Source organism: Pseudomonas sp. p21, assembly GCF_001642705.1.
Classification (GTDB): domain Bacteria; phylum Pseudomonadota; class Gammaproteobacteria; order Pseudomonadales; family Pseudomonadaceae; genus Aquipseudomonas.
Genome location: NZ_LWBV01000004.1, coordinates 1 through 57083 on the forward strand (window position 1 = coordinate 1; position 57083 = coordinate 57083).

Genomic DNA, 57083 nt, shown 5'->3' on the forward strand with positions numbered 1-57083 from the left:
CTTTAGGGGATTCAAGATCCCAGTGAGATCTCATCTTGAGGCAAGTTTCCCGCTTAGATGCTTTCAGCGGTTATCTCTTCCGAACATAGCTACCCGGCAATGCCACTGGCGTGACAACCGGAACACCAGAGGTTCGTCCACTCCGGTCCTCTCGTACTAGGAGCAGCCCCTCTCAAATCTCAAACGTCCACGGCAGATAGGGACCGAACTGTCTCACGACGTTCTAAACCCAGCTCGCGTACCACTTTAAATGGCGAACAGCCATACCCTTGGGACCGGCTTCAGCCCCAGGATGTGATGAGCCGACATCGAGGTGCCAAACACCGCCGTCGATATGAACTCTTGGGCGGTATCAGCCTGTTATCCCCGGAGTACCTTTTATCCGTTGAGCGATGGCCCTTCCATACAGAACCACCGGATCACTAAGACCTACTTTCGTACCTGCTCGACGTGTTTGTCTCGCAGTCAAGCGCGCTTTTGCCTTTATACTCTACGACCGATTTCCGACCGGTCTGAGCGCACCTTCGTACTCCTCCGTTACTCTTTGGGAGGAGACCGCCCCAGTCAAACTACCCACCATACACTGTCCTCGATCCGGATAACGGACCTGAGTTAGAACCTCAAAGTTGCCAGGGTGGTATTTCAAGGATGGCTCCATGAGAACTGGCGTCCCCACTTCAAAGCCTCCCACCTATCCTACACAAGCAAATTCAAAGTCCAGTGCAAAGCTATAGTAAAGGTTCACGGGGTCTTTCCGTCTAGCCGCGGATACACTGCATCTTCACAGCGATTTCAATTTCACTGAGTCTCGGGTGGAGACAGCGCCGCCATCGTTACGCCATTCGCACTTCTGATACCTCCAGCAAGCTTCTCAACTCACCTTCACAGGCTTACAGAACGCTCCTCTACCGCGTCATCAAAGATGACACCCGTAGCTTCGGTGCATGGTTTGAGCCCCGTTACATCTTCCGCGCAGGCCGACTCGACTAGTGAGCTATTACGCTTTCTTTAAAGGGTGGCTGCTTCTAAGCCAACCTCCTAGCTGTCTAAGCCTTCCCACATCGTTTCCCACTTAACCATGACTTTGGGACCTTAGCTGACGGTCTGGGTTGTTTCCCTTTTCACGACGGACGTTAGCACCCGCCGTGTGTCTCCCATGCTCGGCACTTCCAGGTATTCGGAGTTTGCATCGGTTTGGTAAGTCGGGATGACCCCCTAGCCGAAACAGTGCTCTACCCCCTGGAGTGATACATGAGGCGCTACCTAAATAGCTTTCGAGGAGAACCAGCTATCTCCGAGCTTGATTAGCCTTTCACTCCGATCCACAGGTCATCCGCTAACTTTTCAACGGTAGTCGGTTCGGTCCTCCAGTCAGTGTTACCTAACCTTCAACCTGCCCATGGATAGATCGCCCGGTTTCGGGTCTATACCCAGCGACTAAACGCCCTATTAAGACTCGCTTTCGCTACGCCTCCCCTATTCGGTTAAGCTCGCCACTGAATATAAGTCGCTGACCCATTATACAAAAGGTACGCAGTCACCTAACAAAGTAGGCTCCCACTGCTTGTACGCATACGGTTTCAGGTTCTATTTCACTCCCCTCTCCGGGGTTCTTTTCGCCTTTCCCTCACGGTACTGGTTCACTATCGGTCAGTCAGTAGTATTTAGCCTTGGAGGATGGTCCCCCCATATTCAGACAAAGTTTCTCGTGCTCCGTCCTACTCGATTTCATTGACAAGAGATTTTCGTGTACGGGGCTATCACCCACTATGGCCGCACTTTCCAGAGCGTTCCACTAATCTCAAATCAACTTAAGGGCTGGTCCCCGTTCGCTCGCCACTACTAAGGGAATCTCGGTTGATTTCTTTTCCTCAGGGTACTTAGATGTTTCAGTTCCCCTGGTTCGCCTCTTGCACCTATGTATTCAGTACAAGATACTCAGCTTATGCTGAGTGGGTTCCCCCATTCAGAGATCTCTGGATCACAGTCTGTTTGCCGACTCCCCAAAGCTTATCGCAGGCTACCACGTCTTTCATCGCCTCTGACTGCCAAGGCATCCACCGTATGCGCTTCTTCACTTGACCATATAACCCCAAGCAATCTGGTTATACTGTGAAGACGACATTCGCCGAAAATTCGCATGTTGCTCTTTCGAGCAGAACTCACAAATTTTACCTTAGCCTGATTAACCAGCAGTGAAACTGGCCATCAGTCTATATCTATCACATATCCGAATTTTTAAAGAACGATCTGACAAAAGTCAGAAATCAACATTCGAACTGAATGCTCATTTCTGAGTTCTGACAAGCTACTGCGTACGGCGAAAGTGGTGGAGCCAAGCGGGATCGAACCGCTGACCTCCTGCGTGCAAGGCAGGCGCTCTCCCAGCTGAGCTATGGCCCCGTATTCTACGGCTGAACCATGTAATGGTAGGTCTGGGCAGATTTGAACTGCCGACCTCACCCTTATCAGGGGTGCGCTCTAACCAACTGAGCTACAGACCTATAACAGGGTCGCGTTACAGCATCGTCTTTTACAATGAATCAAGCAATTCGTGTGGGAGCTCATCAGCAGGCTGATGTCGTCGATTAAGGAGGTGATCCAGCCGCAGGTTCCCCTACGGCTACCTTGTTACGACTTCACCCCAGTCATGAATCACACCGTGGTAACCGTCCTCCCGAAGGTTAGACTAGCTACTTCTGGTGCAACCCACTCCCATGGTGTGACGGGCGGTGTGTACAAGGCCCGGGAACGTATTCACCGCGACATTCTGATTCGCGATTACTAGCGATTCCGACTTCACGCAGTCGAGTTGCAGACTGCGATCCGGACTACGATCGGTTTTGTGAGATTAGCTCCACCTCGCGGCTTGGCAACCCTCTGTACCGACCATTGTAGCACGTGTGTAGCCCAGGCCGTAAGGGCCATGATGACTTGACGTCATCCCCACCTTCCTCCGGTTTGTCACCGGCAGTCTCCTTAGAGTGCCCACCATAACGTGCTGGTAACTAAGGACAAGGGTTGCGCTCGTTACGGGACTTAACCCAACATCTCACGACACGAGCTGACGACAGCCATGCAGCACCTGTGTCAGAGTTCCCGAAGGCACCAATCCATCTCTGGAAAGTTCTCTGCATGTCAAGGCCTGGTAAGGTTCTTCGCGTTGCTTCGAATTAAACCACATGCTCCACCGCTTGTGCGGGCCCCCGTCAATTCATTTGAGTTTTAACCTTGCGGCCGTACTCCCCAGGCGGTCAACTTAATGCGTTAGCTGCGCCACTAAAATCTCAAGGATTCCAACGGCTAGTTGACATCGTTTACGGCGTGGACTACCAGGGTATCTAATCCTGTTTGCTCCCCACGCTTTCGCACCTCAGTGTCAGTATCAGTCCAGGTGGTCGCCTTCGCCACTGGTGTTCCTTCCTATATCTACGCATTTCACCGCTACACAGGAAATTCCACCACCCTCTACCGTACTCTAGCTCGCCAGTTTTGGATGCAGTTCCCAGGTTGAGCCCGGGGCTTTCACATCCAACTTAACGAACCACCTACGCGCGCTTTACGCCCAGTAATTCCGATTAACGCTTGCACCCTCTGTATTACCGCGGCTGCTGGCACAGAGTTAGCCGGTGCTTATTCTGTCGGTAACGTCAAAACAGCAAGGTATTAACTTACTGCCCTTCCTCCCAACTTAAAGTGCTTTACAATCCGAAGACCTTCTTCACACACGCGGCATGGCTGGATCAGGCTTTCGCCCATTGTCCAATATTCCCCACTGCTGCCTCCCGTAGGAGTCTGGACCGTGTCTCAGTTCCAGTGTGACTGATCATCCTCTCAGACCAGTTACGGATCGTCGCCTTGGTGAGCCATTACCCCACCAACTAGCTAATCCGACCTAGGCTCATCTGATAGCGCAAGGCCCGAAGGTCCCCTGCTTTCTCCCGTAGGACGTATGCGGTATTAGCGTTCCTTTCGAAACGTTGTCCCCCACTACCAGGCAGATTCCTAGGCATTACTCACCCGTCCGCCGCTGAATCAAGGAGCAAGCTCCCGTCATCCGCTCGACTTGCATGTGTTAGGCCTGCCGCCAGCGTTCAATCTGAGCCATGATCAAACTCTTCAGTTCAATACTGCTTGGGTTTTTAAGAAACCCTAAACTTGGCTCAGCAATCTCAAATGACTATGTGATTTCTCGCATGGTCACTTGTGATGCTGATAATCTTTGTGACTATCAGTCCGTACTCACAAGCACCCACACGAATTGCTTGATTCGATTTGTTAAAGAGCGTTTGGTTAAGAGCTTTTCGTCTCAACCGAGGCGCGCATTCTACGCTTTCCTCATTTGCTGTCAAGCGTTTATTTTGAAGTTTTTTGCGAGAAACTCGTTTAGCTTCAAACACTTGACTCGCTGCGATCTCTCGTAGCGGGAGGCGAATCATACAGCGTTTAAAAACGCTGTCAACCATCATCTCAACCGCTGGCGATCATTTGATCGTAACCCTTTCAGTTCTTTCTGAACAACCTAACTCGTTGAATTTCAAGAAGTTTGTCGTTCCGATGTCGCTGGAAGTGGGGCGCATTATAAGGGGATTCGAAGGGGCGTCAACCTTTAATTTCATTTATTTGAAATGTTCCAGGCGAAGACCCTATCAAGGCCACCAGGTGCTGGCCACAACACCTTCTGCGCCTATGAGATCGAGCGCCGCCCGCGCGGCGCTTCGCAGCACAAGGCTGCTCCTACATCTGTTTCGGGCCAATTATTCCTGCGCCATTGGCGCGCGCACCCTGGGTGCATGGCTGGAGATTGATGAAGAACAGCAGGCGCAACCTTCGATATTGAATGGAACAGACAAGGCGGTCGCGCGCGCCAGGCACAGGAGAGACTGGCCCGAAACAGATGTAGGAGCAGCCTTGTGCTGCGAAGCGCCGCGCGGGCGGCGCTCGATCTCACAGGCGCCAGAAGAACAAAGGCAGGCACCTTTCACAACCAGTGAGGTTCAGCGCGCCGCCACCACACGCTCATTCGCCTGCCCCCGCTGACGCAGAGGCCGCGGCTGCCACCAGTTCTGCCCCGCGTGCGGAGAGTCAAGGCTGACCCGCTCCCCCATCTGCGGCGTGCTCAAGCGCACCTGCGCCTGGTTAGCCAGCGCCAGGATGCGTTCAAACGGCTCCTGCCAGCCGTGGATGGACAAGTCGAAGGTACCGTTGTGAATCGGCAACAGCCAGCGCCCGCGCAAATCCAGATGGGCCTGCAGGCTCTGCTCTGGCTGCATGTGCACATCGGGCCAGGCAACGTTGTAGGCTCCGGTCTCGATCAGGGTCAGGTCGAATGGCCCGAAGCGCTCGCCAATCTGCTTGAACCCATCGAAGTAGCCGGTATCGCCACTGAAGAATACGCGCACATCCTCGTCGACGATCACCCATGACGCCCACAAGGTCCGGTTGCTATCCAGCAGCCCGCGCCCGGAAAAGTGCTGCGCCGGGGTGGCAACGAAGCGCACGCCCTCGACCTCGCTTTCCTGCCACCAGTCCAGCTGCCGCACCTTCGCCGGTGCTACACCCCAGGTCATCAGCAGGTTGCCTACGCCCAACGGCGCCAGGAACACTCCCGTGCGCGGCGCCAGTTGGCGAATGGCCTGTTCGTCCAGATGGTCGAAGTGATCGTGGGACAATACCACCGCGGCCAACGGCGGCAACTGGTCCAGCGCCAGAGGCGGCGCATGGAAACGCAGCGGACCGGCCCACTGCACCGGCGAGGCGCGCTCGGCGAACACCGGGTCGGTAATGAAGAAACGCCCGCGCAACTTGAGCAATACCGTGGAGTGCCCCAGGCGCCACAGGCTACGATCAGGTGCGTCGAGCACCTGTTGCCGGGTCATGGGCTGGAGGCTGACCGGTGTGGCCGGCCGGGTTTCCGGCGGCTTGCGCAGGAACAGGTACTTGAGCCCGATGCGCAGCTTCTTCAATACGCCATCCTGTGGCAACAACGCCTGGTTGTGAAAACGTCCTTCCCGCTGGGGCGCCGGCTCGCCTGCGGGGTTGGCCAAAGGGACCATCAGCAACACTCCGAGCAACAGGAAAGCCTTCATGTTACCCCACAGTGATCGGATCAACCGTGAATTGGCTTGTAAGGTCATTTGTCGTCGATGAAACACTGTTCAACAATATTCATGCGAGTTATGCGATAAACGGCGCTCCGGCAGAAGAACGATGACCGAGATGGATAAACGCAGCGGCAAAGGCCTTTCATTCGTCAAACGCATCTACCTGCCGCGTGTCATCGGCCTGGGGATCGGCCTGTTCAGCGTCATGGCCGCCATGGCCCCGCTGTCACCGCCTACCTGGGCATGGCTGCTGGTGCTGTTCAACGGCCTGCTGTGGCCGCATGTGGCCTACCTGTGGGCCTCCCGTTCGGCCGCGCCCTACCACGCAGAACAGCGCAACCTGGTGCTCGACTCCCTGATGGGTGGGTTCTGGACCGCCGCCATGCACTTCAACCCATTGCCCAGCGTGACCGTGCTGTCGATGATGACCATGAACAACGTTGCCGCCGGCGGCAAACGCATGGTCTTTCGCGGGATGCTGGCCCAGCTGGCCGGCATGCTCGTCGCCATCCTGCTGCTCGGCCCCGGCCTGCAACTGAACGCCACACCTCTGCAGGTCTATGCCTGCCTGCCGATGCTGACGCTCTACCCGCTGGCACTGGGCTGGGTCTGCTACCAGCTGGCGATCAAGCTCGCCGAGCACAAGCGCCGCCTGAGCGCCCTGAGCCTCACCGACAGCCTGACCGGCTTGCTCAACCATGGCGCCTGGAAAGACCTGCTGCTGCTGAAGTTCCAGGCCTGCCAGCAGCAACAAGGGCACGCGGTGATTGCCCTGATCGACATCGACCACTTCAAGACCATCAACGACACCTTCGGCCACGTGGTCGGCGACTGTGTGTTGCGCCAGCTCAGCGCCGAGCTGCGGCGTAACCTGCGCGAAGGCGACCAGGCCGGGCGCTACGGCGGTGACGAATTCTGCGTGATCCTGCCGGACACCAGCGAGGCCCAGGCCTGCCAGGCCATGGAGCGCCTGCGCGAGCGGGTCGCCAGCTACCGCAACCCGCAGTTGCCACACCTGCGCATCAGCCTGAGCATCGGCCTGTCGGCATACGAGGTCGACCTGGCGTCACCCGAGCACTGGCTCGAACAGGCGGACAAGGCGCTATACACCGCCAAGCATGCTGGCCGCGACCAGGTCAATTTTTGCCCACAACAACGCCGCGGCGCTCAGGCTGGCCTATCCTGATTGAACCTCCTTCCTGACTACCTGGCGGGAGGCTGCCTGAAGGAGCCGCTCGCGCATGGCCAGGACCGCCAACCCTCCACCCGCTAGCCCTACACCGCGTTTCCAGGTGCGTCGCCTCATTGCCGGCTTCAGCGCAGTTTTCGGCCTGGTCTGCCTGGTCATCCTCGGCGCCCTGTTCAATATCGCGGGCACTCTTGACCACCAGGAGCGCCAGCGCAGTGCCTTGCAGGCGACCAAGGCGCTGGAACAACGGCTGCTCGCCTCGCGCCAGTTCCTGTCCAGCTACGCCGTTTGGGATGCGGCCTTCGAGCACCTGGCGGGCCAGGCAGACTGGAAATGGGCCTACGAAGAAAAGAACGTGGGCGAGTCGCTGTACAGCGCCAGCGGCTATGAAGGGGTGTTCGTGGTGGAGGACGCACGCACCACCTATGCCTTGTTCAAAGGCCAGCCTACCCAGGCAGCGGCCAATACCTATATTGATGCAGCGCTTCAGCCAATCATCGACCAGGCCCGGGCGGCGGCCGTCCCACGTGAACAGATCACCCGTTTCGTCCTGTTCAACGGTTGGCCGGCCGTGCTCAGTGCCGCGGCGGTGCGCCCGGACCGGGATGTCACCGATAGCGAGGTGAGCCAGGCGCCGGTAATGCTGTTCGTCGACCAGCTCACCGAGGACAAGCTGGCACAGCTGAGCAGCGGTGCCGGCCTTACCGGCATGCACGTGGAAAACAATGATGTGGGTGAGCACGACCACCTGCGCATCGACCTCGGCGATACCGGCTACCACCTGTCCTGGAGCAGCCCGCTGCCAGGGCACCAGTTGTTGCGGGCGGTGTTGCCCCCACTGGCAGGTGCCTTGCTGATACTCGGCCTGATCATGCTGTACCTGTTCCGCCATGCCTTGCGCAGTTCGCGGGCGATCGACCTTACGCTCGCCCATCTGCAGCAGAGCAACCAGGCCCTGGAGGCCAGCGAACAGCGTTTTCGTGCGGTGGCCGAGTCAGCCTCCGACTGGATCTGGGAAACCGACCGGCACCAACGCCTGACCTACCTGTCGCAGCGCTTTGTCAACGTCACCGGCTACCCGGTGGACGACTGGCTCGGCCAACCGCTCAATCAGTTGCTGGCCTGCGATACCACGCCGCTCTCGCCGTGGCTGGATGCCCTGGCCGCGGCCGACCCGCAACAACTGGCCAACCTGCGCTGTACCTACCGCGACCAGAATGGCCAGAACCGCTACTGCCGGATTTCGGCCCGCGCCATCTGGTACGACGGCAAGCCCGTCGGTTATCGCGGCACCGCCAGCGACATCACCGACGAAGTCGACGCCCATGCGCGCATCCAGCACCTGTCGCTGCACGACCCGCTGACCGGGCTGGCCAACCGCAACAAGCTCGCCCGGCACCTCGAGCAGGCACTATTGCGCGGCAGCGATTCGCCGCCACTGACCCTACTGCTGCTGGACTTGGACAACTTCAAGCCGATCAACGACTCCCTCGGCCACCCCGCCGGTGACGCCGTGCTGCAAGAGGTAGCAACGCGCCTGCGCGACAGCACCCGCGACGGCGACATGGTCGCGCGCCTGGGCGGTGACGAGTTCCTCCTGGTGCTCAGCGGCATGGACAACCGCAGTGAGATCGACCGCTTCTGTGCGCGCCTGATCAGTCTGCTGCAGCAACCGATCGTCTTCGATAACCAGCCCCTGCACGTTGGCGCCAGCATCGGGGTCGCCCAGACCCGCACCCAGGGCTTCGATGCCGGCGAACTGATCCGCTGCGCCGATATCGCCCTGTATCAGGCCAAGGCCGACGGCAAGAACACCTGGCGCTATTTTGCTGCCGAAATGAACCAGCAGATCCAGTACCGCCGCCAGTTGGAGAACGACATGCGGCGAGCCCTGCGCAACCAGGAGTTCGAGCTGTATTACCAGCCGCGCTACCGCCTCAACGACCTGCGCATCGTCGCGGTCGAGGCGTTGCTGCGCTGGCAGCATCCGCAGGAGGGGTTGCTTGGGCCGGACACTTTCATCCCGTTGGCCGAGCAGAGCGACATCATTGTCGCACTGGGCCGCTGGGTGTTGCGTGAAGCCTGCCGCACCGCCCACGACTGGCCTGCCGATGTGCTGGTTTCGGTGAACCTGTCGCCTGCGCAATTCCTGCGCAGCGATGTAGTGGCTGATGTACGCGAGATCCTGCTGGAAACCGCCTTCCCAGCCCAGCGTCTGGAGCTGGAAATTACCGAGAACGTGATGCTCAACGACATCGAAGGCGCGCTGGGTACCATGCTGTCGCTCAAGGAGCTGGGCGTACGCCTGAACATGGACGACTTCGGCACCGGCTACTCGTCGCTGGGCTACCTGCGCACCTACCCGTTCGACAGCATCAAGATCGACAAGCGCTTCATCGGCGGACTGAACAACACCGGCGGCAGCGACCGCGCCGTGGTCCAGGCCATCATCAACCTGGGCGAAGCGATGGGGCTTACGGTGACGGCCGAAGGGGTGGAGAGCGAGCAGCAGCTCAGGGCACTGACGAAGGACCGTTGCCACGAAGTGCAGGGCTATTACATGAGCCGGCCGCTGGACAGTGCCGGGCTCGAGGCTTTGTTACGGCAGGCAGCCCAGCGCTCGGCACCCTACCCGTAGCGTAGTTTGAAGGCTTGCGCAGTCCCTGTGGGAGCGGGCGCGTCGAGGCGTCGAACCGCCGCGAACACCGGCGAAGCCGGTGCCATACACCGAGTTGCATTCTTCGCGGGCACGCCCGCTCCCACAGGGATTTTCAGCACAGCTGCCGCAAGCTGCGCTCAGCCACGATTTCCGGCAGGTCGCGCCGGCGCAGGTAGGTGCGTAGCGGTTCACCGATGTTCAAACGGTCATCCACATGCTGCTCCAGCAACAGCGCCAGCCGTTCACGGCACAGGGCCATGCGCTGCCCTTGCTCGGGCCGCCAGACAAACTCGCTGCAGGGCGTGATGCTGGCGTCGGCCACGTCCATGCCGAACGAATCCTCGGAAAAACGCACGATATGCACACCGCGCTTGCCATGAAAACCGACAAAGCCCTTGAGCTGGTCGGCAGCGTTGCAGATGTCCTGGGAAGTGATGGCCATGACGTAACCTCGCAATGAAATCGGAAGATACGCACGCCAGGCGGGGGTGGTTGCCTCTACCGGGCAACTCGTGACTGGCAGCCTAACGCAAGCCGTCGCACAGGTGCCACGGTTTTCATCGATCAGCGACCATCGTCAACCTGCGAATGCAGCACCTCGCCCAGCCACTGCATGAAGGCCTGCACCCGGCGTGGCACGTGCCGTTGCCGGGCATACAACAGTGACACCGGCATGGCCGGGGCCTGCCAGCTTTCCAGTACCGAAACCAGCTCGCCGCGCTGCAGGTGTTCGGCCACACCCACTGCCGGCACCTGGATCAGCCCCAGCCCGGCCAGGCAGGCTGCCGAGTAGGCCTCGGCATTATTGACCGTGACCACGCCGGCCATGGCCTGGAAGTGCAGTTCACCGCCCTGCAGGTATTCGAAACCGGCGCTGCGCGCACCCAGCGTGCGCACATAATGCACAAGGTGGTGCTCGGCCAGGTCCTGCAGCGTGCGCGGCACGCCGTAGCGGGCCAGGTAGGCGGGGCTTGCACAGTTGCGCATGCTCAGTTGCCCGACCGGGCGCGCCACCACGTCCAGGTCGTGCAGGGCACCAATGCGCATCACGCAATCGAAGCCCTCACGCAGCAGGTCGACTTGGCGGTCGGTACAACTGAGCTCCACCTCCAGGCGCGGGAAGCGCTGCAGAAACTGCGGCAGCGCCGGAATGATGACCCGACGAGCCATCATGGTCGGCAGGTCGACCCGCAGGCGCCCGGCAAGCTCGGCATCGTCGGCACGGAACAGGGTCTCGATCTCATCCATGCCCGACAGCAGGTCCTTGCTGCGCTCATACAGCAAGGCGCCATCCTGGGTTGCCTGCACCCGGCGGGTGGTGCGGTTGAACAACTGCGTACCCAGCAAACGCTCCAGCACCCTGACCTGCTCCGACACGGTCGAGCGTGGCAGCCCCAGGCTCTCGGCAGCCAGGGTGAAACTGCTGACCTCACTGACCCGCACAAAGGTACGCAACAACTCCAGCTTGTTCACTTGGGGGCCTCGACTATCCGGTTTTACCGAACAGTATTTCCAAATTCGCTGGATTTAACAGCACCACACCGACCAATAACCTGTACCCATCAGCCCACCATGAGGTTTTCACCATGACCCGCAAGATTGCCCTGATCACTGGCGCCAGCCGCGGCCTGGGCCGCAACGCTGCCGAACACCTGGCCGCACGCGGCATAGATGTCATCGGTACTTACCACAGCAAGGCGGAGGAAGCCCAGGCCGTGGCCGCCCGGCTGGAGCAGGCCGGGGTCAAGGCCGCCATGCTGCAACTGGACGTCAGCGATAGCGCCAGCTTTGCCGGCTTCGCCGAACGCGTTGGCGCCACCCTGCAGCAACACTTCGGCCGCGAGCGTTTCGACTTCCTGGTGAACAATGCCGGGATCGGCTTGAACGTGCCATATACCGAAACCAGCGAGGCGCAGTTCGACCTGTTGCTGAACATCCAGCTGAAAGGGCCGTTCTTCCTCACCCGGCGCCTGCTGCCGTTGCTGGCCGACAATGGCCGCATCGTCAACATTTCCACCGGCCTGACGCGCTTTGCGCTGCCGGGGTATGCCGCTTATGCCGCTATGAAGGGGGCGATGGAAGTGCTGACCCGCTATCAGGCCAAGGAACTGGGGGGGCGTGGCATTCGCGTGAACATTCTGGCCCCGGGGGCGATCGAGACTGATTTTGGTGGCGGCGTGGTGCGGGATAACCGCCAGGTGAATGAATACATTGCTGGCAATACGGCGCTGGGGCGCGTGGGCTTGCCGGATGATATCGGGGCAGCGATTGCGCTGTTGCTGGAAGATGGCAATGGCTGGATCAACGGGCAACGGCTGGAGGTTTCGGGCGGGATGTTCCTCTGAAATCGAGAATTTGGGGCCGCTTTGCGGCCCATCGCATGAGCCTGGCTTGCCAGCGTTCGGGCCACAGAGTGGCCCCTGCCTCATTGCTCATGCACCTGCACACTGGCGGTCATCCCCGCACTCAGGGTCACCCCCTCCGGCACCTGGTCCAGGCGAATCCTCACCGGTATGCGCTGCGCCAGACGCACCCAGTTGAAGGTTGGCTCAACCTCCGGCAGCAACTGGCTGTCCGGGTTGCTATTGCGGTCGGTGATACCGCGGCTGATGCTCTCAACATGCCCTTGCATCGGCTCGCCCGCGCCCATCAGCCAGACTTTCACCGCATCCCCCACGCGAATGCGCGGCAGCTTGGTTTCCTCGAAATAGGCCTGGATATAGAAGGTTGAATCGTCCACCAAGGCCATCACCGACTCCCCGGTGTTCACATAGTTGCCCTCGGCCAGGCGCAGGTTGGTGATATGCCCGCTGCGCGGTGCCCGCACTTCACTGCGCGCCAGGTTGATCCTGGCAACCTGCAACTGCGCCTGGGCCTCGTGCAGCTCACCGCGGGCTATGGCCGCATTGATCTGTGCATTTTCCCGCAATTCGGCACTGATCGCCTCCGGCCCCAGGGCGGTACGCCGGGCCGCTTCACGCTCGCGCAGGTGCAGTTGCTGGGTGCGGGTCTCGGTCACGGCGCTGGCCTGGTCGAAGGCCGCCTGGAAGCGCTCGCGATCGATGCTCATCAGCAGGTCGCCGGCCTTGACCTGCTGGTTGTCACGGGCCTTCAGCTCGCGCACCCAGCCAGACACATCGGGGGCGATCACCACCACATCGGCGCGCACGCGGGCATCGCGGGTCCAGGGAGTGAGCATGTAGTACTGCCACAGCTGATAGCCGGCGAACACGGCAAGGGCCACCACACACAAGGTGACCAGGGTACGTACGGCCGCACGCATCGAAACACTCCTTTATAAGGTTCCCAGCAGTCGCACCACCAGGAACAACACACAAACGAACAGCGCCGCGTCGAACAGCGCCTCATGCCAGATCCAGCGCCCCAACGGCGTGGCCTGCACCACCAGACGCAGCAAGCCGGTGAGCACCAGCGCCAGCAACACATAAACCAGAAAGGGACTGAACAGCACGCCGCCCACTTCCCACTCACGCAACCCCATGGGCTTCCTCCTGCCAGCGGCACCACTTGCCCCAGCTTTTCTGCAATTGCAGCACCGCCCCTTCGGCCAACCGCAGCGGATCGCTTGAGGGTAGCCGGCGCAAGGCGCCAATGAACTGTTCGCTCGCAGCATCCAGGCGCTGACCACGCCCGGGCGCCGGCCCCTTGGCCAGCACTGCCTCTACCTGCTGCAGGTACTCGCGCTCGGCCCGCCCTAACGGGGCCTGGGCAACCGCCAGGCACATGCGCAGGTGCACCAGTTCATCGCCGATATCCAGGCCGTGCAGGCCATCGTCCCAGCGCTGGCGCTCGCTCTCGGGTAGGTCGCCGGCATGCCGCGCCAGTTGCATCAGGCGGTCGGCCATGCGCCCGCCAAACCAGCTGTCGGCCCCGCGCAGGTCGCGCCGGGTCAGGCGCACCAGGTCGCTCTGGGTCGCCGCGCGCAGACGCCGGCCCAGCCAGGCCGGGTGGCGAAACACCAACAAACGGAAGGCCATCACCGCCGCCGACACTCCCACCAGCATGGCCAAGGCACTGTTGAGCATGCTGGCCACGCCGAACTGCATGGCGTTGAGCGGCGACACCAGCACGATGAAGTGCAGGCAATAGGAGGTAGCCGTCGCCCCGGTCCGTGGGTGAGCCATGCCCAGTGCCCCAAAAAACAGCGGCACGCCCATGCCCAGGCTGAGCATGGCAAAGCTGCTCCATTGCGGCAGCAGTATCTGCCCGACCAGAAACGCCGCGGGTATCGCCAGGAAGATCCCGCGCAAAAAGCTCAGGCCGATCTGCGCACCGTTCTCGCGGCTGGCGAACAGGCTGCAGACCACGCAGGTCAGCACCAGGCCCCCCGGTGCCGAAGGCCAGGCGGTGGCCAGCCAGAAGCCGCTCATTACCAGAAAGGCCAGCGCACTGCGTGAGCCGAACAGCAAGGCCAGCGACCAGTCGCGGTGCGCGGCCAGGCCTTGGGACACATCCTTGGGTGCCCTGCCCGCCTCCACATCCTCCAGCGCCTGGCTGGCGGCCATGGCGTAATCCAGCAGTAGTGCCATGCGCGCCAGGCAGAAGTGCTCCGCCGGGCTGATCTGTTCATCGTGGGCGGCATCCCAGATGCGCTGGCGCAACAACAACAGGCTGGGCTGGTCGGGCTTGCCCAGCAGTGCCCTCACCTCCTCCAGCCAGGGCGCCAGGCGTTCGGCTTCGCGCTCATCAAGTTGCCGCCATTGCCGGCGCACCGAGCGGGAGATGCGCAGCAGCACCATCAGTTTCTGGCTCAGGCCACGAATGGCGCGGGCACGCTGGCGCCCGCGGGTGCCTTCGAACCAGGCGTGTTCGCGCTGGCTGTCGATGGCAACGATACGCCCCAGGCTCTCCAGCAAGCCTTTGCGTGCCTCGTCTTCGCCGCCCAGCATGGCACTGGCGGCCTGCAGGCCATTCTGGCAGGCCTGGCGGGCCTGCCCGCCCAGTTGCTGCTCTACCCGCATGGGCCAGAGCAAGGCACTGCTGGCGGTGGCACAGAAGATACCCAGGCAGATCTCGGTACAGCGCGCCACAGCCTGGTCGAACACCTGCAAAGGGTGGTTGATAGCCGGCAGGGCGATGATCGCCGCGGTGTAGCCAGCCAGCACGAAGGCATAGGCCCAGGCGCTGCGCAGCTGGGTGGAGGCGGCAGTACACAGGGCCAGCCACAGGGCCAAGGTAAGCAGGAACAGCCATGGGGTCTGGGCGAACAGGCCGATGAACAGCACCGACGCAAACGTACCGACCAGGGTGCCGGCCAGCCGCGCCAAGCCCTTCTGCACCACCATGCCCGACAGTGGCTGGGCGACGATGAAAGCGGTCATCAGTGCCCAGGACGGTTGCTCCAGGCCCCAGCGCATCGCCAGCCACAACGCCAGGCCACCACCGAGCAGGGTCTTGATGGCGAACTTGAGGGCGAGGCTGCTGGGGGCGAACAGGGCCTGGAGGGTGATGGGCACGAGGCGGACCTTGCGGGGATGTTCTTGTAGAAAAGATAGACAATGATGGGAAGGATAAAGCAGAGACGATTAATTAGCTAGCTAATCATCTTTATGATCGACCGGTCCTCCTGTGCGGACCTCTTCGCGGGCACGCCCGCTCCCACAAGGATCGCGCAAAATCCGAACCCTGTGGGGTCGCTACAGGCAACACAAAAATTGCAGGCAAAAAAATGGGCGACCGAAGTCGCCCTAAATGCCTTGCGTGCTCGTGTACCCGGAAGGTCAGCGCGGCTTGCGCTTGTTCGAGTCCTTCCAGATGAAAATGCCCAGACCAGCAAAGAAGGCGACCATCAACCCGACCGTTACCACTCCGGCGATAACCACGTTGTCGAAGAACATGCTGGCCTCCCCATTCGTTTGCCGTTGTCCGATGGGTGCAAGTTAACCAATGTGGGGGCGGGAAAAATTGATCGGAGTCAATGGTGCCCGGGGCCGGGCACGCGAGGCGGGTGCAGGGTTGACCTGCGTCAAGTTTCAGCGCTTCTTCGGCTTGCCCTTGGGCTTCTTTTTCTTGGTGGTGTTCAACGGCAGGGCCTGCTCGAACGCATTGCGCATTTCGTTCAGACGCTTTTCCTTGAGGTCGTGGACGCGCTTGGCGCGTTCGGCATCGAAATCGATGAGGTTGTCTTGGCTCATGGGTGGGCTCGACGATCAACTGAGACTTGCATGATGAAGCCAGGCACGGGCGCTGACCAGCCCCGCGTCAGACTTCGATGTCCACCAGCAGCCCCTGGCGTACGTGCTCGCCCATCAAGGGTGCCACCGGCACGGTGTTGTCGGCGTTGACCTCGTCCCCCGGCATCGCAGTGTAGCGTTCGTCGTCGCCCTTCTGCCGGCGTTGCTGCTGGCGGCGCTGCTCATCGCGCAGCAGCAGCGCCTGCTCCCGCGGGTCACGCTGGTGCTTGAGGTCGATGGCACTTTCACCGGATGCAGGCTGCGTCGGCACCACCGGCTTGATGTCGGGGGTCGGTTTGACCGGGTCCTGTTGCGAGGTCACCGGGGCGGCACTGAGCGGAATGATCGGCGGCAGCATGGACGTTCTCCTATGCCCCTGTATCGGCGGGCGCGGGTTTACCTTGATGGCATGCACGACACTTATTCAGCTTCGTCGTCAGGGTCGTCGTCGCTTGGCTGGCTGGCCTCGCTCCAGGGCCGCTTGTACACCTGCTGCCAGACCGCGTCCATGTGCTCGCGCAGCACCTGCGGCGCGCCTTTGAGCGAGGCGCTGTCCTCGCGCTCACCACCGATCGGTTCTTCACCTGCCGGGGTAATCAGCGACTGGCCGGTGATGCTGTAGCTGGCCTGCCCTTCGCGCATCTCGATGGCGATGTCGTGCGGGTCGATACCGCCGCCACAGAAGGCGTGGCTGGCAACCGTCACCTCGGCGACACCATCCTTGTTCAGGTCGCCGACATCGCTGACGTCGTTATAGAAGTCCACATCCAGGTCCAGGCCCGGGCAGGTGGTTTCCTGCTCGATCTGCCAGCGCGCCTTGAACGCGTCGCTTTCGGCGGTGCGCCCGTACAGCGTGGCCTTGAGTACCACCTTGTCCACTTCCTGCTCGCTTTCCGGGTCGCTGGCCTGGCCATCGCTGCGGCTCAATACCAGCAGGCCCTCACCGTCGCGGTCACGAAAGTGCACGCTCTTGATCGGCGTCTGCACGCCCAGTACCTCAAGCTGCTCCATCGGGATGGCGGGCAAGGTTTCGAAGTTTTTCTGCTCGCAGGCGGCCAGCAGCAGCAGGCTGCCCACGGCCATCGAAGTGCTGATCCAGCGGTGCTTGGCAGACATGTTGATCCGAGGCCCTCGTCGCAGCACGGTGGGGGGCGATGAAGCGGCTAGACTGTTGCACTAGCTTTCGCACTTCGGCACCTTTCGATGCGCTCGGCACTTTGGTCTGACCGGCCGATCCGTTAACATAATCGGCTTTTTCATCGCGGGAGTTCAGGCAGTATGGCGCAGCAGTATCAACCGGGGCAACGCTGGATCAGCGACAGCGAAGCAGAGCTCGGCCTGGGTACCATCCTGGCGCAGGATGGCCGCCTGTTGACCGTGCTCTACCCGGCCACTGGCGACACCCGCCAGTATTCCCTGCGCAATGCGCCGCTGACCCGCGTGCGCTTCTCGCCAGGTGATCAGATCACCCACTTCGAAGGCTGGAAGCTGACCGTGCGCGAGGTCGAGGACATCGACGGGCTGATGGTCTACCACGGCCTGGACGGGCAGAACCAGCCGCGCACCCTGCCAGAAACCCAGCTGTCGAACTTCATCCAGTTCCGCCTGGCCAGCGACCGCCTGTTCGCCGGTCAGATCGACCCGCTGTCGTGGTTCAGCCTGCGCTACAACACCCTGCAGCACAACAGCAAGCAGATGCAGTCGGCGCTGTGGGGCTTGGGCGGCTGCCGTGCCCAACCCATCGCCCACCAGCTGCACATCGCCCGCGAAGTCGCCGACCGCAGCGCGCCGCGCGTTTTGCTGGCCGACGAAGTGGGCCTGGGTAAAACCATCGAAGCCGGCCTGGTGATCCACCGCCAGCTGCTGTCGGGCCGCGCCAGCCGCGTACTGATCCTGGTGCCGGAAAACCTCCAGCACCAGTGGCTGGTGGAAATGCGCCGCCGCTTCAACCTGCAGGTGGCCCTGTTCGACGCCGAACGTTTCATCGAAAGCGACGCCAGCAACCCGTTCGAGGATGCCCAGCTGGCGCTGGTGGCCCTGGAGTGGCTGGTCGACGACGAAAAGGCCCAGGACGCGCTGTTCGCTGCCGGCTGGGACCTGATGGTGGTGGACGAAGCCCACCACCTGGTCTGGCACGAAGACCAGGTCAGCGCCGAATACGGCCTGGTCGAACAGCTGGCCCAGGTGATCCCGGGCGTGCTGCTACTCACTGCTACCCCCGAACAACTCGGCCAGGACAGCCACTTCGCCCGCCTGCGCCTGCTCGACCCCAACCGGTTCCATGACCTTGCCGCCTTCCGCGCCGAAAGCGAACACTATCGCCCGGTGGCCGAAGCCGTACAGGAACTGCTCGACGAAGGCCGCCTGTCGCCCAAGGCCCACGCCACCATCCAGGGCTTCCTGGGTGCCGAAGGCGAAGCCCTGCTGGCCGCGGTCAACGACGGTGATACCCAGGCCAGCGCGCGCCTGATCCGAGAACTGCTCGACCGCCACGGCACCGGCCGCGTGCTGTTCCGTAATACCCGCGCGGCGATCCAGGGCTTCCCTGAGCGCCAGCTGCACCCTTACCCACTGGCCACGCCCGAGCAGTACCGCGACCTGCCAGCAGGCGAACATGCCGAGTTGTACCCGGAAGTTGCCTTCCAGGCCCAGGGCGAGGTGGCCGATGACGAGCGCTGGTGGCGTTTCGACCCGCGCGTCGACTGGCTGATCGATACCCTGAAGATGCTCAAGCGCACCAAGGTGCTGGTGATCTGCGCCCATGCCGAAACCGCGATGGACCTGGAAGACGCCCTGCGCGTACGCTCCGGCATCCCGGCCTCGGTGTTCCATGAAGGCATGAGCATCCTCGAGCGCGACCGCGCCGCCGCCTACTTCGCCGACGAAGAGTTCGGCGCGCAGGTGCTGATCTGCTCCGAGATCGGCAGCGAAGGCCGCAACTTCCAGTTTGCCCACCATCTGGTGATGTTCGACCTGCCAGCACACCCCGACCTGCTCGAACAGCGCATCGGCCGCCTCGACCGTATCGGCCAGAAGCACACCATCCAGCTGCATATCCCGTACCTGCAGGACAGCCCGCAAGAGCGCCTGTTCCAGTGGTATCACGAAGGCCTGAACGCCTTCCTCAACACCTGCCCTACCGGCAACGCCCTGCAGCACCAGTTCGGCCCACGCCTGCTGCCGCTGCTCGAAGGTGGCGAAAGCAAGGCCTGGGAAGCCCTGGTGGCCGACGCCCGCAGCGAGCGCGAACGCCTGGAAGCCGAACTGCATACCGGCCGTGACCGCCTGCTGGAGCTCAACTCCGGTGGTGCCGGCGAAGGCCAGGCGCTGGTCGAGGACATTCTCGAACAGGACGACCAGTTCGCACTGCCGATCTACATGGAGACCCTGTTCGACGCCTTCGGCATCGACAGCGAAGACCATTCCGAGAACGCCCTGATCCTCAAACCGAGCGAGAAGATGCTCGACGCCAGCTTCCCGCTGGGCGACGACGAAGGCGTGACCATCACCTACGACCGTGGCCAGGCGCTATCGCGCGAGGACATGCAGTTCCTCACCTGGGAACACCCGATGGTGCAAGGCGGCATGGACCTGGTGTTGTCCGGCTCGATGGGCAACACCGCCGTGGCGCTGATCAAGAACAAGGCGCTCAAACCCGGCACCGTGCTGCTTGAACTGCTGTTCGTCAGTGAGGTGGTGGCACCGCGTAGCCTGCAGCTGGGCCGTTACCTGCCACCGGCGGCATTGCGCTGCCTGCTCGATGCCAACGGCAACGACCTGGCGTCCCGCGTGGCCTTCGAAACCCTCAACGACCAGCTGGAAAGCGTGCCGCGCGCCAGTGCCAACAAGTTCGTCCAGGCCCAGCGTGACGTGCTGGCCCAGCGCATTGGCAGTGGCGAGGCCAAGGTCATGCCGGCCCACGTCGAGCGCGTGGCCGAAGCCCAGCGCCGCCTGACAGCGGAAGCCGACGAAGAACTGGCCCGTCTGGTCGCGCTGCAAGCGGTCAACCCGAGCGTGCGCGACAGCGAGATCGAGGCGCTGCGCAAGCAGCGCGAAGAGGGCCTGGCAATGCTGGAAAAGGCCGCACTGCGCCTGGAAGCCATTCGCGTGCTGGTGGCTGGCTAGTCCCGATCCAGAGCTCCCATAGGGCTGCCTTGTGCTGCATCCTGTGGGAGCGGGCGTGCCCGCGAAGCAGACACCGCGGTGAATGGCACCGGCGTCGCCGGTGTTCGCGGCGGTTCGACGCCTCGACACGCCCGCTCCTACAGAGGCAAACTCTATATTCCGGGCTGCGATCAGGTTCATAACCAAATCGTAGGAATCAATGTGCTATTAGTCAGGAAGGCTTAAACACCTCTTCCTATACTGCCTCTGGACAGTCTGCACAGGGTTGTAGCGCAGACGAGTGAAAACTCGATCATGAGGCATTCCATGGAGTGGCTGGGGCTGCAACTGTTCGTCGACCTGCCGGCAACCGGGCGCATCGTCATCGATTGTCGGCATGAACCGTTCCTGGTTCTGCTCGCCTACTTCGTCGCCTGTGCGGCCTGCTTCGCCACTCTGGACATGGCCGAGCGCCAATCCCACAGCGAAGACCCCACCGCCCACCGACAATGGAACATGCTCGGTGCCTGCTGCCTGGCCGGTGGTATCTGGGCCATGCACTTCATCAGTATGTTGGCCTTCCAGGCACCAGTGGAAGTGCATTACGACGCGTCCCTGACCATCCTTTCGCTGCTCATCGCCCTGGCCGTCGCCTGGCTGGCCATGCACAGCCTCGACCGCAGCCAGATGCGCGCACACCATTACCTGCAAAGTGCAGTGCTGATCGGCCTGGGGATCATTCTCATGCACTTCGTCGGCATGGCCGCCCTGGAAACCGGCGCCCGCCAGTACTACCAGACCGGCCTGTTGCTGGCCTCTGCCACCATTGCCATGCTCACCAGCCTGGCAGCGCTCTGCCTGGCCCGCTACTTCCGTCATGGCAGCGGTACCCTTCACCAGGCCATGAAATATGGCGCCAGCCTGCTGATGGCCGGCGGCATCGTCGCCACCCACTTCACCGCGATGTCCGCCATGACCCTGGTCATCCCGGCCGACACCGCCCTGCGCCTGCCCTCTGGCGACAACAGCCTGCAACTGGGGCTGGGCATCGGCTTCATCACCCTGCTGATCAGTGGTGCCAGCATCAGTAGCGCGCTGGCCGACAAGAAGCTGCAAAGCAAGGAGCACGACCTGCGCCGGGTCAGCGTGCTGCTCAGCCAGCTGGACCAGGCCCGCGCGTCGCTGCAGCAGGCCGCGCACTACGATGCCCTGACCAACCTGGTCAACCGCCGCGGTTTCAACCAGGTGTTCGCCGAACGCCTGGCCGAACACCAGGCCACGGAAAACCGCCTGGCGGTGATGTTCCTCGACATCGACCATTTCAAACGCATCAACGACAGCCTCGGCCACGACGCCGGCGACGAACTGCTCAAAGTGATCGCCGGCCACATCAAGGCCGCCACCCGCAACCACGACCTGGTCGCGCGCTTTGGCGGCGACGAGTTCTGTGTGGTCACCAGCCTCAACAGCCGCGACGAAGCCCGCCACCTGGCCCAGCGCATCATGCAACGGATGAAAGAACCCATCGATCTGGGCGGCCGACGCATGGTCATGACCACCAGCATCGGCATCAGCATCTTCCCCGACGACGGTACCACCGCCGAAGAGCTGCTAAAGCATGCCGACCTCGCCCTGTACCAGTCCAAGGGCAGCGGACGCAACAGCCTGAACTTCTTCAACGACAGCCTGAAGACCCGGGCCTCGATTGCTTTGCAACTGGAAGAAGAACTGCGCCTGGCCCTGCTCGAGGAGCACGGGCTGTGCGTGCACTACCAGCCAATCTTCGACCTGCGCAGCAGGCAAGTGGCCAAACTGGAAGCCCTGGTGCGCTGGCAACACCCGCAACACGGCCTGCTCGGGCCCGAGCGTTTTGTCGCCATCGCCGAAGCCAATGGCCTGATCATCGACCTCGACCTGTGGGTACTGCGCCATGCCTGCGCCGACCTGGCCTACCTGCAGCGCCACGGCTACGGCAGCCTCAAGGTCACGGTCAATTGCTCGGCCGTCACCCTCAGCCACGACGAACTGCCCAACGAAGTAGAGAAGGCGCTGTTCCACGCAGGGCTCGCGCCCTGGCAGCTGGAACTGGAAGTGACCGAGAACGCCCTGATGGGTGACGTCCAGCGCACGGTCAACCTGCTCAAGCGCGTGCGCGCTCTGGGCGTGGCGCTGTCAATCGATGACTTCGGCACCGGCTACTCGTCACTGGCCTACCTCAAGCGCCTGCCGCTGGATGTGCTGAAGATCGACCGCAGCTTCCTGCAGGATGTACCGGGCAGCCAGAAGGATCGCGAGATCGTACAGGCGATCATCGTCATGGCGCATACCCTGCATTTGCAGGTGGTCAGCGAGGGCGTGGAAACCACCGAACAGCTGACGTTCCTCGAAGCCCACGGCTGCGACTACCTGCAAGGCTACCTGCTGGGCCGCCCGGAGCCGCTGGCCGAACTGCGGCCGCTACTGGAGCGGCTGCAGCGCCAGAGCGGTGTGTTCAACCCTTGCTGCGGTACAGTTCAACCAGGGTCGCCGGATCTTTTTGCAGGTACCCCTGGCTTGCGTGCAGGCGCATCAATTGCGCAGCGAGGCCACTGAGCGGCGTCGCCGAGCCTTGCTCGCGGGAGAACTTGACCGCGCCATCGAGGTCCTTGAGCAACGTGCGCACGTGCCACTTGATCGGTTCGAAGCGGCTCTCGGCCATTTGCGGCGCGAGGATCTGCAACGGTTTGGAGTCGGCAAAGCCGCCAGCCAGCGCTTCGGCGATCAGCGTCGCATCGACACCGGACTGTTCAGCCAAGGCCACCACTTCGGCGATCACCAGGGCATTGCAGGCCACGATCATCTGGTTGCAGGCCTTGGTCACCTGGCCCGCCCCCACCGCCCCCATGTGCGTCACACGCTGGCCAAGTACCTGCAGCACCGGGCGGGCGCGCTCCAAGTCGGCCGCCTCGCCACCGACCATGATCGCCAAGGTGCCGGCTTCGGCCCCGGGTGTACCACCGGACACTGGCGCATCCAGCCAGGCCATGCCGCACAGTGCTGCCAGTTCGGCGGCCATCTCACGGGTGGCGGTGGGTTCGAGGCTGGAAAAATCGATCAGCAACTGGCCGCTGCGCCCGCCCTGGGCAATGCCTTGTTCGCCGAACACCACCTCACGCACCACGGCCGTGTCGGCCAGGCACAGCAGCAGCATGTCGCTGTCGCGGCACAGTTCGGCAGGGCTGCTGGCCAGGCGCGCGCCGGCGGCGACCAGTGCGGCGCACTTGTCCGGGCTGCGGTTCCATACGGTCAGCGGGTAGCCCGCGGCCAACAGGCGCCGGCACATGGGCAGGCCCATCAGGCCGATGCCGGCGAATCCAAGCGAAGGTAGTTGTGAGCTCATAAATGACTCCAGACAAATTCGATATCGATCCGGGCCGCTTTGCGGCCTTCGCGGGCACGCCCGCTTCCACAGGACCGGTGCTGGTCTGGAGAACAACATCTGACCTGTGGGAGCGGGCATGCCCGCGAAGGGCTGCAAGGCAGCCCCCATTACGCATCCCGTAAACTGTTACCGCCACGCCGAATTGTTACTTCCCTCTACCCGCCCTGAGCGCCCTCAAGCACCAAAACGAGGCTGCTGCGCATTTTCGCGCACCAAAAACGATCATGCCTCTGCCGGGCACTTCACCTGGATCACGATAAACGGCGAAACCACCACCGCCCAGATCTCTGGATCGCGGCTTTGCAGGTCCTGGGCCTGCTCGGCCGTCACCGGCCCAACAGTGCCATCACTACGCCACTTGGCGAAGATCTCGCTGCGATTCTCGGCCATCGCCTCGGCAACGGCGATCAGGTCGAGACTTGGGTCGACCCAAATCAGGTCACCCTTGGCCCAGAAACGCTCCAGCGCTTTCCACTCGATGATTGCCGTCTCGCCAAGCAATTTGGCATAGAGGGTGCTTGTTTGATCAGTCATGGGTGGTATCCGCAAAAATCGGCCAATAAAAAAGGTCGGCATTTTTGCAGAAAAACCCGGTTTCAAATATGTAATTTGGTCGATTGATCCCGAACTTGTGGGGTGGGGTCGCAGATACAGGCAGTTTGATGGCGCCTTTCTGTATCTTTGTGTCGATCAAGCGACAACCCAGGAAGCAGGCACTTTTCGACCGCTTTTCAAGCGCTCGAACAGCGCTCTACACTGTACCGGTACAGTTCCGGGACATGTTCCGGGGGAAGGTGGGCTTGCGCGTTGGCATGGCCACGCCGCAAATCCCGCCCGGTCTGTAGCCCTGGCCGCCAGGACTATAAGAATTACAACAGAATGAGTGGAGCACTATGATCAAGATTTCCAAGCTGTTCGCCGCAATGGTTCTGGCCGGGGTAGCCAGCCATTCGTTTGCCGCCGATACCATCAAGATCGGGATCGCGGGCCCTAAGACCGGCCCTGTGACCCAGTACGGCGACATGCAGTTCATCGGCGCCAAGCAAGCCATCAAGGATATCAACGCCGCGGGCGGCGTGGATGGCAAGATGCTCGAAGCCAAGGAATACGACGACGCCTGCGACCCTAAACAGGCCGTAGCAGTCGCCAACAAAGTGGTCAACGACGGCGTCAAGTTCGTCATCGGCCACCTGTGCTCCAGCTCCACCCAGCCTGCGTCCGACATCTACGAAGACGAAGGCGTGATCATGATCACCCCGGCTGCCACCTCCCCGGAAATCACCGCCCGTGGCTACAAGCTGATCTTCCGCACCATCGGCCTGGACAGCGCCCAGGGCCCGGCCGCCGGCAACTACATCGCCGACCACGTCAAGCCGAAAGTGGTCGCCGTCCTGCACGACAAGCAGCAGTACGGTGAAGGCATCGCCACCGCGGTCAAGCAGACCCTGGAAGGCAAAGGCACCAAGGTTGCGGTGTTCGAAGGCCTGAACGCCGGTGACAAGGACTTCTCCTCGATCATCCAGAAGCTCAAGCAGAACAACGTCGACTTCGTCTACTACGGCGGCTACCACCCAGAGCTGGGCCTGATCCTGCGCCAGGCTCAGGAAAAAGGCCTGAAAGCCAAGTTCATGGGCCCGGAAGGCGTGGGCAACGACTCCATCTCGCAGATCGCCCAGAACGCCTCCGAAGGCCTGCTGGTGACCCTGCCGAAATCGTTCGACGCCGACCCTGCGAACAAGAAGATCGTCGACGCCATCAAGGCTGACGGCAAGGACCCAAGCGGCCCGTTCGTGTTCCCGGCCTACTCGGCTGTCGAGCTGATCGCCCAAGGCATCAAGGAAGCCAAGTCCGAAGATGCCGACAAGGTGGCAGCCGCCATCCACAAAGGTACCTTCAAGACCCCGACTGGTGACCTGTCGTTCGACGACAAAGGCGACCTGAAAGACTTCAAGTTCGTGGTCTACGAATGGCACTTCGGCAAGCCGAAGACCGAAGTCTCCCCTCAGTAACTGCGTGACTAATAGCTGACCTACGAGCCCACTGTGCGAGCAGTGGGCTTTGTTTTATGAGGTTCATGGGCCTGATCCCCGCGATCCGGGGGCGGGCTCACCTGAAAATCTTAAAACCGTCACCCGCGGTTTCCTGGCCTACCCCCGCCAGCGAAATGCAAATCAGGTTTTTAGGAGCGCTGTAATGCCTGAGATCTACCATTTCTTCCAACAACTGGTTAATGGATTGACCATCGGCAGCACCTATGCCTTGATCGCCATCGGCTACACGATGGTGTACGGCATCATTGGCATGATCAACTTCGCCCACGGCGAGGTGTACATGATCGGTTCCTACGTGGCCTTCATCGCCCTGGCGGGCCTGGCCATGATGGGTATCCATTCGCTGCCGATCCTGATGACCGTCGCCTTCGTCGCGACGATCTTCGTCACCAGTGCCTATGGCTACAGCATCGAACGGGTTGCCTACCGCCCCCTGCGCAACAGCAACCGGCTGATCCCGCTGATTTCCGCCATCGGCATGTCGATCTTCCTGCAGAACACCGTCTTGCTGTCGCAAGACTCCAAGGACAAGTCCATCCCCAACCTGATCCCCGGCAGCTTCTCGTTCGGGCCGGGCGGTGCTGAAGAAGTACTGATCAGCTACATGCAGATCCTGGTGTTCGTGGTCACCCTGGTGGCCATGACCTGCCTCACCCTGTTCATCTCCCGTTCCCGCCTGGGCCGCGCCTGCCGCGCCTGTGCCGAGGACATCAAGATGGCCAACCTGCTGGGCATCAACACCAACAACATCATCGCCCTCACCTTCGTCATCGGTGCCGCCTTGGCGGCGGTGGCGGCCGTGCTGCTGAGCATGCAGTACGGGGTGATCAACCCCAACGCCGGTTTCCTGGTGGGCCTGAAGGCCTTCACCGCGGCGGTGCTGGGTGGCATCGGCAGCATCCCGGGCGCCATGCTCGGCGGGCTGGTGCTGGGCGTGGCCGAAGCGTTCGGTGCCGATATCTTCGGCGACCAGTACAAGGACGTGGTGGCATTCGGCTTGTTGGTTCTTGTCCTGCTATTCCGGCCGACCGGCATCCTGGGCCGCCCGGAGGTTGAAAAAGTATGAACAGAAATCTCAAACAGGCGTTCTTCAGCGCCTTGCTGGTATGGGCCGTGGCCTTCCCGGTACTGGGCCTGAAACTGAGCATCGACGGCATCAGCCTGTCCGTGCACAGCCAGGGTTCGTTCAACCTCAGCATCATTGCCCTGTGCTCGGTGCTGATGTTCCTGCGCGTGCTGTTCGACAAGCAGTGGAGCTCGGTAATGGGCCGCCGTTCGGATCGCAAGCTGATCCCGCCGGCCGTCAGCAACTACCTGACCCTGCCGAAGACCCAGCGCTACGTGATCATGGGCCTGATCGTCGCGGCACTGGTGTGGCCGTTCTTCGGCTCGCGCGGTGCGGTCGACATTGCCACGCTGATCCTGATCTACGTGTTGCTGGGCCTGGGCCTGAACATCGTGGTCGGCCTGGCGGGCCTGCTCGACCTGGGTTACGTCGGCTTCTACGCCGTCGGCGCCTACAGCTACGCCATGCTCTCGCACTACCTGGGCTGGAGCTTCTGGGTATGCCTGCCAATCGCCGGCCTGATGGCCGCAACCTTCGGCTTCCTGCTCGGCTTCCCGGTGCTGCGCCTGCGCGGTGACTACCTGGCGATCGTGACCCTCGGCTTCGGCGAGATCATCCGCCTGTTCCTGCGTAACCTCACCGACTGGACCGGCGGCCCCAACGGCATCAGCAACATCCCCAAGCCGGAGTTCTTCGGCCTGACCTTCGAACGCCGTGCCGCCGAGGGCATGCAGACCTTCCATGAGTTCTTCGGGCTGGAATACAACTCGATCAACAAGGTCATCTTCCTCTACCTGGTGGCCCTGCTGCTGGCCCTGCTGGCGCTGTTCGTGATCAACCGCCTGCTGCGCATGCCGATTGGTCGCGCCTGGGAAGCCCTGCGCGAAGACGAAATCGCCTGCCGCGCACTGGGCCTGAACCCGACCGTGATCAAGCTGTCGGCATTCACCCTGGGCGCCTGCTTCGCCGGTTTCGCCGGCAGCTTCTTCGCTGCGCGCCAGGGGCTGGTGACGCCGGAGTCGTTCACCTTCATCGAGTCGGCGATCATCCTCGCCATCGTCGTGCTCGGCGGCATGGGCTCACAACTGGGCGTGATCCTCGCGGCCATCGTGATGATCCTGCTGCCCGAGCTGATGCGTGAGTTCAGCGAATACCGGATGCTGATGTTCGGTGCGCTGATGGTGTTGATGATGATCTGGCGTCCGCAAGGCTTGCTGCCTATGCAACGTCCACACATGGAGCTGCGTCGATGAGCCGCGAAATTTTGCAAGTCAGCGGCCTGAGCATGCGCTTCGGCGGCTTGTTGGCGGTCAACGGCGTGGGCCTGACCGTCAAGGAAAAGCAGGTGGTGGCATTGATCGGCCCGAACGGTGCCGGCAAGACCACCGTGTTCAACTGCCTGACCGGCTTCTACAAGCCCAGCGGCGGCACCATCCTGCTCGATGGCCAGCCGATCCAGGGCCTGGCCGGGCACCAGATCGCCCGCAAGGGCGTGGTGCGGACCTTCCAGAACGTGCGCCTGTTCAAGGAAATGACCGCACTGGAAAACCTGCTGATCGCCCAGCACCGCCACCTGAACACCAACTTCTTCGCCGGCCTGTTCAAGACCCCGAACTTCCGCCGCAGCGAGAAGGAGGCCATGGAACGCGCGCAGTACTGGCTGGAGAAGGTCCACCTGACCGAGTTCGCCAACCGTACCGCCGGCACCCTCGCCTACGGCCAGCAGCGCCGCCTGGAAATCGCCCGCTGCATGATGACCCAGCCGCGCATCATCATGCTCGACGAACCGGCAGCGGGCCTGAACCCGAAGGAGACCGAAGACCTCAAGGCGCTGATTGCCTACTTGCGTGAGTCGCACAACGTCACCGTGCTGCTGATCGAGCACGACATGAAGCTGGTGATGAGCATTTCCGATCATATCGTGGTGATCAACCAGGGTACCCCCCTGGCCCACGGTACGCCGGAAGAGATCCGCGACAACCCTGACGTGATCAAAGCCTACCTGGGGGAAGCGTAAATGCTGAAGTTCGAGAACGTTTCCACCTTCTACGGCAAGATCCAGGCGCTGCACAGCGTCAACGTGGAGATCAACCAGGGCGAGATCGTTACCCTGATCGGCGCCAACGGTGCCGGCAAGTCGACCTTGCTGATGACCCTGTGCGGCTCGCCGCAGGCGCACAGCGGCAGCATCAAGTACCTGGGTGAAGAACTGGTCGGCCAGCCGTCTTCGCACATCATGCGCAAGAGCATCGCGGTGGTGCCGGAAGGGCGCCGTGTGTTCTCCCGCCTGACCGTCGAAGAAAACCTGGCGATGGGTGGCTTCTTTACCGACAAGGGTGATTACCAGGAGCAGTTGGACAAGGTACTGCAACTGTTCCCGCGCCTGAAGGAGCGTTATATCCAGCGTGGCGGCACCATGTCCGGTGGCGAGCAGCAGATGCTCGCCATTGGCCGGGCGTTGATGAGCAAGCCCAAACTGCTGCTGCTCGACGAGCCCTCGCTGGGTCTGGCGCCGATCATCATCCAGCAGATCTTCGACATCATCGAACAGCTGCGTCGTGATGGCGTGACGGTGTTCCTGGTGGAGCAGAACGCCAACCAGGCACTGAAGATCGCAGACCGGGCCTATGTACTGGAGAACGGCCGGGTGGTGATGCAAGGCACCGGTGAGGCACTGCTGACTGACCCGAAGGTGCGCGACGCGTACCTGGGGGGTTGATCGGGAAAAGGGCCTTCGGGCCCTTTTTTCTGCCTGCCGGATATTGTATCGCCTGTACCGGCCTCTTCGCGGGCTTGCCCGCTCCCACAAGTACGGCACAGGCTTCGAATACTGTGCGGTACCTGTGGGAGCGGGCAAGCCCGCGAAGAGGCCGGTACAGGTTTACCAAAGGCTTGTGATCCCCGCCGAGCCTGAGTAACGTGGCCAGCTCTTTGGCAAAAGATCCCCCGGAGCCCGCCCCATGCGCCTCACCCCCACCCTGCTGCTCACCGCCCTGCTGCCCCTGTTCGCCGGCTGCCAGCTCATGGCTGACGCCCCCAGCGACCCCAACATCGGCACCACGCGCATGCAGGGCGAGCTGCGTGCCGCCGGTGGCCAGCTGCTGTTCAAGCCGTGCAGCGAAAACCGCACTTTCGTGATCAACGACGTCGCCGCTACCGGCATCCTGCAGGAAGCCGCCAACCTCGCCAAGGACGCCAACGACAAGCTGTTCGCCGACGTCCGTGGCCGCCTCACCGGCAGTAGGCAAGCCAACAACGACGGCCAGCTGGAAGTACGTCGCCTGTACCGCCTGGAACCTTCCACCCGCGCTTGCGAAGACCCCAACTTCAAGCAGCTGACCCTGCGTGCCAACGGCCACGAGCCAGACTGGGACATCAAGGCCAGCGGCAAAGGCATGGTGCTCAACCGCGTCGGCCAGGAACCCCTGCCCCTGCCCTTCCTGGAAGAAGAAGTACCCGGCGGCGGCCTGACCCTGACCAGCGAAGCCAACAGCCAGCACGTGGAGCTGTGGGTTGCGCCACAACGCTGCGTAGACACTGCCACCGGTGCCATCCGCCACCTGCGCGCCGAACTGCGCATCGACGGCAAGACCCTCCAGGGCTGCGGTTACTACGGCGGCGCGCGAGACAACTGATCGCCGGGCGCTTTTATCCTGCCAGTCGAGGCGGCGAACAGCTTATACTTGGCGGTTTGTGTAAAGCCGCCGGCCGCCCATGGCCGGGATACTGGACCCTGCCATGCTACGAATCACCGAACTGAAGCTGCCCCTGGACCATCCCGACGAAGCCCTGCGTGAAGCCATCGTCCAGCGCCTGGGCATCCGCGACGAGCAACTGCTCAGCTTCAACCTGTTCAAGCGCAGCTACGATGCGCGCAAGAAGAACAGCGAACTGCTGTTCATCTACACCATCGACCTGGAAGCCAGCAACGAAGCCGAGCTTCTCAGCAAGTTCGCCGACGATCGCAACATCGGCCCGGCACCAGACGTAACCTACAAATTCGTCGGCCAGGCCCCGGCCGATCTGCAGGAGCGCCCGATCGTGGTCGGCTTCGGCCCATGCGGCATCTTCGCCGGCCTGTTGCTGGCACAGATGGGCTTCAAGCCGATCATCCTCGAGCGCGGCAAGGAAGTACGCCAGCGCACCAAGGACACCTGGGGCCTGTGGCGCAAGAGCGTGCTCAACCCCGAGTCCAACGTGCAGTTCGGCGAAGGCGGCGCCGGCACCTTCTCCGACGGCAAGCTGTACAGCCAGATCAAGGACCCGCAGCACCACGGCCGCAAAGTGCTGGAAGAGTTCGTCAAGGCCGGTGCACCGGACGAGATCCTGTACATCAACAAGCCGCACATCGGTACCTTCCGCCTCACCGGCATGGTCGAGCAGATGCGTCAGGACATGATCGCCCTCGGTGCCGAAGTGCGCTTCCAGCAGAAGGTCACCGACCTGCTGATCGAGGATGGCCAGCTGACCGGCGTGGTGCTGGAGAGCGGCGAACAGCTGCACTCGCGCCATGTGGTACTGGCCCTGGGCCACAGTGCCCGTGACACCTTCCGCATGCTGCATGCCAAGGGCGTGTACATGGAAGCCAAGCCGTTCTCGGTGGGCTTCCGTATCGAGCACCCGCAAACGCTGATCGACAAGGCGCGCCTGGGCAAGTACGCCGGCCACCCGAAACTCGGTGCCGCCGACTACAAGCTGGTGTACCACGCCAAGAACGGCCGTTCGGTGTACAGCTTCTGCATGTGCCCGGGCGGCACCGTGGTCGCCGCCACCAGCGAGCCGGGCCGGGTGGTTACCAATGGCATGAGCCAGTACTCGCGTAACGAGCGCAACGCCAACTCCGGCATCGTCGTAGGTATCGACCCCGAGCGCGATTACCCGGGTGGCCCGCTGGCCGGCATCGAACTGCAGGAACGCCTGGAAGCCCACGCCTACGTTATGGGCGGCAGCAACTACCAGGCCCCGGCGCAGCTGGTGGGTGACTTCGTCGCCGGCCGGCCGTCGACTGCGCTGGGCAGTGTCGAGCCGTCCTACAAACCTGGCGTTACCCTGGGCGACCTGGCGCCGAGCCTGCCGGACTTCGCCATCGAGGCCATCCGCGAAGCGCTACCGGCATTCGACCGGCAGATCAAGGGCTACAACCTGCATGATGCGGTGTTGACCGGGATCGAAACCCGTACCTCGTCGCCGCTGCGCATTACCCGCGGCGAGGACTTCCAGAGCCTGAACCTGAAGGGTCTGTTCCCGGCGGGTGAAGGGGCCGGGTATGCGGGCGGGATCCTGTCGGCAGGTGTCGATGGGATTCGCATTGCCGAGGCGGTGGCGCGGGATATGCTCGGCCTGTAATTTTGCATCGACCCTTTCGCGGGCACGCCCGCTCCCACAGGTACAGCACAGCCTTTGAAAACCGTGCAGTACCTCTGGGAGTGGGCGTGCCCGCGAAAGGGCCCTGACAGGCATCAGAAAAATCCACAACCAACATCAGACTTCCCCTCCCCCATCCTTCCCCATCTGCATCTAGGCTTCCCTCAGCCTAGCCAGCAACACCATATAACAAAAACGAATATAGTTTTTGTTTTAAAGCATATCGTCACAGGCTAGGGTGTAAGCCCGCTCCAATCGTAAACTGCTCATGGAGAGCCCATAGCCCGTGCGTAGCCTGTTAACCCGTTTCATCCAGCTCGAAGCCGCCAGCGGCCTGCTACTGATTGCTGCGGCCATCCTGGCCCTGGTCATCAACAATTCACCGCTGTCGTACCTGTACAGCGGCCTGCTCGACGTCCCCGTCGCCGTCCAGGTCGGTGCACTGCAGATCGCCAAGCCATTGCTGCTCTGGATCAACGACGGCCTGATGGCCCTGTTCTTCCTGCTCATCGGCCTGGAGGTCAAGCGCGAGGTGGTCGACGGCCACCTGTCCAAGCCCTCCCAGGTAATCCTGCCTGCCACCGCCGCAGTGGGGGGCATGGTGATACCTGCCCTGATCTACTGGTTCATCAACCGTGACAACCCCGCGGCCGTGGCCGGCTGGGCGATCCCGACCGCCACCGACATCGCCTTTGCCCTCGGTGTGCTGGCCCTGCTGGGCAAGCGCGTGCCGGTGTCACTGAAACTGTTCCTGATGACCCTGGCGATCATCGACGACCTGGGTGCGATCATCGTCATTGCCCTGTTCTACTCGGGTACCCTGTCGAGCGTGTCACTGCTGCTGGCCGCCACATGCCTGGTCGTGCTGGTGGCCATGAACCGGCTTGGCGTGGTCAAGCTTGGGCCGTACATGGTCGTTGGCCTGATCCTGTGGGTCTGCGTGCTCAAGAGCGGCGTGCATGCCACCCTCGCTGGCGTTGCCCTGGCGCTGTGCATCCCGCTGCGCACGCGCCATGCCGAGCGCTCGCCGTCGCTCGCCCTGGAACACGCCCTGCATCCGTGGGTCGCCTACGCCATCCTGCCGCTGTTCGCTTTCGCCAATGCCGGTGTATCGCTCGCAGGCATGAGCGTAGAAAGCTTCACCCACCCGGTGCCGTTGGGCATCGCCGTCGGGCTGCTGCTGGGCAAGACCGTGGGTGTCTTCGGACTGACCTGGATCGCGGTCAAACTGCGCCTGGCCGCACTGCCTGTCGGCGCCAGTTGGGGGCAATTGCTGGGTGTGGCGATACTCTGCGGTATCGGCTTCACCATGAGCCTGTTCGTTGGCTCACTCGCCTTTGTGCCGGGCAGCAGTGATTTCGCCGGGATGGACCGCATGGGTATTCTCACCGGTTCGTTCTTCGCCGCCGTGATCGGCTATGCGATAACCGCCATGGCCAGCCGCAAGCCCAGCATCGACTGACTTGACCACAGCATGAAAAAACCCCGACTGGCGAGCGCCATGTCGGGGTTTTGTTTTATTGCGCTACGGTCAGTGCGAGACGCGGCTGGTACCGTCGACGGTCATGATGCGCACGCGGTCGCCAACGCGGAAAATCTCGTTCTGCTGCACAGCCTGCACATAGGCACGCATGCTGCCATCGTCCTCACGCACGGTGATTTCGACACCCTGGGTGCGAGTCAGGCCTTCTTCGGCGGCAGAACCCGCCAGGCCACCAGCAACGGCACCGATCACGGCGGCGACGATGCTGCCACGACCACCGCCCACGGCGCTGCCGGCCACGCCACCGACGATGGCGCCAGCACCACCGCCGATCGGGGTCTTGGTACCTTCGATCTTGACCGGGCGCAGGGATTCGATGGTGCCCATACGCACGGTTTGCACGCGGCGGGCCTCATCACGGGAGTAGCTGTCACCGGTCAGGCTCGAGGCACAGCCACCCAGCAACAGCGACATGGTGGTAAAGGTTGCCACCAGCAAAGCGGATTTACGCATGGGTAAGGTCTCCATAAGTCAGGTGCTCATTAGACGCTGCACGTTGACGGCTGTCACGGTACAAACGCAATAAAATTGTTTTCATTCAGCCGAGGTACAGCCTGCATGGCTGTGTCGAGGCCTTTTCAAGTGAGACCAAGGATAGCCATGGATTACTTCATCGTCGTGGTCACCACCGTTGCGGGGCTGTATTTCCACGGGTGGCTGTATGTGCGCATGCGCCGCTGGATGGACCGTGACCTGGCGTTGTCGCTGGCCGGGTCGGACCCTGGAAAACGCGCGTATATGCTGCAAAGGCTGGAGCAGGCGCGGATGGAGAAGGTGGGGCGCAAGCAGTTGGCGGGGTGGTTGGAGCGGGAGGCTGCGGGGTATCCGGGGTAGCCTGATGCAATGCCGGGGCCGCTTTGCGGCCCCAACAATCTCAGGGCGCCAACCGTTCCCGCAGCCACTGCCCGTCCACCAGCCGGTAGTTCAGTCGGTCATGCAGGCGGCTAGCCCGCCCCTGCCAGAACTCGATGCGTTCAGGCAGCAAACGATACCCACCCCAATGCTCCGGGCAATGCGGCTGGGTGTCGGAGAAACGCGCCTCGGTGGCCTTGACCAGCGCCTCCAGCTCCTCACGGCCGGCAATCACCTGGCTCTGCGGTGAAGCCCAGGCCCCCAGGCGGCTGCCCAGCGGGCGCACCTGGTAGTAGGCGTCCGACTCCTGGGCCGTGACCTTTTCCACCCGCCCTTCGATACGTACCTGGCGCTCCAGCGCCGGCCAGAAGAAGGTCATGGCAGCGAAGGGGTTAACCAGCAGTTGCTGGCCCTTGGCACTGTCGTAGTTGGTGAAGAAGGTGAAACCACGCTCATCGAGCCCCTTCAGCAGCAAGATGCGGCAGTGAGGGCGACCTTCACCATCGACAGTGGCCAGGGTCATGGCGTTGGCTTCCACCGGTACCTGCTCGGTTTTCACCGCATCGGCGAACCACTGGTGAAAGAGGGCGAACGGCTCCCCCGGGGCCTGGGCTTCAGCCAGGCCATCACGGGTGTAGTCGCGGCGCATATCGGCCAGGGATTGGGTCATTGCTGCGTTCCTTGACGATCAGTTGGTCTTCGCAGGGCTGTTGGCAGCTACTTTCTTGTCAGCGGTAGCTTTCTTGGCGACGGGCTTGGCCGGCGCGGCTTTTTTCTTGGCCGTGGTCTTGGCTGGCGACTTGGCCTTGGCTTTGGTTACAGGCTTCTTCGCCGCAGCCTTGGCGGCAGGCTTGCTGTCGGCAGCCTTGGCGGCAGGCGCTTTTACATCCTGCACCGCCACCATCGGGGCCCGCGCCGGGGCGGCTTGCTGGTACTTGGCCAACAGGGCGACCATGGTGTTCTGCGGGGTCAGCAGCATTTCCACGCGACGGTTCAGGGCACGGCCTTCGGCGCTGTCGTTGGCGGCGCGCGGCATTTCCGAGCCCATGCCCTTGAGGGTCAGGCGGTCACGCTGCAGGCCGCTGAGGCGGAAGATGGCCGACACCGAAGCGGCGCGCTCCAGGCTGAGCTTCTGGTTGGCGGCAGCGACACCGCTGTTGTCGGCATGGCCAAGCACCAGCACGGCGGTCTTGGCATCGCCTTCAACGGTCTTGGCCACACGGGTAATCGGACCCAGGGTCATCGGCAGCAGCATGTTCGGACGGTCAGGGTTGTACGAGCTGTCCACCGGGATAGTGACGGCCAGCACGTTGTCGCGGCGCTCCAGCTCCAGCTTGCTGCCCTTGATCGCCTCACGCAGCTTGGGCTCGTACTCGTCCAGCCAGGCCTGGGTAGCCTTCTGGTCGATCTTCGGTACCACCGGCCCCTTGGCCTGCTTCTCGTCAGCGCCGAACGGCCACCACCAACGGCTGGCATTCTCGGACTTGGCGTCGGCCTTGGCCACGTTTTCAGTGACGGCTTGCTTCACTTCCTGCTCGGCAACCTTGTCCGAACCGAAGGGCCACCAGCTCGAGGCGCTGTCCTTCGAGCCGTCCTGGGGGTGACTGGCACAGCCGGTAACGGCGGTCAGGCACAGGGCGAGTGCTAAGGTTTTGTGTGAAGACATCAGCGATACACCATGAAATAGAAAGAAATTTTGCCTACGCCCTTCAGGCGTTGGCATTGAGGATAGTCAAAGGGGTGGGGCAATACCCGCATTACCCGATCAAAGGCAACTGGCAAGGACACGTACCAGGTTCTGGGCTCGCGGGTCCATGAGCACATAAGGGCCAAGGGTATTGACCACGAAACCGAAGGCCACATCGTACTCCGGGTCGGCGAAACCGACCGAACCACCGGCACCGGGGTGGCCAAAGGCGCGGGCACCGAGGCCGAAGGTGGCATTGGCCACGTCGGGCTGGTCGAGCATGCAGCCCAGGCCAAAACGGGTCTGGGTGAGCAAGGTGCGGTCCTGGCCGAGGCTGTGCTCACGGGTCAGTTCGTCGAGCAGTTCGGATTCGAGCAGGCTGCCGTCCAGCAAACCGGCATAGAAGCCCGCCAGGCTACGCGCATTGCCGTGGCCATTGGCCGCTGGCTGCTGCATGCGCCGCCATTCCGGCTTGTTGGTGCTGGTCAGGATCGCCGGCGGATTGGTGAAGGCCCGGGTCGACAGGGCCTCGGGTTCGCGCATGGTCACCTGCAGCAGGCGCTGCGCCGCTGCATCCCCGGCGTTGCCCTTGCCACGGGCGATATGCGCCACGCGATGGAACTCGTCGTCCGCCAGGCCGACATGAAAATCCAGCCCCAACGGCCTCGCGGTACGGGCGACGATCGAGTCGCCGGGGCCACGGCCATCGGCACGGCGGATCAGCTCGCCGATCAGCCAGCCGTAGGTGATGGCGGCATAGCCGTGCTCGGTGCCGGGTGTCCACCAGGGCGTTTCGGCAGCCAGCGCATCGACCATGGCCTGCCAGTCATACAGCGCTTCGGCCGGCAGCAGCTCACGGATGGCCGGCAAACCGGCACGGTGGCTGAGCAACTGGCGCAGGGTAATCGCCTGTTTGCCGGCCTGAGCGAACTCGGGCCAGTAGTTGGCTACCGGGGTATCGAGGGCCAGCTTGCCTTCACCGACCAGCTGCAGGGCGGTGACGGCGGTGAAGGTCTTGGTGCAGGAGAACAGGTTGGCGATGGTGTCGCTATGCCAGGCCTGCTGGCCATCCTTGTCGGCACTACCAGCCCACAGATCGACCACGGTTTCGCCACCGACCTGGATGCACAGCGCAGCGCCACGCTCCTGGGGATCATCGAACAGCGCGGCAAAGGCTTCGCGCACTGCTTCGAACTTCAGCTCATAGTGACCCTGGATCTGCACCCGCTGTTCTCCGTACGACCATTTCCGAAAATGGTGTGCATTGTTTCAGTAGTTTGGCGTTTTGCAAACTGGCTTGGGCTGGGTGGTTACGATGAACGGTAGCCAAGCTGGACTTAATGTGGGAGCGGGCGTGCCCGCGAACACCGGCATAGCCGGTGCCATCCACCCGGTCGCCTGATTCGCGGGCACGCCCGCTCCCACATCCATTTGCACTAGTCAGGGAATCGGTTTTTCCAACTGAGTACGTAGCTGGCTCATTGCCTGCAAGTTGCTCTTGCGCACGGCATCGACAAACCCGGGGTAAGGCATATCGGTGATCGCCACCAACCCGAGGTGGCCGTTCTCGCCATCGAGCAGGCGCCCGCTGGCCGGCTGGTCGAGGTACTGGAACCAGTGCGCGCCAACGATCATCGGCTGCGCCAGGGCCGCCTTGAGGAAGTTGCCGTAGGCCGGGCCGCGGTCTTCTTCACGCGCCAATTCCAGCGGCCCCGGCCAGAACGGCCCGCGATCGCGCGAGCCGAACTGGAACTCGGACACCAACACCGGCTTGTCCAGCTCGGCCAGGCTGGCGAAGTCGTAGCCGTCCTGCGGCTTGAGGGTATAGAAGTTGAAGCTGAGCACATCGCAAAACTCGGCACAGGCCTTGACCGCCTCAGGCGTGCTGACGGCATAGCGCCCCCCCAGCAACAGGTGATTGGGCGCATGCCACTTCAACGAGTCGGCAATGGTCCTGAAGTAGGTTTCGGCAAACACCTGCTGGAAGTGCTGGTAGTCACGCTCGATTTCCGGATGCTCCGGGTCGGGCAGCGGTGCCTCGAAGCCCGGGTCCTCCATCAGCTCCCAAGCGGTCAGCTCGATGCCCCAGGCCTTGGACAGCCCTTCCTGGTTGCGGTACTTGTCACGCAACTGCTTGAGGAAGGCGCGCTTGGCCGGCACGTCGGTGGTCAGGCGCAAGGTTCCATAAGCCAGGCCGTAACGCGCCTTGGGATCGCTACCGGGGGCTGCCCAGGCCAGTTCGTTGTCGGCGAAATAGCCGATCAGCCAGGGGTCGTCACGGTGATCGCGGGCGGCAATGGCCACGGCGCGCTCGGTGGCCATGGCAAAACGCGGGTCGAACGGGTCGGGCATGCTGCCCCACCAGTCCATGCCGGTGCTGATGCTGGCGTAATCCCCCACGATCGACAGCGGCAAGGTATACGGCATGCGCTTGGCCTGGCCCAGGGCCGGCTCGCTCCAGTTGCCGACCGTGTTGAAACCCCAGGCCTGCAGGCGGTCGAGTGCATGCGCCTGCCAGCGGGCGGCATCCAGCGCCAACGGTGGGCAGTTGGCCGGCTGCCCCTCTGCCGCGGGCAGGCAGGGTTTGCCATAGGTGCGCTGCAGGTTGGCGGCATAGAAATCGAACCAGCGCCCCTGTTTGAAGTTGCGCCCTTGCGACGAAGCGTTGCCGTCGTCGTTGTTGCCCTCGCCATAGAATGCGGCCAGTGCATCGCCCTCGCCCGGCAACGCCTTGAACATCCCCTCACGCCCGGCAACGTAGGTTCGCCCGCCATCCGCGGCCACGGCATTCACCCCCAGGGAATAGAACGGATGCCCCTCGGGTGTTACCAGGTACCAGCGGCCGTCACGTTTTTCCGTGCGGAAGAAGCCTTTGGCCTCGAACGCTGGCCCGGCCAGCAGGCCACCGTATGCGTCCAGTTGCTGCTTGCCACGCTCTGCCAGCCAGCCTTTGAGCTGTTGCTGCTCGCGCACATCGGCCGCCTTGAGCTGCTCGTCATTGGCAACCTTCTCTGGCCAATGGCCGCGGGTGGACTGGCCATAGGCATCGATCAGCTCGTGGTAGGCCGCCTTGTAGGCCTGGTCGTCATCCTGGATGCCCACCCGTTCGATCAGCAGGTTCTGCGCCACCTTGGGGTTGGGGATGCTCAGGCTGACCGAGGCAACCTGCTTGAGGTCGACCGCGCCGGTGCTGCTGGTCAGCAGCAGGCGCTGGCCGCCATGGTTCCAGGGCATGGGCGGGCCGGCGCGCATGCCCTGACTCAGCGGCGAGCTGGCCGTCAGCGGCACCATCACGGTTTGTGCAGGACCGGCCGGCAGGTCGATGCGGCTGGTCAACGTGCGGCCATCACTGCCCTGCACCATGACATCCACGGTCAGCGCCCAATCCATCGCGCTTTGCAGGCGCAAGGTCAGGAATTGCCCGCTGGACCAGTCCCACACACCGCTTTGCGGGCTCAGGCGCAGGGTCGGCCGCTGGGCCGGGTTGAACACCACGCGCCGCAACACTTCGCCTTCGGCCGTCTGCTCCGCGTTGTACTGCGGCATGCCGGCATCCTCGGTCGCCACATTGACCACCGAGGCCGGGCGCACGAAGCTGAACAGCGTCTGCTGCCCAGCCAGCAAGGGCGAGCTGAACAACAGGGCGAAAACGGCGGGCAAGGTGCGGCGGACCATAAGGCTGGGGCTCTCCTTCAGGGCCCTCATGGCCCAAGACTGAGTAATGGACAACGCGCCGGAGCAAGTGCTCCGGCGGTCAGGAAATTTCCCGCCGGAACGGCGGCAGCGCATTGAGAATAGCCTTGCCGTAGCGCTGGGTGACCAGGCGCCGGTCAAGCAAAGTGATGACACCGCGATCCTGTTCGGTTCGCAGCAGGCGGCCGCAGGCCTGGATCAACCGCAGCGAAGCGTCAGGCACGGCAATTTCCATGAACGGGTTGCCGCCACGGGCCTCGATCCACTCCGCCAGCGCCGCTTCGACCGGGTCGTCGGGCACGGCAAAGGGAATCTTGGCGATCACCACGTGTTCGCAGTAGGCGCCCGGCAGGTCGACACCCTCAGCAAAGCTGGCCAGGCCGAACAGCACGCTGTGCTGGCCATCGTCGACCCGCGCCTTGTGCTTGTTCAGGGTTTCCTGCTTGGACAGGTTGCCCTGGATCAGCACCAGCTTGCGCCAGTCACGGTCCAGCCCGTCAAACACGTCCTGCATCTGCTTGCGCGAGGAGAACAGCACCAGCGCGCCGCGGGCGTCCTCGACGATGCTCGGCAGCTCGCGGATGATCGCCGCGGTGTGCGCCGCCGCATCGCGCGGGTCGGCCTTGAGGTCGGGGACCCGTAGCAGGCCGGCATCGCCATGCACGAACGGGCTGGGCACCACGCAGGTGACCGCGTCACGCGGTAACCCCGAGCGCATGCGGAAGCGGTCGAACTTGCCCAGCGCGGTCAGCGTCGCCGACGTCACCAGCGCGCCATGGGCCACGCTCCACAGGCTGCGGCGAAGCATTTCGGCGGCCAGGATGGGGCTGGCGTTGACTTCGATGTCGAACAGCGCACCGCTCTCGGCCAGGGTCAGCCAGCGGGCCATGGGCGGGCTGTCTTCCGGGTCTTCGGCGGTAAAGGCCGTCCACAGCTCCCAGTTGCCCTGGGCGCGGGTGACCAGGCTACCGAACAGCGGGTACCACTCCTCGGCCTGGTGGCTGGCGATGCCGATGCTGACCTCGCCGTCCATGCCTTCCTTGAGCAGGTCGGCCAGGCGGGTGAACAGGTCGTTGAGGCGGGCAAAGCCCTTTTTCAGCTCGATGCCCACTTCGCGGATCTGCTCCGGTACCACGCCGCCTTCGAAGCGGTAGCGGGGGCGCTCACGGCCTTCGTTGTCCTCACTGGGGCGGAAGTCGGCAACCTGCTCGCACAGGGTGAACATGAACTGCTGCTGCGTGCGCACTTCCCGCGCAAGCTCCGGCACCTGCTCGATGTACTTGCCCAGGTCACCGGGCAGCGGGTGCTGGGCCAGCAGCTTGGTAAGATTCTTGGCGGTCTGCTCCAACCAGTCGGCAGTGGAACGCAGGCGCGAATAGTGGGCGAAATGGCCGATGGCCTTGTCTGGCAGGTGGTGGCCTTCGTCGAACACGTACATGGTGTCGCGCGGGTCGGGCAATACCGCACCGCCGCCCAGGGCCAGGTCGGCCAGCACCATGTCGTGGTTGGTGACGATCACGTCGACCTTGCCCATGCCTTCGCGGGCCTTGTAGAACACGCACTGCTGGAAGTTCGGGCAATGACGGCCAGTGCACTGGCTGTGGTCGGTGGTCAGGCGCGCCCAGTCCTGGTCTTCCAGGGCTTCGGGCCAGCTGTCGCGGTCACCGTCCCAGCGGTTGCCGGCAAGCTTCTCGATCATGCTGTTGAACAGCTTCTGGCTGCGCTCGTCAACTTCGATGCGGAAGCCTTCTTCCTCGAACAGCTGGGCGGTGGCCGACTGGGCGTGGCCCTCCTGCAGCAGGATGTCGAGCTTGGACAGGCACAGGTAACGGCCACGGCCCTTGGCCAGGGCGAAGCTGAAGTTCAGCCCGCTGCTGCGCATCAGGTCGGGCAGGTCCTTGAAGACGATCTGCTCCTGCAGCGCCACGGTGGCGGTGGCGATCACCAGGCGCTTGCCGGCAGCCTTGGCGGCCGGAATGGCAGCCAGGCTGTAGGCTACCGTCTTGCCGGTACCGGTGCCTGCCTCCACTGCCACCACGGCAGGCTCGCCAGCACGGCGGCCTTCTTCGTCACAGGCGATGTCGCCGAGCACCTTGGCCACTTCGGCGATCATCAGGCGCTGGCCATAGCGTGGCTTGAGGCTCTTGGCTTCGAGAAAACGCGTATAGGCGCCCTGGATGGTGGCTTTGAGTTCGTTGCTGATCATGGTCTGCAGGCGCCCGGAGGGCTGGATATATTTTCAGTGTTTCGCATGGGGCGGCTATCATACCCCGCTATTGCCCTTTATGCCGCATGGAGATCCGGATGCTTGCCTTTGCCCTGCCCTACACACTGCATGTACTGGCCGCCCTGGTGTGGGTCGGCGGCATGTTCTTCGCCTGGCTGGTGCTGCGCCCGGCAACGGTTGCAGCCCTTGAAGGGCCTGCCCGGCTGCGCTTGTGGGTGGAAGTTTTCCGACGCTTCTTCGGCTGGGTCTGGCTGGCCGTGGCGATTTTGGCGATAAGTGGTATCGGCATGTTGCACATGCGCTTCAGCGGCTTCGAGACTGCACCGAAGTATGTGCAGGTGATGATCGGAGGGGGCATCGCCATGTTTGCCCTGTTCATGCGCATCCAGGCATTGCTGTTGCCGGAACTGAAGGCGGCGGTGCAGGCCGAGGACTGGCCGGCGGGTGCGGCAGTGCTGGGGCGGATTCGGCGGATGGTGGGGATCAACCTGCTGCTGGGCCTGGCGGTGGTAGCCGTGGCCAGTTCGCGGCTGATGCTCTGACAGGATCTGCTCGGCCCCTGTAGGAGCGGCCTTGTGTCGCGATGGGCTGCGCAGCAGCCCCGGCAATTTGTGCGAAGGCGCTGAAATCCTGGGGCTGCTGCGCAGCCCATCGCGACACAAGGCCGCTCCTACAGGGGGCGCGGCAAGACTTCAGAGGCGCTGCAGAATCAGCTCTCCTGCAGCCCCGGCCAATCCAGGCTGGCCCGGCTGCCCCGGCCGGCCGTTGGCGCCGGCGTCTGTGCGGTACACCAGGCAACCCTTGCTAGCCCCGCCCTTGCCGGCCTTGCCCGGTGCGCCACCGTCCAGGCGCACCACGATGCGCTCCTGCGGGAAGCCCTGCGGCACGCTCAGGCGGATGCGGCCACCCGGCGCGCCATCGTGCCCGTTGCCGCCGTCATCACCATTGGCACCGCGGCTGGCTTGGCCCCAGGTGCAGCCACCGGCCTGGCCGTTGGCACCATCGAGCCCCACGTAACCCGGCGCACCAGCACCGCCACGGGCATCGATCGCCAGCCGCTCGGCATCCACTTCAGCCAGTTTCAGGTCCAGGCTGCGGCCCGAGCGGGCTCCCCGCTGGTAAGTGCCCGCCGCCCCCGGCGCACTGAATTCGCTGCCCTCACCCAACCGCGCGCTGCGCGCCTCGATCAGCAACGGGCTATCGGACGGTGCAATGGCGATACGCGCATCGCGCCCCAGTTCCAGCTGGTCGACCTTCAGTTCCGCGAGCGAGGCAGGCAGCAGCAGGGTTGCGGCGTCAGCGACACGCAGGTGCGCAAGGTGCACGCTGGCCGACTTGTCGGGCAGACGCAGCATGGAGTTGGCAGCGACCACGAGGCTTTCGGCCTGGGCCAGGGGGGCGGCCAACATGGCCAGCAATATCAAATTACGCATTTCGCGGCGCCTCCTGCGCACGGGGAATGGACATGACATGGAAGATACCCGTCAACAGGATCTGCAAACGATCGAACCAGCGGTGGCTGCGCCCGCGCAGGCTGCCATTGAAGAACAGCACTTCGAGCAGGTGCAGGCCCAGCAAGGCGATGCCCGCGGCGTTGATCAGCAGATTGAAGGGCAAAGGTTGTGGCATCAACTGATTGAACAACACCACACCCCAGAAAGCGACTGTCAGGACCTTGCCCAGGCCCAGGATGAACTTCATACCCCGCCCCCATGGATTGTTGTTATGTCGAGACGGCCCGTTCGAGCGGGCCGTGCGACCAACATTAACTGCAATGCCAAGGCAGGCGCCAGCACCGCTCAGTTGAGGTGCAGCTCCACCCGTCGGTTGCGGGCGCGGCCCTCCTCGCTTTCGTTGTCGGTAAGCGGTTCACTCTCGCCGCGCCCCTGACTGGTGACCTTGCCCGGCGCCAGCCCCTGGCCGATCAGGTACTCGGCCACGCTGCCGGCGCGGCGCTCGGAAAGCGCCTGGTTATAGCTGTCGGAGCCTACGTTGTCGGTATGCCCGATCACGCTGACCTTGGCCACCGTCGGTGAATCGAGTTTCGCCACCAGGCCCTGCAGGCGCTGTTGGGCCGCCGGGGTCAGCTCGGCGGAGTCGAAGGCGAACATCACCGCGCCGTTGTCATCCAGGATGATCACCTCTGGCGAGGGTTCAGGTTCAGTGGCAGGCGGCGATGCGGGGTACACTTTCAACGGGCAACCCATGTGGTCGACCGTAGTGTTGACGGGGGTATCGGAGCAACGATCGCGGCGGTCGAAAATGCCGTCGCCATCTTCGTCACCATCCTGGGCGTAACAGATCAGGCCCCCGGCAATGGCACCAAGGGCACCGCCGCCGGCCGCCCAGCTTGAACTTTCGATGGCCCCCAGGCCACCACCGACCAGGCCGCCGAGCAGACTGCAGATGGGCCAGGTCCTTTGGTTGAGGGGCGCGCTGCCATCGCTGTGGGTGGCGCAGCCCGTGAGCAGGCTGGCAGCCACCAACAGCGGCAGCGCCGCCTTCGACGTCACACTCATGCTGAATGCTCCTGTGTCATTGGCCACGAACGGCTGACCGCCGTCAAGGCACGCCCGTGCCACTGCTCAAGGCACGGGCGCACGCCGTTCTACCGCTGGATCTTGATCTCGGTACGGCGGTTCATGGCACGCCCGTCGGCCGTGGCGTTGTCAGCCACCGGCTGGGTTTCACCGGCACCGACCACCGACACGAAGCTGCTGCGCGGCACACCGCTCTCGACCAGGTAATCGGTCACCGAGTGGGCACGGCGCTCGGACAGTTTCTGGTTGTAGCTGTCGGAGCCGACGCTGTCGGTATGGCCGCTGACGCTCAGGCGGGCAGACGGCGCTTCCTGCTTCAGGCGCGTGGCAATGGTGTTGAGGCGCTCCTTGTCGCTGGCGGTCAGGCGCGCAGAGTCAAACTCGAAGTGCACATCGCGGATGACGATGACTTCTTCCTTCTGCACCACCACTTCCTCCACCACCGCAGCCGGCTGCGGCGGGCAACCGTTGGCATCGACCTGCACACCCCGCGGGGTGCCAGGGCACTTGTCACGGCTGTCCGGCACGCCGTCGCCATCCTCGTCGCCATCGCCATGGGCCCAGCAATAGCCCGCCGCCAGGCCACCGCCCAGCAACGCGCCCCAGCCAGCCCAGCTGGAACTCTCGATGGCGCCCAGGGCAGCGCCGCCTACACCCCCGACGGCAGCACATTTCGGCCAGTCGGTCTTTTGCAAACCTGCACAACCAGTCAACACACTGGTGAGCAGGACCAGGGGTATCGCTGTGCGTACTATGCTCATTTCATTGCTTCTCCTAGGGGGAATCGGCATAAGGCCGATCTCTGGGAGTAAAGACCGAGCATTTGATCCCTGCCACCAATAAGCCACGACTCGGTCACATGCCTCTTTGCCCGCACGCTGCGGCCCGCTAGTCTTGGACGACTTCAACGAGGATTGCCAATGACCGAAGGTTTTTCCCAGCGCACCCCGCAGCAGGCCCTGGCGGCCCTGCTGGAGCGCTTCACCCCGCAACGCCTGCTGCTGGTAGGCACGCGTTTTCCGGCGCTGGACGCTTTCGCCCAGGCGCACCCACAGGTAACCATCGCCACTGCCGCCCCAGGCCCGCTACCGGCCGAACTGGCAGCCCAGCGCTTTGACCTGGCGGTACTGGTGGACTGCCTGGAGCACCTGCCCAAACGCACCGGCCTGGAATTGCTCGGTGGCATTCGCAACCTCAATGCCAGCCGGGTCGCGGTGCTGACCGACCTGGCCGCCTGTGGCTGGCAAGATACCGATTTCTTTGCCCTGGCCCTGTCGGCCAGCGAGAAATTCCGCCGTGACCAGCAGGTATTGAGCCTGTTCACCTATGATCTACATGACTACAAACAGGTACCGGACTGGCTCAACGCCAAGTTATGGGCCAACCCCGAAAACTTCGGCAAGTACTGGTGGTGATGATGAGTGTCTCGGTCTGCCCTTGTGGCAGTGGCAACCTGCTCGAAGCCTGCTGCGGGCATTACCATGCCGGCACCCCGGCACCGGATGCCCAGGCCCTGATGCGCTCGCGCTACAGTGCCTACGTGCTGGGCCTGGTCGACTACCTGGTGGCCACCACCCTGCCGGCCCAGCAAGCCGGCCTGGACCGCGCCGCCATGGCCGCCTGGAGTGCCCAGAGCACCTGGCTGGGCCTGGAGGTGGAAAGCGCAGAAGTGCTGGGCGGCCAGCCGGAGCACGGTTTCGTCACCTTTACCGCTCGCTGGCACGACCAGGAGGGCGACCATCAGCACCGCGAGCGCTCGGCATTCGTCCAGCATGCCGGGCGCTGGTACTTCATCGACCCCACGGTCGGGCTCAAGGCCGGGCGCAACGACCCCTGCCCCTGCGCCAGCGGCCAGAAGTTCAAGAAATGCTGCGCCAGTTACGTGGGTAGCTGAACATGATCGCCCGCCCCCGCCCGTTGCTGTTCGCCGCCCTGATGGCATGGCTGGCACTGCTGGCGGGCTGCGCCAGCTGGGGCGGTGACGACTGGCGCGAACCCGAGGTGCACCTGGTCAAGGTGGAGACGGTCAAGGCCAGGTTGCTGGAGCAGGAGTTCGTGCTGCACCTGCGGGTCGACAACCCCAATGACAGCCGCCTGTTCATCCGCAACTTGTCGTATGCCATACGCCTCAACGACCTGTTGCTGGTGCAGGATGAAACCAGCCTGTGGCGCAGTGTCGGCGGGCATGCCCGGCGTACCTTCAAGATCACCGCGCGGACCAACCTGTGGCAGCACCTGAAGCCACTGGCCAAGCTGCTGAAAAGCGAGCAACCGCTGCATTACAGCCTGCAGGGCGAGCTGGCGACCGGGTTGCTCATCCATCGGGACCTGCACTTGTCGCGCAGTGGTGAGATAATCCCCGGCGATTACAACCCGGAGTAACCCTGCAATGTCCCAACAACCCCACGTTCATGGTCCTGACTGCAACCACGATCATGACCACCACCACGATCATGGCCATGTACACGGCCCGCACTGCAACCACGGCCACCAGGAGCCGGTACGCAACGCCCTGAAAGACGTTGGCCGTAACGACCCTTGCCCATGCGGTAGCCAGAAAAAGTTCAAGAAGTGCCACGGCGCCTGACCTGAACAGCACTTGCGCGTCCCTGCTGCGGGCCGCGCTGTGGGTAGTCGGGGCCTTGCTGCCTAGCTGGCCCTTGCAGGCCCGGCTACCTTGCGCTGCAGCACCCCGGCGGTGGCCATGAGCAGCACGATGCACAGGGCCATGCAAATGGCATTGGTGCCGTCCCAGCCGACCGAGCCCAGCAACAGCGACGGGCTGAATGCGCCAATGGTCGCGAACACCGCAATAGCCAGATCGTTTTTCCCCTGCATCTGCATCGCAGCCGGGCTGTTTTGCAGCGTTTGCGCCAGCAGCGCCCCTCCGCCCACGTAGGTCAGGTTCCAGCCCAGACCGAGGGCTATCAGCGACAAGGTCATCATCGCGTAGCTGTGCGACCACATGTTCATGGCCGTGCAGCCGATCAACAGGCCCAGGCCGAGACAGATGGTGGCCCTGATCCCGAGCTTGTGAATGATGGCGCCGGTGAAGAACGACGGGGCAAACATGGCAATCACATGCCATTGAATCGCCAGGCGAACGTCGGAAAAGTCCTCGTGCATGTGTTTCATGTGCATCGACGCCTGGATCATCAGCAAATTCATGATCCCGTAGCCCAGCGCGGCCACTGCCATGGCCAAGGCGACCACCGGGCTAAGCGATTCAGCGGCTGTACCAGCCGGTTTCGCTGCACGGTCGTTACTGGTGATACCGCTGTCGCCGGGCAGGCAAGCCGCTATCAGCAAGGACATCACCGCCAGGCCGACAAAGGCGGCGTAACACAGCGAAAACAGCGGATACCCGCCAACGTCGCGCAGCCATTCGGTGAGCGCTGGCCCGACCACGGCAGCGATCACACCACCTGCCACGACCAGCGAAAGCGCTCTTGGCTTCAGGTTCTGGGCCAGATTGTCGGTGGCCGCGAAACGATTGAAGTTGGCAAACGCAATGTAGATGCCCAATGCCGAATGGCTGATCACCAGCGTCGGGAAGTGCTGGTACAGCACGGCCAGATAGCCAGTGATGCCAGACACCGCCAAAGGTATCGAGCCCAGCATGAACGCCCGCTTGCGGCCGATACGGCTCATCAGCCCGGAGACCGGGTAGGTAGCCAGCATCATGCAGAGAAACTGGAAACCGTAAGGCACCGTGGACCACGTGGCGGCAGGTGCCAGTGCCGCCCCGACGATGGCCGCCATGGTCACGGACATGACCGCCGTCGTCAGGTTGATCGATTGCGCGGTGAAAAACAGATACGTGCGCCGCGGAAGTGTGCTCGACATGGCATGTGCTCACGGTAGGTGGACGGGGTGATTTCGACATCGCGAAAAGTGCCGACAGGTGCATGGTGGCATCTGCCGCGCCCAGAGATGCGAACAGTCGACGCGCTTTCCGGTTAACTGTTAGGCTGTTTTTTCTAACAGCTGCTGGACCCGACATGCGCCCGCACAGCCTTCATGACCAGTTGAAACAACGCCTCGAAGCCGGCGAATGGCTGCCTGGCCAGCGCATGCCGTCCATCCGCAAGCTGACAGCGGCAGTCGACTGCAGTTACCACGATGTCGTCTCCAGTTATGCCCGGCTGGTCAGCGAAGGTGTGTTGACCGCCACTCCTGGTCGCGGCTACTTCGTGGCCAGCCATACACGGCAAACCGGCACGGTGGATGCGCCCACAGGCATGGCCGGCGACCCATTGTTCAGGCTGCTGCAGGGGGGCCAGCACTACACCAAACTGGGCAGCGGCTGGCTGCCACCCGCCTGGCGTGACACCGAGCTGCTGGCCAAGGCGATTCGGCGCACGGCGCGGCTGGAGCAGAGTTCGCTGGCGGAATATGGTGACATCCAGGGCTACCTGCCCATGCGCAAACAGTTGTGCATGCACCTGAAACGCCTGACCCGTGTCGACACCCGGCCAAGCCAGTTGCTGACCACACTGGGCGCCACGCAAGCGCTGGACCTGGTGGCGCGGTTGTTGATCAAGCCAGGCGATCACGTGTTCGTCGACGAGCCCGGCAATGGCAACCTGATCAAGCTGATCCAGTTGGCCGGTGGCCACGTGGTCGGGGTGCGGCGAACCCAGGACGGACCGAACGTGGACGACATGAAAGAGCACCTGGCCAGGCACAAGGCCAAGGCGTTCTTCTGCAACAGCACCTTCCACAACCCGACCGGCGGCAATATCAGCCCGCACAATGCCTTCAGCATCTTGCGTCTGGCGGTGGAACACGACTTCTTCGTGGTCGAGGATGATGTCTACGGCGACTTCAGCCCGGGCGTGCGCCAGACCTTTGCCGAACTGGACAACCTTGAGCGGGTCATCTACATCGGCAGCTTCTCCAAATGCCTGTCCGCTTCATTGCGCGTGGGCTACATCGCCTGCTCGACCGACCTGATAGAGCCGCTGACACGCCTGAAACTGCTGACTTGCGTGGCGGTGCCGGCGTTTTGCGAACGCTTCGTCAACACCATCCTGTCCGACGGCACCTATGCCCGGCACATGCAAGACCTGCAGCAGCGCCTGATCCGCCAGCAGGCGCAGACCCAACGGTTGTTAAGGGAACGCGGCTGGCAGTTCGACATAACGCCGCAAGGCGGCATGTTCCTGTGGGTCCACCACCCCGAACTGGCCGACCTGCAGCCCTTCATGCATCGCCTGGAACAGCACAAGGTGTTGTTGATGCCAGGCTCGGCCTTTGCCGTCAGCCGTGACTATCAACGCCATGCGCGCATCAACTGCACGCACTTTTCCGACGCCGTGGCCGAGCATTTCAAGGTTTAAGTGCCTGTCTTGAGTTTTGAGAGGGTGCGTAAATCGAGCGCCGCCCGCGCGGCGCATCGCGAGCGAAGCTCGCTCCTACATCTGTTTCGGGCCAGTATCGCCTGTGCCAGCGCACGCGACCGCCTTGTTTGTACGACGCGATATCGAGCCATGCGCCAAGGCGTTCGCGCGCAAATCCCACAGGAATAATTGGCCCGAAACAAATGTAGGAGCGAGCTTCGCTCGCGATGCGCCGTGCGGGCGGCGCTCGATCCCACAGGCGCCACACACCCCACGCCAAGCACAAAAAATAAAGCGCCCAGGGACCTTGCACGGCGCCTGCGCGCTAACTACCTTAGCGCCTTTCCAAAACCGCCACGCCTTGCAGGAGCCCTTGTCATGGCCGCCCCCGCCTTTCCTCCCTTCCGCCCGCGGTTCGCAACCGCTGCCACGCTGCTCGGCATGCTCGGGCTGGCCGGCTGCCAGACGGGCGGCTACCAGGACAGCGTGCCACCGACCAGCGGCGTGCAGCCGCTCAAGGGCCTGGCGCAGAACGTCTCGGTACGGCGCAACGCCATGGGCGCGCCACTGATCGAAAGCAGCAGCTTCCATGACGCTCTGTTCAGCCTGGGCTATGTGCACGCCGGCGATCGCATCGAGCAGATGGTCGCCATGCGCCTGCTGGCCCAGGGCCGGCTGGCCGAGCTGGCCGGCAGCGACGCGCTGGACATCGACCGGCTGATGCGCGCGGCCAACCTCAAGCAGAGCGCCGCCCAGCAGTACGCCGATGCCTCGCCACGGCTCAAGCGCTTCTTCGAGGTGTACGCACGCGGGGTCAACGCCTACCTGTTCCGCTACCGCGACAAGCTGCCCGCCGGCCTGGCCAGCAGTGGCTACCGCCCCGAGTACTGGAAGCCCGAAGACTCGGCTCTGATCTTCAGCCTGTACGCCTTCAGCCAGTCGGTGAACCTGCAGGAAGAACTGAGCGCCCTGGCCCTGGCGCAGAAAGCCGGTAGCGACAAACTGGCCTGGCTGCTGCCCGGCGCCCCGGACGAGCCGTTGGCCGAAGCCGAAGTGGACAAGCTCAAGGGCCTGAACCTGGCCAGCCAGTTACCGGGCCTGCCGGCCCTGGCGGCTGCCAGCCAGAAGCTCGCCGACCTCGACCTTCTGGGCAGCCCTGGATCGGCCAACCTGGCCCTGGCGCCGCAGCGCAGCCACAGCGGCAAGAGCCTGCTGGCCAGCGACAGCCGAGCGGCCTGGGCCCTGAGCCCGGTGCAGATCCACACCGGCAAGTACCAGGTCGCCGGCCTGTCGTTGCCCGGCCTGCCGATCGTGTTGGCCGGCTACAACGGCAAGCTGGCCTGGAGCAGCAGCGCGGTCATGGCCGACAACCAGGACCTGTACCTGGAGCAACTGCGCCAGCAGGGTAGCCAGCTGAGCTACCTGGCCGACGGCAAATGGCTGCCGGCCCGCGCCCGTAGCGAAACCTTCTTCGTCCGCGGCCAGCGCCCACTGCGCGAGGTGATGTACGACACTCGCCACGGCACCCTGCTGGCCCAGCCAGGCAATGCCAGCCTGGGCCTGGCGCTGAACCTGCCTCAGTTCAAGGGCGACCGCAGCCTGGATGCACTGTTCGACCTGACCCGGGCCAAGAGCGTGGAGCGTGCCTTCGACAGTACCCGTGAAGTGACCGCCGCCGCCCTCAACTTCATCTTTGCCGAACCCGAGCACATCGGCTGGCAAGTCAGTGGCCGCTACCCAAACCGCCGCGAAGGCCAGGGCCTGCTGCCCTCGCCGGGCTGGGACGGGCGCTACGACTGGGACGGCTATGCCGACCCGATGCTGCATCCTTACGACCAGGACCCGCCCGCCGGCTGGATCGGCCACGCCAACCAGCGCAGCCTGCCGCGTGGCTATGGCATGCAGCTGTCCAGCACCTGGTACTACCCCGAACGCGCCGAACGCCTGGCCCAGCTGGCTGGCAATGGCCGTCACGACAGCCGCAGCCTGATGGCCCTGCAGAACGACCAGACCACCCTGCTGGCCGACAAGCTCAAGCAGATGTTCGACGCCCCCGGCATGGCCCAGCCACTCAAGCAGGCCATCGACGCCCTGCCCGCCGCACAGCGCGACAAGGCGCGCGACGCGCTGGCCCGGCTCAAGGCCTTCGATGGCCGCCTGAGCCCGGTGTCGAGCGATGCCGCATTGTACGAACTGTTCCTCCAGGAAGTGGCCCGGCAAACCTTCCTCGACGACCTGGGCCCGGAATCCGGCCCGGCCTGGCAGGCCTTCGTCAGCAATGCGCGGTTGTCGTTCTCGGCACAGGCAGACCACCTGCTGGGCCGCGACGACAGCCCGTTCTGGGATGACCGCAGCACCCCGCAGAAGGAAGACAAGCCGGCCATCCTGGCCCGCAGCCTGGCTGGCGCAGTGGATGCCGGCACTGCGCAACTGGGTGCCGACCGCCGCGCCTGGCAGTGGGGCCAGCTGCACCAGTACCGCTGGCCGGCACCGGCCTACCACGGCCTGGGCGATACCATCAGCCGCTCGCCGCTGGCTGCCGGTGGCGACTTCACCACCCTGGCCCTGACGCCATACGCCTGGGGCAGTAACTTCGACACCCGCCTGCCGGCCTCGGCACGGATGATCGTCGACTTCGGCCAGGCCGAGCCGTTGCAGGTGCTGACCAGCAGCGGACAGTCCGGTAACCCGGCCAGCACGCATTACAGCGACGGCCTGGACGCCTGGTTCAAGGGGCGCTTCATGAGCCTGCCGCTGCAGCAGCAGAACTTCGGGCGAGCGTATGGCAACCAGCGGCTGACACTAGTACCGGCTCGCTAAGGGTTAAGGTTCCAACTCCTTATCCTCCATCCAGGTCTTTAACCTCCTCTGGACCGCGTGTGCTGTATCGGAACACGCGGTTTCCATTCATTTAGAGGATGTTCGTCATGACCACTGAAACCCTGAAGATCGAAGTCTCCTGGCCAGAAACGCAAGAAATTCCAGATGGCAGCACCATTGAATTACAGCTGTGGGCTGGTAATGAAAATGCGAGCTACAGCATGATCGACGTTGAAATTTGCAAACCGGCAGTTAGCTCGCCGGTCACCTTTGAAGTGCCCGTCAATGTACAGGAACTGCAAATTGAGGACGGTGCCACCAGCTGGGACTACTTCCACACATCCCCCAGGCTGGTGCAGGGAGGGTTGATCAAGAATATTGCCTACGCAGAAAAGATCAGCGTGGCGGAGGCCTTGGCATCCGGCTGGAAAATGTCCTTGCGCTGAACAGTGACTGACTAGTAGCGGCCATCGCCCCTCCCCTTGGTGCGATGGCCGCTGGACAAACCGGTGCAAGAGGCAGATGACCCGGCGACCTTAGCAGGCAATGCACGCCTGCAATAGCCAAGTTGCCTGTACTGGCCGAACACATCCGGAATGAGGCAGACGCGGCAAATCTATGCTTCTATCTGTGTGCCGACCCGTGTCGCAGACCGTTTTCGCCACGCAGCCAGGACCACCATGCACCATTCAACCCACGACCTGCTTTCCCCCGTTCCGGGCGTCACGCGCCAACTGCACAGTTTCCACTTCGGCCCCCGCGGTGGTGGCAAGGTCTATATCCAGGCCTCGCTGCATGCCGACGAGCTGCCCGGCATGCTGGTGGCCTGGCACCTCAAGCGCCACCTGGGCGAACTGGAACAGCAAGGCCGCCTGCAGCGCGAGATCATCCTGGTCCCGGTAGCCAACCCGGTCGGCCTGGAACAGGTGCTGCTGGACGCGCCACTGGGGCGTTTCGAGCTGCAAAGCGGAGAGAATTTCAACCGCAATTTCGTCGATCTGTCAGACAACATCGGCGACCAGATCGAACAGCACCTGACCGATGATCCAGCACACAACCTTGCGCTGATCCGCGAATACCTGCGCCGAGGGCTGGACGCACACCCCGCGCGCACCCCGCTGCAGGCCCAGCGCCTGATTCTGCAACGCCTGGCCTGCGATGCCGACATGGTGCTGGACCTGCACTGCGACTTCGAGGCAGTCGAGCACCTGTACACCACGCCAGACGCCTGGCCGCAAGTCGAACCGCTGGCCCGCTATCTGGGGGCCCAGGCCAGCCTGCTGGCCACCGACTCGGGCGGGCAGTCGTTCGACGAATGCTTCAGCCTGGTCTGGTGGCAATTGCAGCAACGCTTCGGCAAACGTTTCCCGATCCCGCTGGGCTGCTGCTCGGTCACCGTCGAGCTGCGTGGCCAGGCAGATGTCAGCCACGACCTGGCCAGCAAGGACTGCCAGGCGATCCTCGACTTCCTGACCCACGCGGGGGTGATCGAAGGTGCCGCAGCCGCCCTGCCCGCCTTGCGCTGCCCGGCCACGCCGCTGGCCGCCGTCGAACCGGTGATAGCGCCACTGGGGGGGCTGCTGGTGTACCACGCCAAACCGGGGCAGCACCTTGAGGCCGGCCAGCTGATTGCCGAAGTCATCGACCCGCTCAACGACCGGGTGACCGCCGTGCACAACAGCCAGCCCGGCCTGCTGTATGCCCGCAGTGTGCGGCGCATGGCAACTGCCGGCATGGTCATCGCCCATGTCGCCGGCGAGCAGGTATGCCGCAGCGGTTATCTGCTGGGTAACTGATCAGGCAAACCGTTGCAGCGTTGCTCAGGCCACAGGCGCGGGTGGCGGCTCGTCAGGCAGGGTCGGCTCGCCCGGCTCCATGGGTGGTTTTTCACCGGGGTCCGGTGGCTGCGGGTCATCGGGATCTGGCTGGTGAGGTACGCCCCCCGCTTGCATAGGCAGCGGGTACGCCAGCAATGACCATGGCAGCAAACCGACGTGATTGGGCTGCAGGCCAGCCAGCTTGGCACTGATTGCGGGGTGGAGTTTCATTGGCAGCTCCTGGCGAGAGCCGTTGCGCATCATGCGCACCGGCGTTACCCATTGGAGTGCCAAAGGCGCGGGGAAATTCCCCGCGCTCGTCGGCTCAGGTACGCGGCAGGGTGACGCCGCGCTGGCCCTGGTACTTGCCGCCACGGTCCTTGTAAGACACTTCGCATTCTTCGTCGGACTGCAGGAACAGCATCTGTGCCACACCTTCGTTGGCGTAGATCTTCGCCGGCAGCGTGGTGGTGTTGGAGAACTCCAGCGTCACGTGGCCTTCCCACTCGGGCTCGAGCGGGGTGACGTTGACGATGATGCCGCAACGGGCGTAGGTGCTCTTGCCCAGGCAGATGGTCAGCACATCGCGCGGAATGCGGAAATACTCGACGGTGCGCGCCAGGGCGAAGGAGTTCGGCGGGATGATGCACACGTCGCTCTTGATGTCGACGAAACTACCTGCATCGAAGTTTTTCGGGTCGACGGTGGCCGAGTTGATGTTGGTAAACACCTTGAATTCATCGGCGCAGCGCACGTCATAGCCGTAGCTGGAGACGCCGAAGGAGATCACCCGGCTGTCCTGTTCGCCGCGCACCTGGCGCTCGACGAACGGTTCGATCATGCCGTGTTCCTGCGCCATGCGGCGAATCCACTTGTCCGATTTGATGCTCATGGCGGGGTGTCCTGAAGAGTTGCGAGGGGAAAAACCAGACGCGCATCTTACCGGTCCCCGCGCCAGGGTTAAAGTTCCATGCCTCATCCCGCGCCGGGCGGGGGCTGCAGCCGCCGTCGATCCGAATTTGCGTAAAGCGCCTTCTGACCATTGGCAGGTTGCGGAAAGTGGGGTAAGGTGGCGCCACTGTGCTGCACGTGACACCGAGAATCTCTAGTTTGATGCACGATCCTGATCGGCCCATCGCTGAATTTTCTGCTCTCTTTGCGCTCAGTCCCGGCCAGGGTTTTTCCTGACCGTTATCAAATTGTCCAAGGAGACAGAAAAATGTCCAACCGTCAATCCGGTGTTGTTAAGTGGTTCAACGATGAGAAAGGCTACGGCTTCATCACCCCTCAGTCGGGCGACGACCTGTTCGTGCACTTCAAAGCCATCCAAGCTGACGGCTTCAAAACCCTGAAAGAAGGCCAGGCTGTTACTTTCGTCGCTACCCGCGGCCAGAAAGGCATGCAGGCTGAAGAAGTTCAGATCGCCTAAGTCGATCGAAGCTTCCTAGCTTTCAAAAAACCCGCCTTCCGGCGGGTTTTTTTATGCCTGGCTGAAAGACCGAGTCGGCCTCTTCGCGGGTAAACCCGCTCCCACAGGTACAGCGCTGTACCTGTGGAAGCGGGTTTACCCGCGAAGCAGGCGACTCGGTCTGCCAGTCAATCTTCGCTGATGGTAATGCTAGGCATTGCCGGCGTCGCCGCTTCCTGCAGCACGATCCGCGCGCCCACCTGGCGGGCCAGTTCCTGGTAGACCATGGCAATCTGGCTTTCCGGCTCGGCAATCGCCGTCGGCTTGCCGCTATCGGCCTGCTCGCGGATCAGCATCGACAGCGGCAACGACGCCAGCAGGTCGACGCCATACTGGCTCGCCAGCTTCTCGCCACCGCCTTCGCCGAACAGGTGCTCGGCATGGCCGCAGTTCGAGCAGATGTGCACAGCCATGTTCTCCACCACACCCAGCACCGGAATGTTGACCTTGCGGAACATCTCCACGCCCTTCTTGGCGTCCAGCAGGGCCAGGTCCTGCGGGGTGGTGACGATTACCGAGCCGGCCACCGGCACCTTTTGCGCCAGCGTCAGCTGGATGTCACCGGTGCCCGGCGGCATGTCGATCACCAGGTAATCCAGGTCGTCCCAGGCAGTCTGGGTCACCAGCTGCAGCAGCGCGCCGGAAACCATCGGGCCACGCCAGACCATCGGCGTGTTGTCGTCGGTGAGGAACGCCATGGACATGACTTCCACGCCATGGGCCTTGATCGGCACGAACCACTTCTGCTCGCGAATCTGCGGGCGGGTACCTTCGGCGATACCGAACATCACGCCCTGGCTGGGGCCATAGATGTCGGCATCGAGAATGCCCACCCGCGCTCCTTCGCGGGCCAGCGCCAGGGCCAGGTTGGCTGCAGTGGTCGACTTGCCCACACCGCCCTTGCCCGAGGCTACGGCGATGATGTTCTTGACGTTGGCCATG

The 57083-nt window shown here is 62.9% G+C and carries 50 protein-coding genes, 2 tRNA genes, 2 rRNA genes and 1 pseudogene (1 of these 55 running past the window's edge); 25 read left to right on the plus strand and 30 right to left on the minus strand.

Going from position 1 to position 57083, the window contains the following annotated elements; all coding sequences use genetic code 11:
- From A4C63_RS13475 to A4C63_RS13490, 4 genes are all read right to left on the minus strand, one after another.
- A 23S ribosomal RNA gene (locus tag A4C63_RS13475) occupies positions 1-2084 on the minus strand; the annotation flags it as partial.
- A 243-nt stretch (positions 2085-2327) separates the two neighbouring features.
- Positions 2328-2403 (minus strand) — tRNA-Ala (locus A4C63_RS13480).
- 24 nt (positions 2404-2427) lie between these two features.
- Positions 2428-2504 (minus strand) — tRNA-Ile (locus tag A4C63_RS13485).
- Positions 2505-2589: 85 nt separating this feature from the next.
- A 16S ribosomal RNA gene (locus A4C63_RS13490) occupies positions 2590-4126 on the minus strand.
- A gap of 362 nt (positions 4127-4488) precedes the next feature.
- Here A4C63_RS13490 and A4C63_RS26335 point away from each other — a divergent pair.
- Positions 4489-5040 (plus strand): hypothetical protein, encoded by a 552-nt coding sequence (locus A4C63_RS26335; protein WP_156510878.1) that lies wholly within the window; start codon positions 4489-4491, stop codon positions 5038-5040.
- Here A4C63_RS26335 and A4C63_RS13495 read toward each other — a convergent pair.
- The gene (locus A4C63_RS13495) at positions 4998-6089 is read right to left on the minus strand and encodes an MBL fold metallo-hydrolase (RefSeq protein WP_063913092.1); all 1092 of its coding nucleotides are present in this window, start codon (positions 6087-6089) and stop codon (positions 4998-5000) included. The two genes, A4C63_RS26335 and A4C63_RS13495, sit on opposite strands and share 43 nt — an antisense overlap.
- Before the next feature lie 130 nt (positions 6090-6219).
- Between A4C63_RS13495 and A4C63_RS13500 the strand changes: the two are divergent.
- Positions 6220-7294: pseudogene (locus A4C63_RS13500) on the plus strand (diguanylate cyclase).
- 51 nt (positions 7295-7345) lie between these two features.
- Positions 7346-9931: an EAL domain-containing protein gene (locus A4C63_RS13505; protein ID WP_063913093.1), complete on the plus strand. Its 2586-nt coding sequence runs from the start codon at positions 7346-7348 to the stop codon at positions 9929-9931.
- Positions 9932-10064: 133 nt separating this feature from the next.
- Here A4C63_RS13505 and A4C63_RS13510 read toward each other — a convergent pair whose 3' ends face one another.
- Both A4C63_RS13510 and A4C63_RS13515 read right to left on the minus strand, forming a co-directional pair.
- Positions 10065-10394: a DUF2025 family protein gene (locus tag A4C63_RS13510; RefSeq protein WP_015271519.1), complete on the minus strand. Its 330-nt coding sequence runs from the start codon at positions 10392-10394 to the stop codon at positions 10065-10067.
- A 122-nt stretch (positions 10395-10516) separates the two neighbouring features.
- On the minus strand, positions 10517-11425 hold the full coding sequence (locus A4C63_RS13515; RefSeq protein WP_063913094.1) for a LysR family transcriptional regulator: 909 nt from the start codon (positions 11423-11425) through the stop codon (positions 10517-10519).
- 113 nt (positions 11426-11538) lie between these two features.
- Between A4C63_RS13515 and A4C63_RS13520 the strand changes: the two genes are divergently transcribed.
- Positions 11539-12297, plus strand: coding sequence for an SDR family NAD(P)-dependent oxidoreductase (locus tag A4C63_RS13520; RefSeq protein ID WP_063913095.1), 759 nt, complete (start codon positions 11539-11541; stop codon positions 12295-12297).
- Between the two features lie 80 nt (positions 12298-12377).
- On the opposite strand, the gene A4C63_RS13525 is transcribed toward A4C63_RS13520, so the two are convergent.
- The 7 genes from A4C63_RS13525 to A4C63_RS13545 form a co-directional block, all read right to left on the minus strand.
- Complete coding sequence (locus tag A4C63_RS13525) at positions 12378-13235, minus strand: HlyD family secretion protein (protein WP_063913096.1); 858 nt, start codon at positions 13233-13235, stop codon at positions 12378-12380.
- Positions 13236-13247: 12 nt separating this feature from the next.
- The gene (locus A4C63_RS13530) at positions 13248-13454 is read right to left on the minus strand and encodes a DUF1656 domain-containing protein (RefSeq protein WP_063913097.1); all 207 of its coding nucleotides are present in this window, start codon (positions 13452-13454) and stop codon (positions 13248-13250) included.
- Entirely contained in the window at positions 13441-15429 is a 1989-nt protein-coding gene (locus A4C63_RS13535; RefSeq protein WP_063913098.1) for an FUSC family protein, read from the minus strand. Before A4C63_RS13535 ends, A4C63_RS13530 begins: the two co-directional genes overlap by 14 nt.
- Positions 15430-15693: 264 nt before the next feature.
- Positions 15694-15810 carry a cytochrome c oxidase subunit CcoM gene (ccoM, locus tag A4C63_RS26930; RefSeq protein ID WP_003254862.1) on the minus strand — a complete coding sequence of 39 codons (117 nt, stop codon included), beginning with the start codon at positions 15808-15810 and terminating at the stop codon, positions 15694-15696.
- 135 nt (positions 15811-15945) lie between these two features.
- Entirely contained in the window at positions 15946-16107 is a 162-nt protein-coding gene (locus A4C63_RS26565; RefSeq protein ID WP_172827524.1) for a hypothetical protein, read from the minus strand.
- A 67-nt stretch (positions 16108-16174) separates the two neighbouring features.
- Entirely contained in the window at positions 16175-16504 is a 330-nt protein-coding gene (locus tag A4C63_RS13540; RefSeq protein WP_063913099.1) for a hypothetical protein, read from the minus strand.
- Between the two features lie 62 nt (positions 16505-16566).
- The gene (locus A4C63_RS13545; protein WP_063913100.1) at positions 16567-17262 is read right to left on the minus strand and encodes a M949_RS01915 family surface polysaccharide biosynthesis protein; all 696 of its coding nucleotides are present in this window, start codon (positions 17260-17262) and stop codon (positions 16567-16569) included.
- 162 nt (positions 17263-17424) lie between these two features.
- On the opposite strand from A4C63_RS13545, the gene rapA reads away from it, so the two are divergent.
- Together rapA and A4C63_RS13555 are read left to right on the plus strand one after the other, a co-directional pair.
- Entirely contained in the window at positions 17425-20271 is a 2847-nt protein-coding gene (gene rapA, locus A4C63_RS13550; protein WP_063913101.1) for an RNA polymerase-associated protein RapA, read from the plus strand.
- 306 nt (positions 20272-20577) lie between these two features.
- The gene (locus tag A4C63_RS13555; RefSeq protein WP_063913102.1) at positions 20578-22842 is read left to right on the plus strand and encodes a bifunctional diguanylate cyclase/phosphodiesterase; all 2265 of its coding nucleotides are present in this window, start codon (positions 20578-20580) and stop codon (positions 22840-22842) included.
- Here A4C63_RS13555 and A4C63_RS25675 read toward each other — a convergent pair.
- Complete coding sequence (locus tag A4C63_RS25675) at positions 22742-23629, minus strand: NAD(P)-dependent oxidoreductase (RefSeq protein WP_082888331.1); 888 nt, start codon at positions 23627-23629, stop codon at positions 22742-22744. The two genes, A4C63_RS13555 and A4C63_RS25675, sit on opposite strands and share 101 nt — an antisense overlap.
- Positions 23630-23893: 264 nt before the next feature.
- Positions 23894-24205 (minus strand): DUF2288 domain-containing protein, encoded by a 312-nt coding sequence (locus A4C63_RS13565; RefSeq protein WP_063913104.1) that lies wholly within the window; start codon positions 24203-24205, stop codon positions 23894-23896.
- A gap of 359 nt (positions 24206-24564) precedes the next feature.
- Here A4C63_RS13565 and A4C63_RS13575 point away from each other — a divergent pair, with 359 nt between their 5' ends.
- From A4C63_RS13575 to nhaA, 8 genes are all read left to right on the plus strand, one after another.
- On the plus strand, positions 24565-25680 hold the full coding sequence (locus A4C63_RS13575; protein ID WP_024087643.1) for a branched-chain amino acid ABC transporter substrate-binding protein: 1116 nt from the start codon (positions 24565-24567) through the stop codon (positions 25678-25680).
- Positions 25681-25864: 184 nt separating this feature from the next.
- Positions 25865-26788, plus strand: coding sequence for a high-affinity branched-chain amino acid ABC transporter permease LivH (livH, locus tag A4C63_RS13580; RefSeq protein WP_025340356.1), 924 nt, complete (start codon positions 25865-25867; stop codon positions 26786-26788).
- Positions 26785-28041, plus strand: a complete 1257-nt coding sequence (locus A4C63_RS13585) for a high-affinity branched-chain amino acid ABC transporter permease LivM (RefSeq protein ID WP_063913105.1) — start codon at positions 26785-26787, stop codon at positions 28039-28041. Before livH ends, A4C63_RS13585 begins: the two co-directional genes overlap by 4 nt.
- A complete protein-coding gene (gene livG / locus A4C63_RS13590; protein WP_063913106.1) occupies positions 28038-28805 on the plus strand; it encodes a high-affinity branched-chain amino acid ABC transporter ATP-binding protein LivG in 768 nt (255 codons plus the stop codon). Before A4C63_RS13585 ends, livG begins: the two co-directional genes overlap by 4 nt.
- Positions 28806-29507, plus strand: a complete 702-nt coding sequence (locus tag A4C63_RS13595; protein WP_013973921.1) for an ABC transporter ATP-binding protein — start codon at positions 28806-28808, stop codon at positions 29505-29507.
- 241 nt (positions 29508-29748) lie between these two features.
- Positions 29749-30423 carry a COG3650 family protein gene (locus A4C63_RS13600; RefSeq protein WP_063913107.1) on the plus strand — a complete coding sequence of 225 codons (675 nt, stop codon included), beginning with the start codon at positions 29749-29751 and terminating at the stop codon, positions 30421-30423.
- A gap of 103 nt (positions 30424-30526) precedes the next feature.
- The gene (locus tag A4C63_RS13605; protein ID WP_046614721.1) at positions 30527-32134 is read left to right on the plus strand and encodes an NAD(P)/FAD-dependent oxidoreductase; all 1608 of its coding nucleotides are present in this window, start codon (positions 30527-30529) and stop codon (positions 32132-32134) included.
- Positions 32135-32438: 304 nt separating this feature from the next.
- On the plus strand, positions 32439-33614 hold the full coding sequence (gene nhaA, locus A4C63_RS13610; protein ID WP_063913108.1) for a Na+/H+ antiporter NhaA: 1176 nt from the start codon (positions 32439-32441) through the stop codon (positions 33612-33614).
- Positions 33615-33683: 69 nt separating this feature from the next.
- Here nhaA and A4C63_RS13615 read toward each other — a convergent pair whose 3' ends face one another.
- Entirely contained in the window at positions 33684-34148 is a 465-nt protein-coding gene (locus A4C63_RS13615; RefSeq protein WP_063913109.1) for a glycine zipper 2TM domain-containing protein, read from the minus strand.
- 147 nt (positions 34149-34295) lie between these two features.
- Between A4C63_RS13615 and A4C63_RS13620 the strand changes: the two genes are divergently transcribed.
- Entirely contained in the window at positions 34296-34529 is a 234-nt protein-coding gene (locus tag A4C63_RS13620; protein ID WP_063913110.1) for a hypothetical protein, read from the plus strand.
- 40 nt (positions 34530-34569) lie between these two features.
- Here the strand turns inward: A4C63_RS13620 and pdxH are convergent, their stop codons facing one another.
- The 5 genes from pdxH to dinG form a co-directional block, all read right to left on the minus strand.
- The gene (gene pdxH, locus A4C63_RS13625; RefSeq protein ID WP_063913111.1) at positions 34570-35217 is read right to left on the minus strand and encodes a pyridoxamine 5'-phosphate oxidase; all 648 of its coding nucleotides are present in this window, start codon (positions 35215-35217) and stop codon (positions 34570-34572) included.
- Between the two features lie 18 nt (positions 35218-35235).
- Entirely contained in the window at positions 35236-36213 is a 978-nt protein-coding gene (locus tag A4C63_RS13630; RefSeq protein ID WP_063913112.1) for an OmpA family protein, read from the minus strand.
- 99 nt (positions 36214-36312) lie between these two features.
- Positions 36313-37458: a serine hydrolase domain-containing protein gene (locus A4C63_RS13635; RefSeq protein WP_063913113.1), complete on the minus strand. Its 1146-nt coding sequence runs from the start codon at positions 37456-37458 to the stop codon at positions 36313-36315.
- A gap of 216 nt (positions 37459-37674) precedes the next feature.
- Positions 37675-39909 (minus strand): beta-galactosidase, encoded by a 2235-nt coding sequence (locus A4C63_RS13640; RefSeq protein ID WP_063913114.1) that lies wholly within the window; start codon positions 39907-39909, stop codon positions 37675-37677.
- A 79-nt stretch (positions 39910-39988) separates the two neighbouring features.
- Positions 39989-42133 carry an ATP-dependent DNA helicase DinG gene (gene dinG / locus A4C63_RS13645; RefSeq protein WP_063913115.1) on the minus strand — a complete coding sequence of 715 codons (2145 nt, stop codon included), beginning with the start codon at positions 42131-42133 and terminating at the stop codon, positions 39989-39991.
- A gap of 98 nt (positions 42134-42231) precedes the next feature.
- Here dinG and A4C63_RS13650 point away from each other — a divergent pair, with 98 nt between their 5' ends.
- Positions 42232-42696 (plus strand): CopD family protein, encoded by a 465-nt coding sequence (locus tag A4C63_RS13650; RefSeq protein WP_063913116.1) that lies wholly within the window; start codon positions 42232-42234, stop codon positions 42694-42696.
- Positions 42697-42846: 150 nt separating this feature from the next.
- Here the strand turns inward: A4C63_RS13650 and A4C63_RS13655 are convergent, their stop codons facing one another.
- The 4 genes from A4C63_RS13655 to A4C63_RS13670 form a co-directional block, all read right to left on the minus strand.
- Positions 42847-43587 (minus strand): hypothetical protein, encoded by a 741-nt coding sequence (locus tag A4C63_RS13655; RefSeq protein WP_063913117.1) that lies wholly within the window; start codon positions 43585-43587, stop codon positions 42847-42849.
- Positions 43580-43855: a DUF1145 domain-containing protein gene (locus tag A4C63_RS13660; protein WP_051100302.1), complete on the minus strand. Its 276-nt coding sequence runs from the start codon at positions 43853-43855 to the stop codon at positions 43580-43582. Before A4C63_RS13660 ends, A4C63_RS13655 begins: the two co-directional genes overlap by 8 nt.
- Before the next feature lie 98 nt (positions 43856-43953).
- Positions 43954-44673 carry an OmpA family protein gene (locus tag A4C63_RS13665; RefSeq protein ID WP_063913118.1) on the minus strand — a complete coding sequence of 240 codons (720 nt, stop codon included), beginning with the start codon at positions 44671-44673 and terminating at the stop codon, positions 43954-43956.
- Positions 44674-44762: 89 nt separating this feature from the next.
- Positions 44763-45455: an OmpA family protein gene (locus A4C63_RS13670; RefSeq protein WP_063913119.1), complete on the minus strand. Its 693-nt coding sequence runs from the start codon at positions 45453-45455 to the stop codon at positions 44763-44765.
- Positions 45456-45614: 159 nt separating this feature from the next.
- Between A4C63_RS13670 and A4C63_RS13675 the strand changes: the two genes are divergently transcribed.
- The 4 genes from A4C63_RS13675 to A4C63_RS25685 are packed head-to-tail and all read left to right on the plus strand — an operon-like array spanning position 45615 to position 47281.
- Complete coding sequence (locus A4C63_RS13675; protein ID WP_063913120.1) at positions 45615-46109, plus strand: DUF6231 family protein; 495 nt, start codon at positions 45615-45617, stop codon at positions 46107-46109.
- Positions 46110-46111: 2 nt separating this feature from the next.
- Positions 46112-46588 (plus strand): YchJ family protein, encoded by a 477-nt coding sequence (locus tag A4C63_RS13680; RefSeq protein WP_063913121.1) that lies wholly within the window; start codon positions 46112-46114, stop codon positions 46586-46588.
- A 2-nt stretch (positions 46589-46590) separates the two neighbouring features.
- Complete coding sequence (locus tag A4C63_RS13685; protein ID WP_063913122.1) at positions 46591-47076, plus strand: LEA type 2 family protein; 486 nt, start codon at positions 46591-46593, stop codon at positions 47074-47076.
- Positions 47077-47083: 7 nt separating this feature from the next.
- Positions 47084-47281, plus strand: coding sequence for an SEC-C metal-binding domain-containing protein (locus tag A4C63_RS25685; protein ID WP_003258907.1), 198 nt, complete (start codon positions 47084-47086; stop codon positions 47279-47281).
- A gap of 62 nt (positions 47282-47343) precedes the next feature.
- Here the strand turns inward: A4C63_RS25685 and A4C63_RS13690 are convergent, their stop codons facing one another.
- Entirely contained in the window at positions 47344-48540 is a 1197-nt protein-coding gene (locus tag A4C63_RS13690) for an MFS transporter (protein WP_063913123.1), read from the minus strand.
- Positions 48541-48695: 155 nt separating this feature from the next.
- On the opposite strand from A4C63_RS13690, the gene A4C63_RS13695 reads away from it, so the two are divergent.
- From A4C63_RS13695 to A4C63_RS13710, 4 genes are all read left to right on the plus strand, one after another.
- Positions 48696-50036, plus strand: a complete 1341-nt coding sequence (locus A4C63_RS13695; RefSeq protein WP_063913124.1) for a PLP-dependent aminotransferase family protein — start codon at positions 48696-48698, stop codon at positions 50034-50036.
- A 378-nt stretch (positions 50037-50414) separates the two neighbouring features.
- Positions 50415-52856 (plus strand): penicillin acylase family protein, encoded by a 2442-nt coding sequence (locus A4C63_RS13700; protein WP_063913125.1) that lies wholly within the window; start codon positions 50415-50417, stop codon positions 52854-52856.
- Between the two features lie 107 nt (positions 52857-52963).
- Complete coding sequence (locus A4C63_RS13705) at positions 52964-53302, plus strand: hypothetical protein (protein WP_063913126.1); 339 nt, start codon at positions 52964-52966, stop codon at positions 53300-53302.
- Positions 53303-53536: 234 nt separating this feature from the next.
- Entirely contained in the window at positions 53537-54652 is a 1116-nt protein-coding gene (locus A4C63_RS13710; RefSeq protein ID WP_063913127.1) for a succinylglutamate desuccinylase/aspartoacylase family protein, read from the plus strand.
- A 24-nt stretch (positions 54653-54676) separates the two neighbouring features.
- Here the strand turns inward: A4C63_RS13710 and A4C63_RS13715 are convergent, their stop codons facing one another.
- Entirely contained in the window at positions 54677-54904 is a 228-nt protein-coding gene (locus tag A4C63_RS13715) for a hypothetical protein (RefSeq protein ID WP_063913128.1), read from the minus strand.
- A 94-nt stretch (positions 54905-54998) separates the two neighbouring features.
- Positions 54999-55565, minus strand: coding sequence for a dCTP deaminase (dcd, locus tag A4C63_RS13720; RefSeq protein WP_003258001.1), 567 nt, complete (start codon positions 55563-55565; stop codon positions 54999-55001).
- A 327-nt stretch (positions 55566-55892) separates the two neighbouring features.
- Here dcd and A4C63_RS13725 point away from each other — a divergent pair, with 327 nt between their 5' ends.
- Complete coding sequence (locus A4C63_RS13725; RefSeq protein ID WP_003254922.1) at positions 55893-56102, plus strand: cold-shock protein; 210 nt, start codon at positions 55893-55895, stop codon at positions 56100-56102.
- A 167-nt stretch (positions 56103-56269) separates the two neighbouring features.
- Here A4C63_RS13725 and apbC read toward each other — a convergent pair whose 3' ends face one another.
- A protein-coding gene (gene apbC, locus A4C63_RS13730) for an iron-sulfur cluster carrier protein ApbC (RefSeq protein WP_063913129.1) crosses the window boundary here: on the minus strand, positions 56270-57083 show its 3' portion. It continues 281 nt past the right edge of the window; only the last 814 of its 1095 coding nucleotides appear in the window; the start codon falls outside the window, past its right edge; its stop codon occupies positions 56270-56272.

Coding starts and splice junctions, on each gene's coding strand:
- A4C63_RS13725 (WP_003254922.1), top strand. CDS start 55,893: ATGTCCAACCGTCAATCCGGTGTTGTTAAGTGGTTCAACGATGAGAAA.
- A4C63_RS13710 (WP_063913127.1), top strand. CDS start 53,537: ATGCACCATTCAACCCACGACCTGCTTTCCCCCGTTCCGGGCGTCACG.
- A4C63_RS13510 (WP_015271519.1), bottom strand. CDS start 10,394: ATGGCCATCACTTCCCAGGACATCTGCAACGCTGCCGACCAGCTCAAG.
- A4C63_RS13585 (WP_063913105.1), top strand. CDS start 26,785: ATGAACAGAAATCTCAAACAGGCGTTCTTCAGCGCCTTGCTGGTATGG.
- A4C63_RS13505 (WP_063913093.1), top strand. CDS start 7,346: ATGGCCAGGACCGCCAACCCTCCACCCGCTAGCCCTACACCGCGTTTC.
- A4C63_RS13670 (WP_063913119.1), bottom strand. CDS start 45,455: ATGAGCATAGTACGCACAGCGATACCCCTGGTCCTGCTCACCAGTGTG.
- A4C63_RS13650 (WP_063913116.1), top strand. CDS start 42,232: ATGCTTGCCTTTGCCCTGCCCTACACACTGCATGTACTGGCCGCCCTG.
- A4C63_RS13595 (WP_013973921.1), top strand. CDS start 28,806: ATGCTGAAGTTCGAGAACGTTTCCACCTTCTACGGCAAGATCCAGGCG.
- ccoM (WP_003254862.1), bottom strand. CDS start 15,810: ATGTTCTTCGACAACGTGGTTATCGCCGGAGTGGTAACGGTCGGGTTG.
- A4C63_RS13565 (WP_063913104.1), bottom strand. CDS start 24,205: ATGACTGATCAAACAAGCACCCTCTATGCCAAATTGCTTGGCGAGACG.
- A4C63_RS13680 (WP_063913121.1), top strand. CDS start 46,112: ATGAGTGTCTCGGTCTGCCCTTGTGGCAGTGGCAACCTGCTCGAAGCC.
- A4C63_RS13555 (WP_063913102.1), top strand. CDS start 20,578: ATGGAGTGGCTGGGGCTGCAACTGTTCGTCGACCTGCCGGCAACCGGG.
- A4C63_RS13675 (WP_063913120.1), top strand. CDS start 45,615: ATGACCGAAGGTTTTTCCCAGCGCACCCCGCAGCAGGCCCTGGCGGCC.
- A4C63_RS13655 (WP_063913117.1), bottom strand. CDS start 43,587: ATGCGTAATTTGATATTGCTGGCCATGTTGGCCGCCCCCCTGGCCCAG.
- A4C63_RS13620 (WP_063913110.1), top strand. CDS start 34,296: ATGGATTACTTCATCGTCGTGGTCACCACCGTTGCGGGGCTGTATTTC.
- A4C63_RS13495 (WP_063913092.1), bottom strand. CDS start 6,089: ATGAAGGCTTTCCTGTTGCTCGGAGTGTTGCTGATGGTCCCTTTGGCC.
- A4C63_RS13705 (WP_063913126.1), top strand. CDS start 52,964: ATGACCACTGAAACCCTGAAGATCGAAGTCTCCTGGCCAGAAACGCAA.
- A4C63_RS26565 (WP_172827524.1), bottom strand. CDS start 16,107: ATGAGCCAAGACAACCTCATCGATTTCGATGCCGAACGCGCCAAGCGC.
- livG (WP_063913106.1), top strand. CDS start 28,038: ATGAGCCGCGAAATTTTGCAAGTCAGCGGCCTGAGCATGCGCTTCGGC.
- dinG (WP_063913115.1), bottom strand. CDS start 42,133: ATGATCAGCAACGAACTCAAAGCCACCATCCAGGGCGCCTATACGCGT.
- A4C63_RS13665 (WP_063913118.1), bottom strand. CDS start 44,673: ATGAGTGTGACGTCGAAGGCGGCGCTGCCGCTGTTGGTGGCTGCCAGC.
- dcd (WP_003258001.1), bottom strand. CDS start 55,565: ATGAGCATCAAATCGGACAAGTGGATTCGCCGCATGGCGCAGGAACAC.
- A4C63_RS13660 (WP_051100302.1), bottom strand. CDS start 43,855: ATGAAGTTCATCCTGGGCCTGGGCAAGGTCCTGACAGTCGCTTTCTGG.
- A4C63_RS13640 (WP_063913114.1), bottom strand. CDS start 39,909: ATGGTCCGCCGCACCTTGCCCGCCGTTTTCGCCCTGTTGTTCAGCTCG.
- pdxH (WP_063913111.1), bottom strand. CDS start 35,217: ATGACCCAATCCCTGGCCGATATGCGCCGCGACTACACCCGTGATGGC.
- A4C63_RS13530 (WP_063913097.1), bottom strand. CDS start 13,454: ATGGGGTTGCGTGAGTGGGAAGTGGGCGGCGTGCTGTTCAGTCCCTTT.
- A4C63_RS13600 (WP_063913107.1), top strand. CDS start 29,749: ATGCGCCTCACCCCCACCCTGCTGCTCACCGCCCTGCTGCCCCTGTTC.
- A4C63_RS13540 (WP_063913099.1), bottom strand. CDS start 16,504: ATGCTGCCGCCGATCATTCCGCTCAGTGCCGCCCCGGTGACCTCGCAA.
- A4C63_RS13545 (WP_063913100.1), bottom strand. CDS start 17,262: ATGTCTGCCAAGCACCGCTGGATCAGCACTTCGATGGCCGTGGGCAGC.
- A4C63_RS13715 (WP_063913128.1), bottom strand. CDS start 54,904: ATGAAACTCCACCCCGCAATCAGTGCCAAGCTGGCTGGCCTGCAGCCC.
- A4C63_RS13685 (WP_063913122.1), top strand. CDS start 46,591: ATGATCGCCCGCCCCCGCCCGTTGCTGTTCGCCGCCCTGATGGCATGG.
- livH (WP_025340356.1), top strand. CDS start 25,865: ATGCCTGAGATCTACCATTTCTTCCAACAACTGGTTAATGGATTGACC.
- A4C63_RS13520 (WP_063913095.1), top strand. CDS start 11,539: ATGACCCGCAAGATTGCCCTGATCACTGGCGCCAGCCGCGGCCTGGGC.
- A4C63_RS13700 (WP_063913125.1), top strand. CDS start 50,415: ATGGCCGCCCCCGCCTTTCCTCCCTTCCGCCCGCGGTTCGCAACCGCT.
- A4C63_RS13615 (WP_063913109.1), bottom strand. CDS start 34,148: ATGCGTAAATCCGCTTTGCTGGTGGCAACCTTTACCACCATGTCGCTG.
- A4C63_RS13630 (WP_063913112.1), bottom strand. CDS start 36,213: ATGTCTTCACACAAAACCTTAGCACTCGCCCTGTGCCTGACCGCCGTT.
- A4C63_RS25685 (WP_003258907.1), top strand. CDS start 47,084: ATGTCCCAACAACCCCACGTTCATGGTCCTGACTGCAACCACGATCAT.
- A4C63_RS13575 (WP_024087643.1), top strand. CDS start 24,565: ATGATCAAGATTTCCAAGCTGTTCGCCGCAATGGTTCTGGCCGGGGTA.
- A4C63_RS13690 (WP_063913123.1), bottom strand. CDS start 48,540: ATGTCGAGCACACTTCCGCGGCGCACGTATCTGTTTTTCACCGCGCAA.
- A4C63_RS13525 (WP_063913096.1), bottom strand. CDS start 13,235: ATGCGTGCGGCCGTACGTACCCTGGTCACCTTGTGTGTGGTGGCCCTT.
- A4C63_RS13605 (WP_046614721.1), top strand. CDS start 30,527: ATGCTACGAATCACCGAACTGAAGCTGCCCCTGGACCATCCCGACGAA.
- rapA (WP_063913101.1), top strand. CDS start 17,425: ATGGCGCAGCAGTATCAACCGGGGCAACGCTGGATCAGCGACAGCGAA.
- A4C63_RS13695 (WP_063913124.1), top strand. CDS start 48,696: ATGCGCCCGCACAGCCTTCATGACCAGTTGAAACAACGCCTCGAAGCC.
- A4C63_RS25675 (WP_082888331.1), bottom strand. CDS start 23,629: ATGAGCTCACAACTACCTTCGCTTGGATTCGCCGGCATCGGCCTGATG.